We start from the raw sequence: 45,664 nt of genomic DNA, 5'->3' as shown, positions 1-45,664 counted from the left end.
AATAAATTATACTCTTTTAATGGTTAGTGTTGAGCTATAGGTGATTATAAAAAATCAATATAGGTTCTCGTTCAACTTGGGCAAATATGTGAACAAAATATTGAAAAAAAAAATCGATTGTCATTGAATTTGACCTTTTTTTTTCTCATGTTCGCTTACTCAATAGGGGAGCTTTTAAATATATACTTTTTACTTGAAATAAATGCGAACAAACGAAATTTCTTTTCGAATTAGATACTCAGAAACTGACCAGATGGGGGTTGTCTATCATGGTAACTATGCTCAATACTTAGAATTGGCAAGAGTTGAATGGTTAAGGGCGTTAGGTATTTCTTACAAAAGCATGGAGGAAGGCGGAATTATGCTTCCGGTAATAAGTTTGTCCATAAAATATTTGAAGTCGGCTTTGTATGATGATTTAATAACTGTTAAAGTTATTTTGAATAAAAAACCTGCTGTAAGAATTGAATTTGATTATGAAATTACGAATGAGGCAGGAGAATTATTAGCTACGGCAAATACCGTGTTGGTTTTTATGGATATGGAGCGTAAAAGACCTACTAGATGTCCGCAAATACTTTTAGATAAATTGGGGTATTGAAAATTATTCAATTTCCTTTATTTCTAATTTGTGATGAGCTTTTAAAAGCTTCATTGTTTTTTTAAAATCACTTTTATTGATGGAGAGTATCATTTTGCATTTCAAATGTAAATCTTGAGAAACGATATTCAGTTGGTATTTTTTTACCAAACGCATTACAATATCCATTTCTGAATATTCAAAAGTTACCGATAGTTGTTGCTGTAAAACCTTGGTAACTATTTTAGCATTTTCCAACGCTAGCTTAGCGGCTTCTTTGTAGGCACTTATTAATCCGCCTACACCTAATTTTGTACCACCAAAAACACGTACAACGGCAACTAGGGTATTTGTTACATCAAAAGATTGTAATTGACCATAAATGGGCATACCGGCAGAATTGTTTGGCTCTCCATCGTCATTAGCGCGATATGATTTTGATTCAATACCCATTTGCCAAGCATAGCATACGTGGTTTGCCGTGGGATATTCTTTTTTAAGAGCTTCAATATGTTCTTTAATCGTTTCTTCATCAGAAACAGGAAAACAATAGCCATAAAACTTACTCTTTCGTTCTTTGAACAAAATAGGACCAGATGGTTTGGCGATCGTTTTATAAGCGTCCATTGTAGTAATCGGTATATTTTAAATGAAAGTCATTAGTTGCTGACCAAAAGCGACTAGAATGATACTAAAGATAGCCAATCCTATTCCAAACCAATTTTTGATCGTTAGGCGCTCTCTGAAAAGTAAAATACCAAGCAAAGTTGAGAACATAACAATAGCAACATTGTTTATGGTAAAAACCGAAGCACTGTTCCACGTAGGATGTTGTAGCGCTTTTAATAAAAAGTAGATGGAAAAATAATTAGGTATACCTAAGCAAATACCACCAAGTATATTTTTGAAATTAATTTTAAGTCGTTGCTTCGTAGATTTAAATGCTATGAAGAATAAACCGAATATACCTGCAGCGGCAAAAACAGTAGCTGAGAACAAGGCATATTCCTCTTCGGGCATATGCGCATCTTGAAAATACTTTATGCTGGTATCGATAGTTCCGGAACCTAGAAAGACCAAAACAGGTAGTGCAAAAGCCCATTTCTCCGCTTTGATCTTCTTTTCTTTTAATGAAGTAAAGTAAACGGCTAATAAGGCTAATATGATTCCTATAATTTCTAATACTCCAAGTGATTCTTTATAGAAGAACACTCCGAATAGCACCGGTATGGTTAACGACATTTTTGTAGCAACCGAAGCAACAGAGACTCCCAGTTTCTGAGAGGTGGCTGCCATTAAATTGAATATCAGTATGAAAAGAAGACCTAGAGCGACACTTCCCCAGAACCAACTTTTCTGCGGTATTTCGGCTAGGTGTATGGGCTCATTATAATAAATGACACCTACAGTGCAAGCAACAAAGTAATTGGTAATTATGGCATATATCGTTTGAACCTGATATTTGGCATACAATTTAAAAATAACGAAGATTAGACTTGAGAAAAGAATGCTAAGCGCTAAATACATCATTTAGAGATGGCTTAAAGTTTCTAGAACATCTTCTTTACCTACTTGAAGATTCCAGCAATGTATACCTAGCTTAGAAGCGGCATCTGTATTTTCTTTAGTGTCATCTAAAAAGAACGTCTCATTTGCATTTAATTCATTTTCTTTCAAGACAAATTCATAAATATCTGTATTAGGTTTGCGCATTTTCATTTCTTGAGATAGGTAGAAAACCTCAAAACAGTTTTTAAACCTGTTGAAGCGTTCCAATCCCATGGATTCTTTCACTTTGTCTATGTGTAAATCATTGGTGTTACTTAATAAAAACAATCGGTATTTATTATCGTTTTTTAATTTTTCAATGAATTCTAAGCGTTCTTCAGGAAAATCTAAAATAATAGAATTCCATGCGTCTTTAATTTGATCTTTAGAAGCATTGGTAAAAATACCCTGTAGTCGATTAACAAATTTATCAGACTCCATTAATCCCATTTCGTATTCTTTAAAAATGGTATCCAATTCCGGGGTCAATTCGGTAAACCCAAATTTTGCCATTTCTAATAAAGGGGCTTGCTTATCTAGATTAATGAAGATATCTCCAAAATCAAATATGATATTTTTAATCATTACGTATTACGGTTAGTTGGTCGGTTAAAATTTGAATTTGTTTTAGTTTGCGTCCTGATATTTTTGGTGCGGCAATGCCTTTAGAGAATCTGTTTGTTCCTTTGAAAATTCGTGCTTCATCCCAAAGGTTAGCATAAATAAAACTTTGTAGTGTTCGTAATCCGCCTTCGATTATGACACTTTGTATTTGTTCTTCGTGCATCATATCGCACATTTGTTGTGGTATGTTAGAATTAAAATCTAAGACTTTATAAGTTACTTCGGCAATATCATCTTTGCGTTCATTTATTTCGGTACAAACAATGGTCTTTTGTTTTCCGTCAAATACATGGTAATCCGTTGTTATTTTTAGGCTTCTATCTAATACTATGCGTGTTGGTGCTTTGCCGTCCCAATCTCTTAGGTTTAATTGCGGATTGTCATCTAAGACCGTATTCGTGCCTACCAAAATACCAGCCTCTTCACTTCGCCATTTATGCACTAATTGTCGAGATTTGGTATTGGTGATCCAATAAGGTTTCTTCTCTTCTCCACGTTTTAATGGTTCAGGAGCAATAAATCCATCAGCGGTTTCTGCCCATTTTAAAATTAAATATGGTCGTCTTTTGGTGAAAAAAGTAAGAAAGCGTTTGTGATGTTCCTCGCATTCTTTTTGTAGAATACCAACTAGTACAATACAACCTGCTTCTTCTAATTTTTTAATTCCTTTACCGGCTACTTTCTCATGCGGGTCCTTTAAACCTATAACAACTTTAGGGATTCCCATTTTTACGATTAAATCTGCACAAGGCGGAGTTTTCCCGTAATGAGAACAAGGTTCTAAGGTTACATAAATGGTAGATGATTTTAAAAGCGAAACATCAGAAACCGAGTTAATTGCATTGACCTCAGCGTGAGAGCCACCGTATGCGCTAGTAAACCCTTCGCCAATAATTTTATCATCATGTACAATTACAGCGCCTACCATAGGGTTGGGTGCTGTTAAGCCTAGTCCGTTCTTTGCTATCTGTATACAACGAAGCATGTAGGTTTCATCGGTAGTAAGCGCATCTCTATTTAGCGACATCGAATTGTTGGTATCTAGATTATTAATGGACATCAAACTTTAACATTATACGCATATCACGTATCTTCACACTTCAAAAATAGTACTTTAAAACCTATTGCCTTATTCTTATGGAAAATGTCATTATCCGTGAAATTAGAAAGGAAGATAACCCACAAGTAGCCAAAGTTATACGAGAAGTATTAGCTGATATGGGTGTTCCAAAAGTGGGAACAGCATATGAAGACCCTTCATTAGATAGCATGTTTGAACATTATGAGAAACCTAAGGCAACTTATTTTGTTGTAGAAGAGAATGGTTCTATTTTGGGATGTGCAGGTATAGCTCAATTAGATAATTATGAGGGTAATGTAAGTGAGCTTCAGAAAATGTATTTTTTGAAAGAGGCTAGAGGTAAGGGTTTAGGGCATAAAATGATAAGCGTTTGTCTAAATCGTGCCAAAGAATATGGTTTTGATTCTTGTTATCTAGAGACATTACCTAGTATGGAAGCTGCCCAGAAATTATACAAGAAAATGGGCTTTGAATATATAGAAGGCAGAATGGGAGATACTGGTCATTATTCTTGTCCCGTATTCATGCTTAAAAAATTGTAACTGTGTTATTAAAGGAGATTAAAAATATATTTCATTTAGAATTAGATGCTATTTATGGTAAGGACGAGGTAAATAGTTTCTTCTATTTACTAATTGAGCATTATTTTGATTTAGAACGTTTCGTTCTGGCATTGAAACCAGAGTTGATTATAGATAAAGAACAGGAGACTGTTATATTTCAAGCCTTATCTGAATTAAAACTAGAAAAGCCTATTCAGCATATTATTGGAACATCATATTTTATGGACCTAGATTTTAAGGTCAATGAGCATGTATTGATACCAAGACCTGAAACTGAAGAATTGGTTCGTTGGATATTGGATGATGTAAAAGATGTAAAACAATCATTGACTATTTTGGATATGGGTACAGGTAGTGGGTGTATTCCAATTTCTGTGGATAAGAATTTGACGAATGCAAAAGTATTCGGGTTAGATGTTTCTACGGATGCTTTAAAAGTAGCAGATGAAAATAACCGATTACTTGGTGCTAGCGTAAAGTTTTTCAAAGCGGATATACTTTCGCTTGATAAAGAAACGACAACAAAAGAATTAGACCAGAAGTTTGATATCATTATTTCTAATCCGCCATATGTGCGAGAATTAGAAAAAGAAGAAATGCAGAATAATGTCATAGCACATGAGCCTGGTTTGGCACTTTTTGTTCCTGATGAAGACCCTTTAAAGTTTTATAGCGCAGTAGTTAATTTTGCAGCTGACCATCTAAATGAAGACGGATGTTTGTATTTAGAGATTAATCAGTATTTGGGTAAAAAAACGATGAGTTTATTAGAAGAATCTAATTTTAAGACTATAGAGTTACGGAAAGATATGTTTGACAATGACCGCATGATAAAAGGAATAAGAAAATGAAAAGTATTGTAGTTTTTTGCGGTAGTAGTGAAGGTGTTGATTCTGCATATGGTTTACAGGCATCAGAATTAGGAGAGACTTTTGGGAAGAATAATATTCAATTAGTTTATGGTGGCGCTAAAATAGGCATCATGGGTAAAGTAGCTGAAGGAGTATTAAACAATGGAGGAAAGGTGATAGGAGTAATTCCTGTATTTCTAAAAAAGAAAGAAGTGGTTCATGAGGGCTTGACAGAATTAATAGTTACCCAAAACATGCATGAACGTAAATTGAAGATGCATGATCTATCTGACGGAATAATAATGCTACCTGGCGGATTTGGAACGTTGGAGGAATTTTTTGAAATGTTGACCTGGTCTCAGCTAGGGCTACATCAATATCCGATAGGAATATTAAATACAAACGGATTTTATGATTCCCTTTTAAAGATGATGCATGACATGGTCAAAGAAGGTTTTGTAAAACAAGAACATATAAATACTATTTTGGTGGACGATGATATAGATTCATTGTTAGAGAAAATGGAAAATTACATTCCGTTGCCAACGCCAAAATGGATTAATAAAGAGCAGCTTTAAGTAATATGAAGGCAAAAATAGAAGCACTTAGAAAAGAGTTACGAGAGCATAATCATAATTACTATGTGTTGGATAGTCCGACCATTTCTGATTATGATTTTGATATGAAATTGAAAGAATTACAGGATTTGGAGGCAAAACATCCAGAATTCTATGATGCCAGTTCACCTTCACTTCGGGTTGGTGGAATGATCACTAAGAATTTTGCGACCGTAGTTCATGAGCACAGAATGTATTCTTTAGATAATTCGTACTCCAAAGAAGATTTAGAAGATTGGGAGAAACGTATTCAGCGTAACCTAGGCGATGTGCCTGTTGCTTTTACGTGCGAGTTAAAGTACGATGGTGCTTCTATCAGTATAACCTATGAAAAAGGAAAACTGATAAAGGCAGTTACCCGTGGTGACGGAATTCAGGGAGACGATGTCACCAATAATATTAAAACGATAAAATCTGTTCCGCTGCAATTAAAGGGAGATTACCCTGAGAAGTTTGATATACGTGGAGAAATCGTTTTGCCTTTTGACGGATTCATGAAAATGAACGAAGAGCGCGTAGCAAATGGAGAAGATCCATACATGAACCCTAGAAATACAGCATCAGGTAGTTTAAAACTTCAGGATAGTAGTGCTGTTGCGGAAAGACCGTTGGAGTGTTTGTTGTATAGTATAGTAGGTAGAAACTTGAATATAGATTCTCAGTTTCACATGTTAGAGAAAGCCCGTGAATGGGGTTTCAAAGTACCGACCGTTGCGAAGCTTTGCCAAACTACAGATGAAGTTATGACTTTTGTAGAGGAATGGGATGTGAAAAGACATGAATTGCCATATGAAACAGACGGAGTAGTAATCAAAGTAAATAGTCTTCAGAATCAAGAAGAATTGGGCTTCACTTCCAAAGCTCCAAGATGGGCAATGGCATATAAGTTTAAGGCAGAACAAGTTTCTACTACCCTCAATGAAATTACATATCAAGTAGGGCGTACAGGGGCAATTACACCTGTAGCAAATTTAGAACCTGTTTTATTGGCAGGTACAACGGTCAAAAGAGCTTCATTGCATAATGCAGATCAAATAGAAAAATTAGATATTCGTGTTGGTGATACCGTATTTGTAGAAAAGGGAGGGGAAATTATTCCTAAAATTATAGCGGTAGACTTAACTAAGAGACCAGCAGATTCAGTTCCAACGGAGTATATACATCAATGTCCGGAATGTGGAACAGAGCTGACTAGAACAGAAGGCGATGCTAAACATTACTGTCCTAATGAATATGGTTGTCCTCCACAGATAACAGGTCGTATTCAGCATTTTATTTCAAGAAAGGCAATGGATATTGAAGGCTTAGGTGGTGAGACAGTAGAGTTGTTATTTAAAGAAGGTTTAATAGACGATTATGCAGATTTGTATAAACTCACCAAAGAAGATATTTTACCATTAGAGCGAATGGCTGAGAAGTCCGCCGAAAATTTAGTCAAAGGAGTATCAGAATCGGTAAAAGTGCCTTTTGAGCGTGTTTTATTCGCTTTAGGTATTCGTTTTGTAGGGGAGACCGTGGCAAAGAAATTGGCAAAAGCATATAAGAATATAGATGCGCTAAAAGAAGCAACTCTAGAGCACTTGACTTCGGTAGATGAAATAGGTGATCGTATAGCACAAAGTGTGATAGACTTTTTTGCAAATGAAAAGAATATAGATGCTATAGAAAGATTACGTAACTACGGAGTGCAATTAGAAATATCTGCAGAGAAATTACAAAACCAGACCGATACTCTAGCAGGGAAAACCTTTGTAGTATCAGGTGTTTTTGAGATATTAAGTAGAGATGAACTTAAGAAGAAAATAGAAGATAATGGCGGTAAGGTAGGTTCTTCCATATCATCAAAGACTAGTTTTTTGGTTGCAGGAGATAAGATGGGGCCAAGTAAGCGTACCAAAGCAGAGAAGCTGGAAATACCGATTATCAGTGAGCAAGATTTTATAAACATGTTAGCATAAACAACTATGGACGTTTTTACAATAATTTCAGTACTAGTATTTCTATCGGCAATTTTTGGCTATATAAATGCTCGTTTTCTAAAACTACCTAACAGTATTGGCTTAATGCTGATTACAATTCTGTTTACATTGGCAGTTTTTTTAATAGGTTATATTGATGACACATTAATTAATGCAGAGCGATATATTATAACACAGATTGATTTTAAAGCTGTATTGCTAGATGTTATGTTGAGTTTCCTGTTATTCGCAGGAGCACTTCATACAAATTTTGAACAATTAAAAGTACAGCGTTGGCCTATATTGGTGTTCTCTACCTTAGGTGTGTTGGTGTCTACTTTTTTAGTAGGTACAAGCATGTATTATTTATTACAATTGATAGGAATGGATATCTCTTTTATTTATTGTCTATTGTTCGGTTCCTTAATCTCACCTACAGATCCAATTGCAGTATTGGGTATATTGAAGAAGGCAGGAGCGCCAAAACAATTGGAAACTAAAATTGTAGGTGAATCTTTATTTAATGACGGGGTAGGAGTAGTTGTTTTCTTAACCATTTTTCAGCTTGCATCTGCAACTGAAGTCGCTGTTAGTCCGTTAGACATTTTAGAACTTTTTGGAGTTGAGGTCGTAGGTGGTTTAGCATTAGGTCTAGCGTTAGGTTGGGGAACATGGAAGCTTATGAAATCTATTGATGATTATGATATAGAAGTAATCATCACCTTGGCAACGGTAATGGTAGGTACATTGATAGCGCAGAAATTCCATTTGTCGGCTCCATTGGCAATGGTTGCTGCAGGTTTGGTGGTTGGTAATGACACGGTACGTAATTCAGCCATGTCAGAAACTACAGAAACTTACGTAGATAAATTTTGGGAGCTGTTAGATATTTTACTGAACACTTTACTGTTTGTTTTAATAGGGATGGAAATGCTTGTACTATCTTTTAAAACAGAATATGTAATTGCTGGGTTGTTAGCAATTCCGTTAGTATTGGTTTGTAGATACTTGTCACTATTAATTCCTATTAAATTCTTTGAGAAGAAACTAGATTTTATACCGAAAACTAATTTGGTGATGACCTGGGGCGGTTTGCGTGGAGGTATTTCCATAGCATTGGCATTAGGTTTATCTGATGAAATGCATAGAGATGCATTTCTAGTAATCACATATATAGTTGTTGTGTTCTCTATTATAGGACAAGGCTTAACAGTAGAAAAGCTTATTAAAAGAGTTGTAAAATGATACCGAAGACCTATGTTGAATTTGAAAGAAGTTTAGAACTGTCCACTGTTCCAAAAGAATGGTCAGACGGATTAAAAGCAGCTTGGTATGATGCTAAGGGAGATTGGGAAGCTTCTCATAACATAGCACAGGATATGCATAATACTTTAGGTAGTTGGTTACATGCCTATTTGCATAGAAAAGAAGGCGACCGTTTTAATGCAGGATATTGGTACAGGTTGGCAAAAAAAGAATATCCAACAATTACCTTAGACGAAGAGCTTAAGGTAATTGTGGAATATATTATTCAAAATTAAATTGAGTTTCTAATTTGTTTCTTCCAATGCTACTACGTGAGTAAACTCCGCGCTTCCTTTAGAGTCTTTAGCTTTCACTTTAAAAGCAGCATCTCCATTAAAATCTGAATTAAATTTAATGGTAGCAATAGATTTTAAAGTAGAATCAGTTGCAATTTCTTCAATATTAATAATTTCTATACTTCCAGATTCAATAGTCCATGTGATAGTTGCTACACGAGCATTAAACTCCGTAGCGAATGTAATTGTTTCATTAGGTAATGCAAAGTCTGTACCATTGAAACAAACTTTAGTGCTTGTAGTAGAAAAATCCCCTAAATCACAAGAGGTAAAACTTTTTGGGTTTAAGCTTGCCTCGTTATCATCATCACTAGAACATGAAAATTGAAAAGTAGCAATAACAATTAAGAGTAACAGGTTAATTGATTTTTTCATTGGTGGGAGTTTAAATAGGTTTGTAATAAGAAATAACAACTCTAAAATAGGAAAAATAGTACATAAAACTTTCTGTTTAACGTTAAATTTCCTGTGTATCGTTGTTTATTAAGTTTAAATTTTATTAGAAAAGTCAATGTTACATATGCTAAGCAGTGCTAATATATTCAACAATGTTTAATTTGGATAATCTTTCAAAAGTCTTCTCGAAATCACTCTTGCTGCTGAATCCGCATGCAGAAATTAGAGTATATAAATCATTCGATTCTAGAAACCCCGAATCAATTAGCTGCTTTGCTTTTTCTACTCTTATATTATTCCTGTATGTTGTAAAACTGATGCCTTTGGTCTGATAGAAAAAATAGGCCGTATGATAGGGTGGCACATGTAAAAGTTCTGCACACGCTTTTAGGTTAAAACCTGGTTTTAAAAATGCTCCTTGTTGTTCTAAAATAGTTAGTGAATTGTTCAATTCCTGATTGTCCAATCCGTATATCCGTTTTCTTGAATTAGTGTCATTTGAAATGGAGGATGATACCAGTAATTGATTTTTAGGAAATCCGTAGAGAATAGAAGGGAAGTATAAGGGGGCAATGCTTATCAGCAATAAGACAAGAAACAATATAATCTGTAAACTGTATAAGCTTGTGGTTGAAATATTTAAAGAATTGAGACCTAACATTCTTTCAATTCCAAAAAACAAAGTAATAAATGCCATTAAGGTTAATGCGGTATAAAACAAAAGCAACCATCTATTAAGGATGACCTTTAATTTATCATTTGGGTTTATTTTAAAAAACCTTCTTAACAGGGGTATAAGGGATAGTAAATATACTGATTGCCATAAATGACGTAAACTATAATGTTCATTTAAACTTAGTAGTCCATATTGTGCACTAAAACGTTTTCTAGGGAAATTAATAGCATTTTCCACAATCTGATTATAGTAGGATGCCGGTTTGGAGAAAACAATGACGATATCAATAAGGCTTATTATAAATGGAACAAAAAGTAATAGGTATTGCCATTTCCATGTAAACTTATCATCCATTACTGTTTTAAAATAAAAGTATATAGGTACAGTAATGATACTGTAAGGAAGCAAAGGCCAAAAATAAAACCATTTAAATTGGGTTAACAAACCATCGGTAATAATGTAGGTTTGAAGGTTGTAAAGGGAGAAAATAAAATAAAAGAAAGCTAAAAATTGCTGAGGTAATTTATTTACATTCTTTCTTAAAAGTAATACGGCAGTTAAAATAAATCCGAAGATTGCTATTAGGAGGAAAACAATATTCATTCAGTAACTTTTATGTAAAATACAAAAAAAGCGTACGAATTTACAATAGAAAAGGTAAGAAAAAATTTATTAGACTCTTTATTTTTAAATAATAAGCTGTGATCTTCATTCAAATTTACTGTAAACTAGATTTCTTTAGAATATTAAATAGTATTAAAACAATATAATTTCCATTTAGGTCTACTTTTTTAGATAAAAGGAAAAGTACGTTCATTAGTTGTTCTTGACCTTTGTAAAATGAAAAAAATATCAAACTTCGGAATATTTACACTACTGTTAGTAAGCAGTTTAACAATAATGGTAGGTACTGTGATTGCACCATCATTATCAGGAATTATACAACATAAAGATTTAGGTTTTTCGCCCAGTTGGTTAATTACGTTACCGTCATTAGGTGTTGTGGTTTTTGCTCCTTTAATAGGTTGGTTGTTGAATAAGATGAGTCCGCTAAAATTGCTGGCCCTTGGACTAGTTCCATATGCCGTTTTGGGGTTAATAGGTGCTTTTATAGACAATCAATACCTTTTAATTTTAGATCGTTTTCTACTAGGTGCGGCAACGGTTGCAATTCAAGTTTCGGTAACCGCATACATAGCAGCACAATATGAAGGTGAAGCGCGTATGAAAATGATTGCTTGGCAAGGAATGGCTATAGAGTTAGGTGGCGTAGTTTTTTTGGCAATAGGCGGGATTTTAGGTGAGATGTTCTGGCAATATCCCTTTTATATCTATCTCATAGCGTTAGTATGTCTTTTATTGGTTTTTAAAACCTTACCAAAAATTGAAGAATCCGTTAGGGAAGATGAAACTTTTGCTGAGGTTACCACAAGAGAAAAACTTAAAACACGAATAATTGTATCCTCGTCCTTACTAGCTATGATGCTATTTTTCATTGGTTTTGTAACCCTACCGTTATATCTGCCAACAAATTTTGGTTTTAGCGAATCTGAAACGGGATATCTTATGGCGTTCATTTCTGTTATTGCTATTGTTACGGCTAGTCAAATGCCTAGAATGGTTAAATTATTAGGAGATGGAAAGACGGTTACTTTGGGTTTTATTTTTTTTATGTTAGGCTATATCGTTCTCGCTTTGGCTACAGGTGTGCCTTTCCTAATATTGACAGCTATATGTATTGGAATAGGATTTGGGTTTACCATTCCACTTCTAAACCATATGACCATAGAAGTCAGTAATAGTCAAAACCAGGGAAAAAATTTAGGGTTGTTTTCAATGGCGGTCTTTGGCGGTCAATTCTTGTCAACCTTTATAGAATATATTTCTAAAAATTATATGGCGATCTATGGGGTGGCAGCTGCTTTAGCATTAGTAATTGCGATAGTAATGTATTATCAATTTGAAAAAGCAAGCAGCGACTAATATTGCTTGAATTCTTTATACTTTTATAGTCTACTATGAAAGCAAAAGAATTTGAATAGCTGGAAGACCAAAATAAAGATCACTGTAAATTTTGAATCGAATACAGAATTGCTATCTGGTAATTCCATGGGTATATATTTTGAATATGATTCAGATGAAACCTTGGTTGTTCATTTTAAACCATTGAACGAAGTGTTTTCAGAGAGTACTCTTTTTAGCACCCAGGGTGTATTAATCAATTTTGAACGTGATTTAATTGACGAAGATGATATAGAATATGCTTTAGATGTAATGTCTTTATTCAACAAGTTTCCGCAGTATCATATTCAAGATGCAAAAGAAGTAAATCAAATAAGTAAGATCATTGAATTACTGAAAGATGAATATTGTAGTGCTACAGTGTCATACATAATGCTGAAAACTTTGTTAAAGGTGCTATTATTACATTTAATTCGATTTCAGAACGATGAGTTATTACCTCAAGATATTCACCAGAAAAGAGTATTTCAGTTTTTGGAATTAATGGAAGTTAACTTTTTAAAAGAAACAAATTCAGATTATTATGCCAATGAATTGGGAATTAGTACAAAACGCTTAAACCAAATTTTACAAGATAAATTGAACTTGACCGCTAAACAGATTATTCAGCAGCGACAAGTTACCGAGGCAAAACGAAAGCTTATAAAAAGTGAAATTACTACAAAGGAATTGGCGTTTGAATTAGGATTTGAATCCATCAGTAGCTTTTCCCGATTTTTCAAAAAGAATGTTGGTGTTAGCCCTACCCAATTTAAGTCGGCGAACTAAAGAATTAATTGGTATTTTTTTTTGGTTTCAACTTTAAAAGTTCTTCATAAGGGTTTCCTTCTATACCTAATAACTTAGCAAAGGCAGGCTCGGTTTTTAAACCGCTAGCTTTTAGTTTTATAATTTCTTGTTTAAAGTTTTTACCCTTTTCTGTCAAAATAGCATGCTCGGTAATCATATGTAAATATGCATTTTGCTGCTTGGTAGGAGTGTTTTGAGCAAATATTTCAAATAGGAAATGGTCGGTTTTAAATTCCGCTATTGTAACTTTTTTGTTGTTTTGCTTACTTGTATAAATTTGAAAACCTTGCATCTTAGAAAAGTGATGAGTTACAACAGAAGCGAATTTATCATGGTCGCTACATTCACAAATAATATCAACATCACTTTCAGGTATATCTATTTCAATGGGAATGGTGCCGGTTACAATAGGCGAGTACAATTTAAGATGTTCTAGAATTTTGTGCTGTATAATGTCATTGTATGCGCTTACTTGGCGCTCATTTCCGATTTTTAAATAATCTATATTTTCAAAATCAATGGTCAATTATAGTCAACTATGTTAATGGTACAAAATCACGATTTACAAATACAGATGAACTATAAATATAAATCGTGATTCATAAATATTTTTTTAAATCATTTTGAAATCCAATAATAACTCTCCTTCTATGGAAGCTTGTAAGTGATCTCCTTTAAAAGTTTCACCTGCACCTATAGCTGGAGTTCCTGTGAATATCATATCACCAGGATTCAATGTCATAAATGTAGAAACAAAGCTGATGATTTCAGCAAAGTTATAAATGATATATCCAGTATTACCAACCTGTTTCTTTTCACCATTAATTACTAAGTCAAAATTAATGTTGTCTAATTCTGGAAAATCGGCAACAGGCTTAAAACCAGCAATAGGTGAGGCGCCATCAAAACCTTTTGCCAAAGCCCAAGGTCCTTTTTTCTCTCTACTAGCAGTAAGCACATCTTTTGCGGTATAATCAATACCAATACCTATTTCAGAAATGTATGAATTTGCTTTTTCTACGGTTACATTTTTAGCCGTTTTTCCTATTTTAATCACTAATTCTACTTCGTAAATCAGTTGATTGGTAATTGCAGGAAATTCCACATCCTTACTATCAGTGACTAAAGAAGAATCTGGCTTTGTAAATATGAGTTGCGTATCATTCTTTAATCCGTCTATTTCAGATTTGTCAACTACGTAATTCTTGCCTATTCCTATAATTTTCATGCTTGTGATGTTGGTGTATATTTATTTTTGGAGTGAAATTAATGATTAAATCATGTGTAGTAACCTCTTTTTATTGAAATCACAAGAATCTATATTTTTGTTTTAAGACTATTTGATATAATCAGATCATTTAATGACCCGTAACTCTTTTAATGCCGCAAGGGTAACCTCTTTTCTAGTATGTATAAAATCGTTAAGTTCTATTTTGTTATTAATAGGTTCTAAATTAGTAGCAAAGAAATAAACATGGTTCTTAACTTCTATAAAGCCAACGAACCAGCCATTATATTGGTTGTTGCTATTAGATAATCCTGTTTTACCGCTGAGCTTGTAATCAGTTGTATTCTCAATTAACATGACATCTTGCATAATATGCTTGGTTCTCTTTGATATTGGTAACTGGTCATTGCAATATCGTTTTAGAAAATCTATTTGCTGCATTTGGCTAATTCTAGAATCACCCTCTAACCAGAAATCGGTGATGTTATCAGCATTTATTTTTAGGTTTCCGTATTGTAGATTTTCAACATACTCGTTCATACGTTGAGCCCCAATTTTTGCAGCAACTTCTTGATAGCATGGTACACATGAAAATTGAAAGGCATCTCGCAGTACTAAGTCTTGCTCCCAAAAGTTTGACCATTTCTCTTCACCATCCCATTTAAAGATGGTGCTGTCACTTTCAATAACTCCCGTTTCCAACCCAATAATACTATTCGTGATTTTAAAAGTGGATGCGGGTAAGTTACCATGTGTAGCCCACTTAAAGTCATTGGAATAATAGGTGTTATTATTTAAATCGTAAATTAAAATAGATCCTTTAACATTATAAGAATCAATTATAGTTTGAAATTCAGACTTATTTATTTTAGTGGTATTAGATTTTGATTCACCCAAAATTTCAGTCTTCTTTAGGTCTTTACAAGAAACGATACAAACGATTAAAAATAGCAGTTTACATATTTTCATTTAATAATTGGATTGTATTTAAAGACGGAGTCATAAATATAAGCTTGAAGTATCTATTAATACAATTAACTAGGTAATTTAGGATAGTGTGATTAAAGCTAATTTTAGATAGTTTAATTCATTTCTTCAATAGGGGTACTCGCTTTTGAGTCTGATATTAAAATGGCATAATCTATAAAATCCGTCGTAGATTTTCCTTTGACCGCTTCGCCGTTAGATGCATCATCTTGCATTACAACTTCAATTAAATCTGGTATACCATCGGTATAAGGAGAATTGGCGGAATTCAATTTGAATAATGTCATATTAGAAATTTTAGATTTTTTCAGGTGTTCAATACCTAAGAAATACTCTTTCTCATAATCACCAATACCATAGCCGCCTTCGGTGGTAAAAGATTTATAGTTACCTTTTTCATCATACACATGGTCCCACAGTACACGACTATCTGTTAAATAGCCAATAACGGAAACAATGTTTTCTTTCTTGTACACATTGTTTTCTATAAGGCGTGTAAAGAATGATGGATTAGTACCTTCTCGCTGTTTTTCTAAATGAAAGAATCCGAACCTTGCAAAATGTACATTTTCCTTGAAATTATATAAAGAGTCTATATGCATATAATTATTAAAAATCACTTCTTCTCGGTTTATTTTAGGATTGAAGGAATACTTTAAGTCTTGTATAATATGCTTAAAAGCGAAGCTATCATCTATCAATTCTGTAAACGCTAACTTATTTGCCTCATAATATGCTACGAAATCTTTCATGACCTTTTTAGAATAACTATCATAGTAAGGTGAATAATCTGTAGTGTCTAAAGCGACCATCTGATTTAATTCTTGAATCACTGGGTGTTTAAGGCTGTTAGTCTTTAGCAACTTTAAAATGTGTTTAGAAGTGTATTTATAGGTCACCAATTGGTCAATGCCTACAACGGTCAGTTTGTCTTTTTCTGGTAATTGATCATTTAAGATTTTAAGGTCTTTCCATTTTTGGAACGTTTCAATACTGCGATCCTGCGGTACTCGCATACCATAGTTGCTTACCAAATCTTTTAATAATATAGTGTCACCGGTCTGTAGGTACGCGTTAAAGAAGTGACCTAAGCTAAAATCGGTTTCAGGTAAGTAATATTTAATAGTGCCTTCTTTCGTTAACGAAGTAAGTAAGGCATGTTCAGCGACCTCGGTTTTTATACTGCCATGGTAGGCTCCAAAACCAATGATGTTAAAATTTTGTTGAGGAAATTTGAACTCACCCTTTATTATGTCAATGCGATTAGTTTTTAGATAATCTGTTTTTGTTTGAGCGTAGTTGTATACAGATAAAAGTGTAAAGATTGCTGTAGAAATTCTTTTCATGGTTTGGTTTTCATAAGAGATAACCAATTTTAAAAATTGTTACAGCAACCCATTCAGAAAATTACTTTTTGATGTTAGCTAAAGTATTGTCAATAATTGAAATTAATAAAGGGTACCTATAACCTGAGTTTTCTTTTCAAAAAACATTTCCTTGCCGTTTTTCAATTCATTGTGCTTTTCTAAAGCATTCAACTTAATGTTATTTTTGATAGAATACTTTTCTTGTGGAATGTCAACTTGCATAATATTGAGTTTAGAATGAGTATCTAAAATAAAAATTAATCATCTTAAAATCAGATAATTAAGTTTTAAAATTGCAGTATTAGTTAAGAAATGCGAATATGATTTTTTTGGATAGGTAAAATTATGAAACTTACTTTTTAGATGTGTTTTTTTGAGGATTCTTACCATAGAGAATGATTAATGTTGATTTAATACTTCAATTCAACATCTTTTCCGATTTCAATTACAGCTTTAGCTTGTTTGTTTTTTTTACCGTTTGACAGTGCAAATACATCGATATAAATACCGTTTCCGTACCAAGAAAAACCAGATTTAGCGGAGGTATTTTTTGCATCAATAATTTCATATGGCGAACCAATATTTTTTTCAAATTCTCCAATAGTCAGGGAAGTTTGACTTAAGGCTGTTTGATAAGAGTTGTCTCCTGTGAAAGATTTTGAAATTACTATAGTTTTTAGTCTCTCAGTAGTGTCATCGAAATAGAGAATAATACTGTTGTATTTTATGTCAAATACATTATATAAATCAATTTCTGAAGGAAAATATTCAAAGCTTAAATACCCATCTGGTGCATGGTTTGTCAGCTTTAAATTATTGAATTTTTTCTTTTTAGTTCCAATTTTTATGGATTTAAATCCATTAAGCTTTAATAAATTCGTTTGTTGTCCAAAAGAATATACAGAAAGAAAAAAAGCTAAGATTAATATTGTATTTCTAGTCATGAGAAGATTTATAATTTGACATCAAAAAAACGAACATCTAGAAAGATACAATTTTCAATAAAATCTATACATAGGTGAGGGTAGAAACCCATTAACTGAAAATCTACAACACCTTTCTAAAACAAACACTATTTGCCATGTACTCGTACGGAGGGTAATTATCGATAATTGTGTAATTATTTTTTTTATAAAGTGCAATGGCTTCCGGCTGGCGTAATCCGGTTTCTAATACAGCGTATGAATAGTTTAATTCTTTTGCCCATTTTTCCAAAACAACGAGTGTTTTTGATGCAATACCTTTACCCCGAAAACTTGGTTGTACATACATACGTTTAATTTCAACGGAGTCCTTATTGAATTCCTTGAATGCACCGCATGCAACAAGGGTTTCATCAGAATAAAAAACTACACAATTTTTCAACGCATCAATACCGTTAAACTGTGCATAAAAAACATTCTCGTCTCCATCTCGTAATGCCAGATCAGCATCAAGTAAGGCAACTAATTCTTTAAAGTTTTTGTTATCGCTAGAGCAACGTTTATAGTAAAGCATAAGAGGTCTCTTTTTTAGACTTTAATTGTATAACCGTTTGCATTAACAGTGCTATTATCAAAATAGAAATCAATTCTACCCAAATTTACCCCAAAACATCCTACTTGATTTACCAATACATCTCGTTCTGCTGCGTTCGTAACAATAGTTGGTTTATCTAGAAAAGTATGTGTATGTCCACCAATAATTAAATCGGTGTATTTGGTTCTTTTGGCAAGTTTTAAATCATCTGGCTTTTGGGAATTATATTCGTATCCTAAATGAGAAAGGCAAATAACCAAATCGCATTTTTCTACTTCTTTAAGCTTGGTTTCCATATCGGTAGCCAATTCATAAGGGTCAAGAAATTCAGTCTCTTTAAAGAGTTGTTTTGTAACCAAACCGTCTAGTTTAATCCCTAATCCGTAGACACCAACTTTAATTCCGTCTTTTTCATAAATCTTGTAGGGCTCTGTTAATCCGTCTAAAACGGTATTGGAAAAGTCGTAATTGGCACTAATAAAATTAAACTTAGCGTAGGGCATTTGGGCTAAAAGTCCGTCAATACCATTATCAAAATCATGATTTCCAATTGTAGTGGCATCATAATTAAGCATGCTCATTAATTTAAATTCTAGTTCACCACCATAAAAATTGAAGTAGGGAGTACCTTGAAAAATATCGCCCGCATCAAAAAGAAAAGTATTTGGATTCTCTTTTCTTATACTGTCTACTAAACCTGCTCTGCGAGCCAAGCCTCCCAACCCAGGGAAATCTGCATGGTCGTTGGGGAAAGCATCTACATGACTGTGTACATCATTGGTATGTAAAATGGTAATATGTTTCTTTTTAGATACGTTACAAGAATTTAGTCCCAAACCACCAAGGGTTAATAGGCTAGTGGATGCGGCAGTGTTTCGTATAAATTTTCTTCTTTCCATTTTACTGTAATTGATAATATCTTAAATCTACTTTTGGGGCTAGGGTATCCACTTTAGAAAAGAAATCTATCATGGCATTACGTATTTTATAATCGGTTTCCGTTTTAGAAAGTGCTTCTTTAAAAAAGCTCATATTATCACCGCCGGTAACTAAGTAGTCTGATGTGGCTACATTATAAGTTTTGTCTTTATCTAAAGGTTTTCCGTCTATTGTAAAAGATTTGACCGAATTGTCTTTATTGAGAATAAGCTGCATACCTGCAACTGGGTGCGCTCTTTTGGACTTAATAAGGTAATCTATCATTTTTAATAAAGATGTACCTTTTAGTTCAACGACAACCACTGAGTTTTCAAACGGCATTACCTCATAAGCAGTTCTAGAGGTTACATTCCCTTTAGAGATAATCGATCTTATGCCGCCATGGTTTAAAAGCACCAAATCAATACTATTTCCGGTGCGTTTTTTAAAAATAGGATTGGTCTCACTCAGTACAATATCTGCCATTAAATTACCGGCTGTGGTATTGAATTTACCATCGGTTTTTGAAATAACATAAGGTGCATATGCCAATGTACTATCTAAAATATTTTCGACGCGATCATGATAAGGCTGAATAAATTTTTGAATACTGTCAACTGAAGTATAAGAGGTATCAATTGCTATCTGCTTGCCAGTCAGTTCAGTGAGGTGTTCAGGATTGTTTTTACAAGATACTAAATTCAACAATGTTATAAATATAACATAATGTTTTATATTTAAAATACCAAAGTGTTTTAACTTCGCCATATAGTTGCAGGGATATTATTTACATTTGTCTAAATGTAAAAATACATGTTTTTAAAAGGAATTAAGGACAAGTTTAAACGGAAATCGGGCCGTAAAATATTAAAACAACTGTTGGCAACACCAGTTGCTGTAACGCGTGAGGGTAAGGGAATACGTTCTGTAGGTTGTATTGTGGATTTAGATAAATTTGAGAAATCTGAAGTGTTTTTTCAATTTCAAGAAGAGTTGTCATTGCATCCCAATGCCGTTAAAATAATTGGATATAAGCGTTTTTATGATAAAAACTCGCCATATGCCACTCCTGTTTTTTCAGATAAAGACTTAGGATGGAACGGTGAAATTGAAAACAGTTATGCCCTTGAGTTTTTAGGACGGGAATATGACCTATTAGTGAATTATTATAATGAGGATAGCCTGTTGTTGAATTTAATGTCGGTGAAGGCAAAGGCTCGTTTAAAAGTAGGGTTTAAAGAAGTAGGACCTACTTACAATGATTTAATGTTAGATACGCCGTTAAAGGACTTTCAGATATTTAAAAAAGAATTGAAAAAGTACTTGGGCATTTTTAAAGAGATTTAATTATGAAAGATTTAAGGGGAGCAGGAGTAGCGTTAATAACGCCTTTTAAAGAAGATGGATCAGTAGATGTAGAGGCTCTTAGAAAAGTTGTAGCTTTTAATATCGAAGGCAACATAGATTACTTGGTGGTTTTAGGTACTACGGCAGAATCGGTAACCTTATCAAAAGAAGAAAAGCAATTGGTCATGCATACCGTAGAAGAAGCAAATCAAGGGGTCTTGCCTTTAGTTATAGGTATAGGTGGTAATAATACCATGGCATTGGTAGAAGAGCTAAAATCTGCAGATTTATCTGCGTATGATGCCATTTTATCTGTCTCACCCTATTACAACAGACCTACGCAAGAAGGTATTTATCAACATTTCGCAGCACTTTCGCAAGCATCGCCCTTACCTATTATTTTATATAATGTACCAGGTCGTACCGGTAGTAATATGTTACCAGAGACAGTAGTACGCTTGGCAAAGAAATTTGACAATATCGTTGCGGTTAAAGAAGCTTGCGGAGATATGACTCAAGTTCAGGAACTCATATCAAAAAGACCAGAAGGTTTCTTAGTACTTTCTGGAGATGATATTTCGGCATTGCCAACAATAGTTGCCGGTGGTGACGGGGTAATTTCAGTTATTGGTCAAGGTTTACCAGAAGAATTTTCAAAAATGGTTCATGAAGGATTAGATGGTAATACAGAAGTAGCCTATAGCTACCACTACAAAATGCAAGATGGTATGAAGTTGATTTTCGAAGAAGGAAACCCAGCAGGTATCAAAGTTATTTTTGAATATTTAGGCTTGGCAAAACCCTTTGTAAGGTTACCATTAATTAAGGCAAGTGATGCTTTAAAGCATAGAATTGTTTCATTTATGGAATCTATGATACGCATACCAGCATAAATATTCGTTAAATCTTCACTTAGTAGGACATTCTTGTGGTGTAAAGCCTGTACTTTTATTGGTTTAAAATGTTTTTTAAATCCATTGATAATCACTAATTTTGCAAAATGTTTTTTAAAATGAGGAGAGTTTTTCCATTACTATTGATTGCCATTGCTTTACAATCTTGTAGCGAGTACCAAAAAATACTTAAGAACGATGATGTAAAAGCGAAATACGATATGGCCGAAACTTTCTACGAAGAAGGTGACTATAGAAGGGCTAACAGATTACTTGAGCAAATTGCGCCCAAGTATGTAGGTAAGCCTCAAGGTGAGCGTGTTATGTTCTTTTTATCTAAAAGTTATTTTATGCGTGGAGATTACAACATGGCAGGCTACCAGTTTGAGCGTTTTGTAAAATCATATCCTAAAAGTGACAAAATGGTAGAAGCTAGTTTTTTAGGGGCTAAAAGTTTCTATGAGTTATCTCCAGATTATTCTTTAGATCAGACCGATACGGATAAGGCTTTATTGAAATTACAGAATTTCATTAATACATATTCTGAATCTGAGTATTATGCAGAAGCAAATGCTATGGCGCAAGAGCTTACAACAAAGAAAGAGGAAAAAGCTTTTGAGATATTAAAGCAGTATAACAAATTGGGCGAGTTCAATTATGATATGCTTAAATCTGCAGTAGCGGCTAGTGACAACTTTGTGTCAGATAATCCTGGTTCTCCGTTTAGGGAAGAGGCAATGTTTGTAAAGGTTGAAGCGTTAACACATATGGCTGTAAATAGCTTTGAGCAGTTAAAGGAAGAGCGTTTAAAAAATGCAAAGGCGGCACATGCTGCAATGAAAAAGCAGTTTCCAGAATCTAAATTCGATAAGGAAGCTACGGATTTAATTGAAAAAATTGATAAAGAATTACAACGTATGCAAGCGCAGACCGTTGAATCAAAATAAATAATTTAATTATGAATATGAACGATTTAAAAAACTCAAAGGCATCGGTATCTACGGTAACTATTAACCGTAATGAGTTTGATGAGCCAACTGAAAATATCTACGAGGCTATTTCAATTGCTGCAAAACGTGCTGTTCAGATCAATTCTGAAATTAAAAAAGAGCTTTTAGAGAAATTGGAAGAGTTTGCTACTTATAGTGATAGCTTAGAAGAAGTTTTTGAAAACAAAGAGCAAATCGAAGTTTCTAAGTTTTACGAAAAATTACCTAAGCCACACGCAATGGCAGTAGAAGAGTGGTTGATGGATAAAATCTACCATAGAAACACAGAAAAAGACGCTTAAGAAATATGTTGAACGGCAAAAATGTTCTTTTAGGAATTACCGGAGGAATTGCTGCTTATAAAACAACATTCTTAGTTCGTTTATTTATAAAAGCTGGCGCTAACGTTAAGGTCATACTTACCGATAGCGCCAGCTCTTTTGTTACCCCGCTCACCCTAGCTACTTTGGCTAAAAATCCCGTAGTCCTTGATTTTGTTAAGACAGAAGACAATACTGTCGACTGGAATCATCACGTAGAAATGGGGCTTTGGGCAGACTTGATGTTGATTGCGCCAGCTACGGCAAATACCATGTCTAAAATGGCAACAGGTAATTGCGACAATATTTTAATGGCTACCTATTTATCGGCTAAATGTCCGGTTTTTGTTGCTCCGGCTATGGATTTGGATATGTATAAGCATCCAAGCACAAAAAGTTCTTTAGATGCTCTTGCTTCATTTGGTAACATGGTCATACCTGCAGCAAGTGGAGAACTTGCCAGTGGTTTACATGGAGAAGGTAGAATGGCCGAGCCTGAAGAAATCATAAGCTTTATAAAGAAGCGACTATCGGAAGGATTGCCATTGTCAGGTAAAAAAGTGTTGATTACTGCAGGTCCAACCTACGAAGCTATTGATCCTGTACGTTTTATAGGAAATCATTCTTCTGGATTAATGGGGTTTGAGCTCGCTAAAACAGCTGCAAACCTTGGTGCCGAAGTGTATTTGGTTACCGGACCAACAAACTTATCTGTTACTCATGATCTTATTCACGTAGTCAATGTGGTATCCGCTGAGGATATGTATCATAGTGCTCAAATGCATTATGAGACATCTGATATTGTTATTTGTGCAGCAGCGGTTGCAGATTATAGACCTAAAACCATTGCAGAACAGAAAATTAAAAAATCCGAAGAAAACTTTACTATTGAATTGATAAAGAATAAAGATATTTTAAAAACCTTCGGTGATCATAAAAAGCATCAGTTCTTGGTCGGTTTCGCTCTAGAAACTGAAAACGAAATTGAAAATGCAAAAGGTAAACTAAAGCGTAAAAACCTAGATGCCATCGTGTTGAATTCTATGCGAGATAAAGGCGCTGGTTTTGGCGGCGTTACCAATAAAATTTCATTTATAGATACCAATTCTAACATTACTGCGTTTGAACTAAAGACCAAGGCAGAAGTTGCCGTGGATATCTTCAATGAAATTATTAAAAGACGATATGCGTAAGGCAGTATTTCTATTACTTTTCACTTTTATAGGATTAATTGTAAATGCTCAAGAATTAACTTGTGCGGTTACGGTCAATTCTGATCAGCTTACTCAAGGAGACCAGCAGGTTTTTAAAACTTTAGAGCGTTCGCTGAATGATTTTGTCAATAAGACCAAATGGACAAATAGAGTGTATAAAGAGAATGAAAGGGTAAATGCGCAAATGTTCATTACTATCACCTCTTACGAATCAAATAGCTTTAGTGGTAATATTCAAATTCAGTCTTCAAGACCTGTTTATAATACTTCGTATTCTACACCAGTTTTTAATTACAAGGACAATGCTTTCAATTTTCAATATATAGAATTTCAGCCGATGATTTTCAATGAGAATCAGTTCGAGTCTAATTTGGTTAGTGTCATGGCGTATTATGTATATGTAATATTAGGGTTGGATGCAGATACGTTTTCTTTAGAAGGCGGAACTGAGTTTTATAGAAAGGCACAGAATATTGTTACACAGGCACAAGGTAGTAACTCTGCGGGATGGAGCCAGTCAGCCGATTCTAACAGAAGTAGATTTGAATTAATTGATAATCTTTTGTCGAATACCTATAGAGAGTACCGTATTGCTATGTATAACTACCACAGAAAAGGGTTAGATATATTGCCTGATAACAACAGCACGGGTAAGCAAGTAATCGCAGGTACAATGAATCTTTTTCAGACTATGATCAATAGAAGGCCCAATGCCTTTTTGATTTCAACTTTTTTTGATGCAAAATCAGAAGAGATAAAGAATATTTTCTCTGACGGACCAAAAGTTGATATCGTAAAGCTGAAAGAAACCTTAAATAAAATAGCTCCTTTATACGCTACAACTTGGAACGATATTAAATATTGAACCATTTTACAAAACGGAATTATAGATTACCTTTGTGAATCTAAAATTCTAACGTGTGCTTTCAACCCTTTCCATTTCTAATTACGCATTAATTGATCGTCTAGAAGTAGACTTCAATAGAGGTTTCACGGTTATTACTGGTGAAACTGGCGCTGGTAAATCTATTTTACTTGGCGGACTTTCTTTGGTGTTAGGTAAACGTGCAGATTTAAGTTCTTTACGGGTTAAAGATCAGAAATGTATTATTGAGGGTACTTTTAAGATAGACACGTACGGACTCCAGAGCTTCTTTGAAGAAAATGATTTGGACTATGATGATAGTACGGTCATTAGGCGTGAGATTTTACCAAGTGGTAAGTCTAGGGCATTTGTAAACGATACACCGGTTACGTTAGGGGTCTTATCTACATTGGGTGAAAACCTAATAGATATTCATTCTCAGCATCAGACTATGCAACTAACTGAAAATGACTTTCAGTTAAAATTAGTAGATGCGCTGGCAAACAATCAAAAAAGATTAACGGCATATAGAAAAGATTTAAAAACTTATCGTAAAGCGCAGAAGGAATTAGAGAAACTTATTGAACTTCAAAGCACAGCGAACAAAGAACAAGATTACAACACGTTTTTGCTGGAAGAGTTAGAAAAAACACCGTTAAAAGTAGGGGTTATTGAAGAGCTGGAAGAAGAATATGAACAGCTGAACAATGTGGAGTTGATTATGGAGCAGTTATCTAAAGGAGACCAATTGTTCAATGATGAGCAAATAGGGGTTTTACCTTTAGTAACAGAAATGCGCCAATCACTTTCAAAACTGATAGATTTTGGATCTAGCTACAAAGATTTGTTTGAGCGTGTAAAATCCGTAATGATAGAACTAGATGATGTGAGTTCAGAATTGCAGCGTCTTCAAGAAGGGGTGGAGGCGAACCCTGATCAGCTAGAACAGGTGAATAATAAATTACAGCTGCTGTATAATTTACAGAAAAAGCATAATGTCAGCGATATAGCTGAGTTGATTAGCATTAAGAACGACCTTGCTGATAAAGTTTTTGAAACTGCCAATTTAGATGATAAAATTGCAGCTAGAACAAAGGAAATAGAAGAGATGGAAGCTGTCTTGGAATCAAAGGCTGTTCTGTTACGAGAAAAAAGAAACTCGGTAATTCCACAACTTAAGAAAAAATTGGAGTCCGATTTGGGGCTGTTAGGTATGCCAAGTGCATCGTTCGAAATAAAATTAAGCGCTGCGGAGGCGTTTGCAGTTACCGGTAAAGATGAGCTTTCATTTTTATTTACCGCCAATAGAGGTGGTAGTTATGGCGAATTAAAGAAAGTAGCATCTGGTGGGGAATTGTCTAGAATAATGTTGGTGATCAAATCCATACTTGCCAAGTATGAAAAGTTACCGACTATTATGTTCGATGAAATAGATACTGGTGTGTCAGGGGAAATATCTGACCGCATGGCAGATATTATGAAAGATATGAGTGCGGATCTACAAGTATTTTCTATTACGCATTTACCACAAGTAGCATCAAAAGGAAACAACCATTTCAAAGTCTTTAAAACCGAAGGTAAAGAGCGTACGATGACCAATTTAAAGCAATTGACCAATGATGAAAGAGTGGTAGAGTTGGCTCATATGCTAAGCGGTAAAGATCTTTCTGATTCTGCATTGGCACATGCAAAAGAACTTTTAAGTGCATCTTCAAGTATATAAAACATTACATTTTTGAAAAATGTGATTGGTCTTGTACCGATTGAGATTTTACGCGACTACATTAAGACTGTTGTTTTAGGGTTTTTAAGTAGTACTTCAATTCTCTATTAACATATTTTGGATATCTTTGAATTTTAAATCTAACTATAGAATCAACCATCATGGGATATAACTTATTAAAAGGTAAAAGGGGAATTATTTTTGGAGCATTAGACGAAAATTCTATTGCGTGGAAAACAGCACAAACGGTACACGCAGAAGGCGGTACTTTTGTTTTGACAAACGCCCCAATTGCTATGAGAATGGGTCAGATAGACCAATTGGCAAAAGAAACAGGATCGGAAATTATACCTGCAGATGCTACAAGTGTTGAAGACTTGGATAATTTAGTTGCAAAGGCAGTTGAAATTTTAGGAGGAAAAATCGATTTCGTATTACATTCAATAGGTATGTCTGTTAATGTACGTAAAGGTCGTGCTTATACAGATGAAAAATATGATTTTACGGCTAAAGGATGGGATGTTTCTGCGCTTTCTTTTCATAAGGTATTACAATCACTTTATAAAGCGGATGCTATGAACGAGTGGGGTAGTGTAGTTGCTTTGACTTACATGGCCGCGCAAAGAACATTTCCGGATTATAACGATATGGCAGATAACAAAGCGTATTTAGAATCTGTTGCCCGTAGCTTTGGCTATTTCTTTGGTAAAGAGAAAAACGTACGTGTAAACACTATTTCTCAATCACCTACTGCAACAACTGCAGGACAAGGAGTAAAAGGTTTTGACGGCTTTATCAGCTATGCGGAAAAAATGTCTCCGTTAGGTAATGCTTCAGCTCAAGACTGTGCTGATTATACTATTACCTTATTCTCTGATCTTACCAGAAAGGTAACCATGCAGAACTTGTTTCATGACGGCGGTTTCTCTAATACAGGAGTTAGTCAAGAAGTTATAGAGAAGTTTTAATCAAGATTTTAATATTCCAATTTCATTGGAGCCTATTCATTTAAGGAGCGTAAAAATGGACTTGTCGTTTTCTTTTATCATTCCCGTATACAATAGACCCAACGAAATTAAGGAATTGTTGGATAGTCTACGTTTACAAACCTATGACAAAACTTTTGAGGTGGTTATCGTCGAAGACGGTTCTACTATTTCATCAGAAGAAGTCATAGGTGAGTATGTAGATGATCTAGCTATTTCATATTATAAGAAGCCAAATTCTGGTCCTGGAGATTCTAGAAATTACGGTATGGCTAGGGCAAAAGGTAATTACTTTATAGTATTGGATTCTGATTGTATTTTACCACCGCAGTACCTTGTGGCTGCAGAGAAAAGTTTGCAAGAAGATTATGTGCATTGCTATGGCGGTCCGGATGCGGCACATGAATCTTTTTCTACCGTTCAAAAAGCAATTAACTATGCTATGACTTCTTTTTTGACAACAGGAGGAATTCGTGGAGGTAAGAAAGCAGTAGATAAATTTCAGCCCAGAAGTTTTAATATGGGTATTTCTAAAGAAGCTTATAGTACAGTAGGCGGTTATGGAAATATTCACCCCGGTGAAGATCCAGATCTAACCATACGCATTTGGAATAAAGGGTATAGAACTAAATTGATTTCAGAAGCATTTGTGTATCATAAAAGGCGAATAGACTGGAACAAATTTTATATTCAGGTGAATAAATTTGGTATGGTACGGCCTATATTGAATAAGTGGCATCCAGAGACCAAGAAGATTACCTATTGGTTTCCAACTGTGTTTAGTTTAGGATTTGTGGTTTCGGTATTATTGGCATTAGTAGGTTTCAAAATTCCGTGGTTTATATATTTAACATACTTTTTAGTTTTGTTTATAGATGCGCTTTTAAAAACTCGTAATTTAAAAGTGGCATTTTTATCACTGGTGGCAACAGCGATACAATTTTTTGGATATGGATACGGATTTTTAAAATCAACCTTGTATATTAATTCTTCAAATAAAAAGCCAGAGGAAATTTTTCCGAAATTATTTTTTAGAGTGAATTGATGGAACGTTTAGTAGAGTGGATAAGAACAGGACTAAAGAAAAGAAAGGTAAAAGTTTTTCTTGTGTTCTTGTTGTGTGCTTCACTCGCTTGGTTAATTAATAAGTTATCGCTTACCTATACAAATAACACTACTTTTCAAGTGGAATATGTAAATATTCCGGACGAATTCTTATTGGCTAATACTCCAAAAGATGAAATTGAAGTACGTCTTCAAGCAGCTGGATTTCAATTTTTAGGATATGAATTAAAACCCAAGCAAGTAAAGTTAGATGTTAGTAAGGTGATGCATAAAGATGGAACCTACTATTTAACATCAGATCAAATTAGGATTCAGTTAGAATCTCAGCTTAATAATTATAGCATACTAACAGATTTTGATAGTGATGCTATATATTTTGATTTTACATCTTTAGAAACCAAGAAGGTACCAGTAAAAGTAATGGTAGATATGACCTTTGCATCAAACCACATTCTGGAAGGGGAGATTGAAGTAGTGCCGGATTCAATTCAAATTTCAGGTCCTAAGAGTCAAATTGATACTATAAAACAAATTAGAACGACATTGTTTAAGTCTGATTATATAAATACTTCATTCTCAAATGAAATAGCGTTACAATTACCTGAACAATTAAAAGGAACAACTTTTTCCAATAAAAAAGTTAGACTCTCTGGTAAGGTGGTCAAATTTTCTGAACAAGTAATAGAAGTTCCTGTTCAGGTAATCAACTTACCAGAAAATGTAAAGGTTCGTACTTTTCCAGAAATAGTTGAAGTCCGGTGTCAGGGTACTTTAAAGCATTTGAAGGAATTGGAAGTAGGAGATTTTTCTGTAGAGGCAGATTATGCTACGCTCTCAAAAGAGAACGAGAATACCTTGTCCGTAAAATTGGTAAAATATCCAAGAAGTTTAAACAATGCTGTAATCAGCACAAATGAAGTTGAATTTATACTTCGAAGAGAATGATGATAATAGGTTTAACAGGAGGAATAGGTAGCGGAAAATCTACGGTTGCTACTATGTTTAAAGAATTAGGTATTCCAGTTTATGATTCGGATCAACGTGCAAAATTCTTAATGAATACTTCCAAAGTTATACATGACCAATTAGTTGCTTTATTAGGGGAAGAGGCTTTTAAGGATGGTGCGTTAAACAGATCATATATAGCTGGTAAAGTTTTTAATGATGCAGGGTTATTGGCAAAACTCAATAATATAGTGCATCCTGTGGTGAGGCAAGATTTTATAGATTGGTCAAATGATCAAGATGCAGACTATGTAGTTCAAGAAACAGCTTTGTTGTTTGAAAATAAGGCACAAGAACTCTATGATGATGTCATATTGGTAACCGCTCCCAAAGAAGTCCGTATTAATCGTGTGTTAGATAGGGATAACACTACTAGAGAGCAGGTTGAAGCACGTATAAACAATCAACTTGATGATGAAACAAAATTAGAATTAGCCAATTATGTAATTGAAAATACTGACTTAGAAAGAACTAGGTCAAAAGTGCTACAAGTTCACGCATCTATCCTCTCTGACTGTTAGTAATTTAGCAATTTTAACATTTTTGTTAAGGTTAGGTTAAACGTACTACCCTCTAACTGTTAAATCTTTAATTTTAACACCCAATGAACAAAAAGTTATTTGTGCTCTTAGTGGTTTTAATGAGCCTTTCACTTATTGGTCTGATTTTCGTTCAAAGTTTCTGGATTAGCAAATCCATAGATAGTGGAGAAGAACAATTCTCTAGTAGTGTTTCAGAAGCATTGAACAGCGTCACCAATAAAATTACCGAAAGAGAATCTAAAAACTACTTTGATAGGTATTTACATGCAAAGGATAGTATTGGAGGAGAGCTAAAAGGTGCTCAGCTGACTAATTTTTTCTTTATTGATAGGGATATCAATTCTAATGAGATATTACTGTATGAACACGGTATATTAGAAGAAGATTATGGTATTTCGTCTACGTTCTTTGATAGTAGTGATGGTGCGGATACCACTATCATTAAAAATTTTACCAGTAAACGAACTACCTCTATTTTTAGGGCAGATTTTGATATAGAAAGTAATACGCCACGTTTTAATCCTATTCAAAGGATTGAAAAAATTGGGGGTCTTAACAAAATGGAAAAGGCCGCCATGGAAGAAATGTTTATGGTTCATGCAAAGCGTGTACCTATTCACAAGCGTGTTTCCAAGCAAGAAATTGAATTGTTGCTGCAACGAGAATTGGAGAACAGAGGTGTTGATATTGCTTTTGAGTATGGAGTGTATAGCAATGGTCTACCGACCAAAGTGAAATCTTCCAAATTTAAATATGCAGAATCAAACATCTATAAATCTCCCATGTTTGTGGATTTTGAAGGAGTCTCAAATTTCGATTTGTTAGTTTCCTTTCCAAAGAAAAAACGATTCTTGGTACAGTCTATTTTAGGTCTGGCGCTTCTTTCACTGTTATTTACCATTATCATAGTGGTAGCTTATGCAGGGGCAATTTATCAGTTGATACGTCAAAAGCAGATATCTGAAATAAAGACAGATTTCATTAATAATATGACGCATGAGTTTAAAACTCCCATTGCGACTATTAATCTTGCTGTAGAAGCGATTAGAAATCCTAAGATAATTACCGATCAAGAAAAGGTTTTGCGCTATTTACAGATGATTAGAGATGAGAATAAAAGAATGCATGCTCAAGTAGAAAATGTATTAAGAATCTCTAAACTTGAAAAAAATCAGCTTGATATTAGTAAGGATAGGGTTAACGTTCACGACATTATAGAAGATGCTATTACTCACGTTCAATTAATAGTTGATGATAGAGGCGGATATATACATACACATTTAGATGCTGAACGATGTGAAGTGTTAGCTAATGAAATGCATTTTACCAATGTTATTGTAAATATGTTGGATAATGCAATCAAGTATTCTGAAGAAGCACCAAAAATTGATGTATTTACAGAAAGAGCTAAAAATTATATTATAATAAAAGTGCAAGATCAAGGTGCTGGTATGAGTAAGGCTGTGGTCAAGAAAGTATTTGAAAAATTCTATCGAGAGCACACAGGAGATTTACACAACGTTAAAGGACATGGATTAGGATTGTCTTACGTTAAAAAAATAGTAGAAGACCACCAAGGCGAAGTATATGCCGAAAGTGAAAAAGGAAAAGGAAGTACATTTTACATAAAACTGCCGTTAATATAAAAATATATGGAAACAATAAACAAGAAAATACTTTTAGTAGAGGATGACCCAAATTTTGGGATTGTATTGAAGGATTATTTGTCAATGAATGACTTTGATGTCACTTTGGCCAAGAATGGAATGGAAGGATTTGAGAAGTTCAAAAAAGATAATTATGATATCTGTATTTTAGATGTGATGATGCCTTATAAGGACGGTTTCACGTTAGCGAAAGAAATTCGTGAAAAGAATGAGAATGTTCCAATTGTTTTTTTGACGGCAAAAACAATGAAGGAAGATGTTCTTAAAGGATATAAAGCTGGTGCAGATGATTATTTGAACAAGCCTTTTGATTCTGAAGTTCTACTTATGAAATTGAAAGCGATTCTTCAAAGAAAAGCTTCTAATGGATTGGCGGATAGCAAGAAATTTGAATTTACAATTGGTGGTTTCCACTTGAATTCTAAATTAAGATTCTTGAAATATAAAGATGAGGAATCAATCAAGCTTTCTCCAAAAGAGAATGAGTTATTGCGTTTGTTGGCTTTACATGAAAATGATTTAATGCCAAGAGAGCTTGCGCTGACTAAGATATGGAGAGATGATAATTACTTTACATCTCGTAGTATGGATGTTTACATAGCTAAACTACGTAAGTATCTTAAGGTTGATGATACCGTTGAAATTTTGAATATACATGGTGAAGGTTTCCGCTTGGTTGTAAAGACTGAAGGTGAGTAATCTTACTAAGAACTATTATAAAAAAGCATCCTACTGGGATGCTTTTTTATTTTTATAACATTTCAATAATATCCTTTACAATTTCATTGGGAGTTTGGTCTATAGAAACTGTAAGTGCATCTGTTGGAGTTTCAAGATCATCAAATTGAGATTGCAATAAGCCTTTTGGCATATAATGGTTTTCTCGTTTGTTTAGTCGGGCTTCTATGAGTTCAAAACTACCATCTAAAAAAACAAATTGATGTTTGTTCTCTAAATTTTTGCCAAGTATAGTTCTGTATTTTTCCTTAAGGGAGGAGCAAACTATAACCGCGCCAGTCTCTAAATTTTCAATACCTACCTCATTAAGTTTCTCTAGCCAACCCTGACGATCATCATCGTTTAATGGATGACCTTCTCTCATTTTTTTCACGTTCGCTTCTGGATGAAAACTATCACCATCAAAAAAAGGAAATTGTAATTTCTCTGCTAATAGTTGACCAATGGTAGATTTGCCACTACCGGAAACACCCATTAAGAATAAGATTTGCTTTTTAACCATGCTTTAAATTTACAATTTCATTATCAATTTCTTGTAAAAGACTTTTAGGTGTATAATTATACTCAACCCATTTGGTGTCCTTGTTTCTTAAAAACCAAGTGAGTTGTCTTTTAGCAAATCGTCGTGTATTTTTCTTTATTTCAGATATAGCGAACTCTAAGGTCCATTCATCATCGAAATAATTAAAAAGTTCTTTGTAGCCCACAGTTTGCAAAGCATTATAGTCCTTGTAATTAACTAAGCTTTTGGCTTCTTCTAAAAGTCCGGCTTCAACCATAAGGTCTACACGTTGATTTATACGTTCATAAATTAAAGGTCGCTCAGCTTTAAGACCAACAGAAAGAACTTTAAATGCTCTTTTTGCTTTTGGTTTGTTCAAGAACGATGAATAGGGAGTACCGCTACCAATGGTAACTTCCAACGCCCTGATCACTCTTTGGGGATTATTAATATCTACCTTTTCAAAATATGTAGGGTCTAATTGTTTTAACTTTTTTTGTAAAGCTTCAATACCTTTTTCTGCCAATTCAGTATTCAAATCTTCACGAATCGATGGGTCTACAGTAGGGAAGTTGTTTAGTCCATCCGTAACAGCATTTACATACAAACCACTACCACCAACCATAATTACCACATCATGAACTTTAAAAAGGTCGGATAGTTTTTGAATGGCTTCTCTTTCAAAATCACCCACAGTGTATTGTTCGGTAATACTCTTATGTTGAATAAAATGGTGTTTTGCTTGAGATAGCTCTTCTAAACTTGGTACAGCAGTACCAATATTCATTTCTTTGAAAAACTGTCTAGAATCGGCTGATATAATTTCTGTATTGTAGTGTTGAGCTAAAATTATAGCCAATTTGGTTTTCCCGATGGCTGTTGGTCCAACTACCGATATAAGAATTTTATTCATTTAAAATAGATCCACAGTTATAACAATGAGTAGCATCATCTCTATGACCTTCTTTGCTACATGTTGGGCAACATTGTGTATTCACATGAACGTAACTCCCAGATTCTTTTAGATTAGAAGTGTCATCTCTATTTTGTTTAGAGAATTCAGCAGTAACCATACCTGTTGGTACGGCAATGATACCATAACCTAATAGCATAATTATCGTTGCAATTGCTTGCCCTTGTGGTGTTATAGGAGCAATATCACCATAACCAACAGTAGTTAGTGTAACAATGGTCCAGTATATGCTTGTAGGTATGCTTGTAAACCCTGCTTCATCACCCTCTACTAAATACATTAGGGTACCCATCATAACAGATGCGATAAGTACGGCAAATAGAAATACGGTAATTTTTGCTCTACTCGCTTTTAATGCTCTTTTTAATTGAGAAGCTTCACCTAGAAAACGAGCAAGTTTTAAAATACGAAAAACACGTAATAACCTAAATGCGCGAACAGCTAAGAGTACTTGGGATCCAGCAAAAATATAGGAAATATATAACGGTATAGTAGATAAGAAATCTATAATACCGTAAAAACTAAATATATAGGCACTAGGTTTTCTTATAGAAATAATTCGTGCTATGTATTCAATGGTAAAGAAAATGGTAACGATCCATTCAAGTACAAATAGAATTTCATGGTATTCAGCGTCAATAGCTTTTACACTTTCTAGCATGATAAGAATAACACTGAAAATGATAATTATGAAGAGAATAATATCGAACAATTTACCCATAGGGGTATCTGCTTCATAAATTATTTCATGAATTTTATGTTTCCAAGGTGATAGTTTTTCGTCTTCCTTCAAACTAATCGTTTATTTCAATTATTTTAAGTACCCGCTTCTTTCTCAAATAAGATTCAATAAGATAATTAGCATCACGAGTACCGTTCATTGGTGTAATTATACTTTCTAAGATATGAATATTATTTATTTGATAGTTCAGATCATAGAATCCGAATCCTACTAAAGAACCATTTTTAAGCAAAATAGCACTTTGTTCCCCAATTTCTCTACCCTTGTCAACCACAACAACTTTATTTGCTTTAATGCTGTTTTGTGTAGTTGCAGCTATAACTCGTTTATTATATTCTTCAACGTCTTCTTTATCTATACAAGCGCCTTTACAATTACCATCATCATAGGCGGAACAATTGTTTCGAGCTTCACTGATACCGTTTACTTTTTCGCACAGACCAAATTCCTTGGTAATTTTATATAAATAATTCTTAGCACTGAATACACCATTAAAAAGCCCTAACGGTTCTTTACATTCTCTATAAGGTTTAATGTCTAAAGAAAAATAACCATTTTCGTTTACGCTTTTGCAAATAGCGTGGCTATACATTCTTTTTTTAGGAATGCTACTGTATTTAGGTCTCAGTTTTAAAAGTTCTTCATGTTCCTTTAAAATAGCAACAAGTTCATTACCCGTAAGTTCAAAAGTAACCTTTTTGGTGTCCTTGGTTAGCTTTCTAGATTTATCATTGGTCTTGGTGAATATCTGATTGACCCTCTTTTTTATATCGCTTGTTTTACTAAGGTGAATAATGTCTCCATCTTTATTATGCATATAAAACACTCCGGTTTTGTTCGGCAGGTCTCGCACAATATCCAATTGTTTTTCAGAAAGTTCACCTTGGGTTTCTTTTCTTATAGTGTCTTTAATGATTATTTTTTCAGAATCTTTGGCAAGTAACAGTTTAAACAATTTTATGGTTGCCAAAGCATCGCCATTAGCGCGGTGTCTATCACTTACCGGTATGCCAAGGGATCGTACCAATTTACCTAAACTGTATGATTCCGCATCTGGTAATAAAAGCTTAGATAGGTCTACGGTACAAAGGGTTTTGCGTTCAAAATTATAGCCTAAACGTCTAAATTCGGTTCTTAGAATTCTATAATCGAACTGGGCATTATGGGCTACAATTACGGTATCTTCCGTAATCTCAATAATACGTTTGGCGACCTCATAAAATTTAGGAGCCGTTCTAAGCATTTTACTATTGATGCCTGTTAGTTTAACCACAAATGGTTGTATATCCCTTTCCGGATTTACCAAACTTATGAATTTGTCAACTACTTTTTGTCCATCAAATTTGTGAATAGCAATTTCGGTGATTCCCTCTTCATTAAATTTTCCTCCGGTAGTTTCAATATCTAAAATTGCGTACATGTATTATAATATAATTTGTGGGGTAGTAATGTTTTAGATATTAATTTCTAGACCCAAAGATACTACTTCCTATACGTACCATGTTACTGCCTTCTTCAATTGCGATTTTATAATCACCACTCATACCCATAGAGAGGGTAGTAAAATCGGTATAGTTATTACTAAGTTTTGTATAAAGTGATTTTAAACCGCTGAACTCCTTGCGAACCTGATTGGCATTATCGGTAAAGGTTGCCATGCCCATTAGACCTACAATCTTTACATTTTTGTAAGCTTTAAATTCTTCGTTGGCTACCAATTCAAGTAATTCTTCTTCATTAAACCCAAATTTTGTGTCTTCTTCGGCAATATGTACCTGAAGCAAACATGAGATGGTACGGTTATGTTTTTCTGCTTGTTTATTAATTTCTGCCAATAATCTTGGGCTGTCAACCCCATGAACCAAAGAAACGTACTCAGCCATGTATTTGACTTTATTGCGCTGCAAATGACCAATCATATGCCATTCAATATCTTTTGGTAGGTTCTCCCACTTTTCTGTCATTTCTTGAACCCTGTTCTCTCCAAAAACACGTTGTCCCTCATCATAAGCTTCCTGAATAAATGACATAGGTTTTGTTTTGGATACGGCAACTAAGGTTACGTTATCAGGAATGGTTTCTTTAATGGCTAATAGGTTTTCTTTTATAGACATATAAACTTCAATTCTAGAATGCTTTATTTAGTGAACTGATTTGATACAACTTCAGCTTTTCTGTTTGCGGAATAATCGTAAAATCCTTCACCGGATTTTATTCCCTTTTTTCCTGCCATTACCATATTTACAAGTAATGGGGATGGTGCATATTTAGGGTTTTTGAATCCGTCATGCATCACGTTTAAAATAGAAAGACAAACATCTAATCCTATAAAATCCGCTAATTGTAACGGACCCATAGGGTGCGCCATACCTAATTTCATTACCGTATCTATTTCTTCAACACCTGCAACGCCATGATGCAATGTTTCAATAGCTTCATTGATCATAGGCATTAAAATTCTGTTCGCAACAAAACCAGGGTAGTCGTTCACTTCTGTCGGTATCTTTCCTAATTCTTTAGAAAGCTCCATAATTGAAGTTGTGGTCTCGTTAGAAGTGCTATAGCCTCTAATAATCTCCACTAATTTCATTATGGGAACCGGATTCATAAAATGCATTCCAATAACTTTTTCAGGTCTATTGGTAGCTGCAGCAATCTGAGTTATGGAAATAGAAGAAGTGTTTGATGCTAAAATGGTATTTGCATCACAGGCATCATCAAGCTCTTTAAAAATATTCAACTTGATGGTTACATTTTCTGTGGCAGCTTCAATAGCAAGATCAACCTTTGATACCCCTGCTTTCAATTCTGTAAAAGATTTGATATTTGCTAGTGTGTTTTCTTTGTCGGATATCGTTATTTTTTCTTTAGCTACCATTCTGTCCAAATTCTTGGCTATGGTGGCAAGACCTTTATCTAAAGCTTCTCTAGAAACATCAATTAGGTGAACTTGAAATTTTTTTTGGGCAAATACATGGGCAATTCCGTTGCCCATTGTTCCTGCACCTATAACTGCAATTGTTTTCATATTTTATTTGGATTAAATGCTGCAATAATTTGTAGAGCAACTTTTAGCGCTTGTGTACCTTGTTTTAAACTTACAACAGGAGTTGTGTTATTGTTTATAGCGTCTGCGAAAGATTCTAGCTCATCTAAAATAGCGTTATTGGTCTCAATAGATGGGTTTTCAAAATAAATTTGTTTTTTGATACCTTCGGCGTTTTGTAGAATCATATCAAAATCTCCCGGTTCTTTAGGGGCATCTTTCATTTTCACGACTTCCACTTTCTTCTCAAGAAAATCTACGGAGATATAAGCGTCTTTTTGAAAGAAACGAGATTTTCTCATGTTCTTTAAAGAGATTCTACTAGCCGTTAAATTCGCTACACATCCGTTAGCAAACTCTAATCTGGCATTTGCAATATCTGGAGATTGACTGATTACCGAAACTCCGCTAGCATTTACCTGTACTACTTCAGAATTTACAACACTTAGAATAGCGTCAATATCGTGAATCATTAAATCTAGAACAACCGGCACATCAGTGCCTCGTGGATTAAATTCAGCCAATCTATGGGCTTCAATAAACATGGGGTCTTTTATAGCGTGCTTTACAGAAGTAAATGCAGGGTTAAAACGCTCCACATGTCCCACTTGTCCCTTTACTCCATATTCCTCTTCTAGTTCAAGTAGTGAATTAGCTTCTTCTAGGGTATGTGTAATAGGTTTTTCAATAAAAATATGCTTACTTTTTTCAATGGCTTTTTTTGCACAATCGTAATGCGAAAGGGTAGGAGTTACAATATCAACGACATCAACGGCATCAATTAAATCATCAAGACTTTTGAAATAAGTATATCCAAATTCCGAACTAACCTTTTCTCCATTAGAACTATCGGCATCGTAAAAACCAACGAGTTCATATTTTTTAGATTCATTAAGAAGTCTAAGGTGGATTTTACCTAGATGCCCAGCTCCTAAAACACCAACTTTTAACATTTGTTTCGTTTTCCTCAAAAATACGCATAGTTAGGTACTTTTATCCTATGCAAGATTTCAATTTTAGAAAAAATAAATATAAGTTTTCGTTGGTTCTTCCGTCGTTTAAAGAACTTTATTAACTTTGAAGGACAAACCGACTACCATTGAAAGATACCTTAAAACACAGGGGAATGCGCAACCATTTAGCGCAAGTATTGATAGACAAAGGAATAGCTGATAAAAGTGTTCTGGATGCTGTTAGAGAAATACCTAGACACTTATTTATAGATAGTAGTTTTGAGGGGCATGCCTATCAAAACAAAGCTTTTCCTATTGCTGCGAACCAAACAATATCTCACCCGTATACCGTTGCTTTTCAAACTGAATTATTAGAACTTGAACAAGGACAAAAAGTTTTGGAAATTGGTACTGGTAGTGGTTATCAGACAGCAGTACTTTTAAAATTAAAGGTAAAAGTCTACACTATTGAAAGACAGCTGGAATTATTTAAAAAGACTAATATTTTCTTCAAAAAAATGGGTTACCGTCCTAAGCAGGTGATCTTTGGAGATGGGTATAAAGGATTGCCTAAAGAAGCTCCGTTTGATCGTATTGTTGTAACCGCAGGCGCACCTTCAGTACCTAAGGCTTTATTGTCACAATTAAAAGTAGGAGGTAGGTTGGTAATACCAATAGGTTTTGAAGAACAGATAATGACATTGTTTGTTAGAACTACAGAAAAGGAATTCTCTAAGACAGAATACGGTTCATTTAGATTTGTACCATTGTTAGAGAATAAAAACTAGCCGTTAAAATTCTTCTTTATACGATCAAGATCTCTCTTATTGTCGCGGTCTTTTATAGACTCTCTTTTGTCGTAAAGTTTTTTTCCTTTCGCTAATGCAATTTGCATTTTAGCAAAGCCTCTTTCGTTTACAAAAACACGAAGGGGTACAATGGTTAAACCAGAGGTATTTACTTCTTTACTGAGTTTTTTAAGTTCTCTTCTCTGTAATAGTAATTTACGCGCGGCTTTTGGTTTGTGGTTAAAATGAGATGCATGAGAGTATTCGTCTATCTGCATGTTAATAACAAATAGCTCATCTCTATCATTGAATTCACAAAAACTCTCTGAAATAGACGCGCGACCTTCTCTGATAGCTTTAATTTCGGTACCGGCTAAAACGATACCTGCCGTATATTTATCTAAAAGCTCGTATTCAAAACGAGCTCTTTTGTTCTTAATGTTTATTGTATTCTGCATCACAGGCAAAAGTAAGAACATTTGAATGAATGTCTTAGCCTTTTAAAAGTTATTGCTAACGATATTATTTTAATCTGGACAGTTACAGTTGAAAATTAATTTTTCTACTGAAGATATGCCGTTAATGATCTTAACGATAAACAAAGTTCCGTTTTCGCTATCATCAATGTCATAATACTTTTGTTCGTCAATTAATTTATTTACAAATTCAGGGGTAGTGTTACTGTGACCAACGATTAAAACGTTACTATTTAAATTGTCGGCTTTAAATTGAGCAATGTCAATAGTGCTAGGATTGTAATACTGCACATCAATATTTTGCTTAACAGAAGTAGGTGCTGCTGTCATTGCGGTTCTGTTATAGTCTGTAGAATAAATGGCATTCAATTCCGTGTCGGCAAGAATTTCTGCCCAATGCATAGCCCTGCCCAAACCTTTTTGGTTGAGTTCAGGGTCAGAATCATCAGGATTGTTTCTATTCTTTTCGGCATGTCTTATAAGATAAAATGTCGAAATTGAAGTTTCTTCTTGCGATGTATCAATAACTGGCTCATCTTTGCAGGAAAGATTGATTGCCAGAAAAATTAAAAGAACAATTTTTAATGCTTTCATGAAATTTTGTTTGGTGTATTAATTTAATAACTAAAATTAGTTCAAAATAGTACTATAAATAGTCTATTTTTTGTTTTTTTGCATATGAAAAAAATTTGTGGGGCACTTCTTATTGGTTTTGTAGTTCTAGGTATAAAGGCTCAAGAAGTCGTACTTCCTACTGATTTTAGGCAGCAAAATCTTACTGAATATAACAGTAGTTTAATAAATCCTGCTTATAGTTTAGACCGTAATAATCCCTCTTCAGTAGCATTATGGGCTAGATGGCAATGGCAATCTTATGATGCAGACCCAACTTCATTATTCTTAAATTATACAGCAAGACTAAATGATGTATCTGCTGCTGGTGTTGGTTTTTTTCAGCATAATACAGGAATCTTCTTAAATACCGGTGCGGCTCTTAACTACGCTCATACAATAGAGTTAAGTGAAGGTGTTATTTTAGGAGTTGGTTTAAACGTTTTTGCTTTTCAACAGAAATTGGCAGATGATCGTTTTTTTATTCCTAACCCGTTACAGACTACTGCAGAGAATGATTTTATTCTGCAAATGGCACCAGGAGTTAATTTAAGTATTGATAGATTTAACATTGGCTTAGTATCTGAGAATTTATTTGACTATAATTTCTCTTCCAATGAACGAAATACAAGTCCTGAAGATAGAATGTTTCAAGCTTTGGTAAGTTATGATGTTCCTGTTAGTGTATTGAGTACGGATGATAGTTCTGTTTTAAGACCTATGCTGTACTATAAGACTATTCCCGGACTGGACAATCAAGTGGGAATGACCGCATTATTGACAACAAACAAATATTGGGCGCAAGCAGGTTATAATAGTTTCTACGGATTTTCCGGTGGTGTAGGAGGGCGTTTCTTTAAACGCTTCTCTTTTGGTGCCTTAATAGAAGTAGGCACAAGTTCAGATTTAAAAGGTCAAGATCCATCGTTTGAATTGGTGACATCTTATAAATTAGGAACACTACAAACTCCGGAAGAAAAACTTGAAGAACAATTAATTGCAGAGGAGAAAAAGCAAAAAGAGCAAGCGCTTATTAAGCAAGAAGAAAACGTTATAGTGTCTAATGAACTAACTAAGGCAGAAAAGTTAGCTCTTAAAAGAGAATCAAAAAAGCAGGAGCGTTTAGCTCTTATAGAAAGTAATAGAATTAAAGATTCCATTCAAAATGCCACGAATACTTCTAAATTGGTTGTTAAGGAATCTAGGAGAGATATTAGAAGAAAAAGAGATTCTATAGAAAGTGCAAGAAAAGAACAAGCAATAGCAGCTGCTAATGCTTTAAAACAGCAGAAGCAGCAAGATTCAATAGCAGCAGTAATGAAGAAGGAGGCTGCCGCTGTTGCACTAGCCCAAAAGCAGAGACAAGATTCAATTGCACAAAGTGAAGCCCTGGCAATGAGAAATGAAGTTGTAAAGGTAAGAGCAGGCGAGAAATATGAAGAAGTGACTAAAGAGGGTTCTTTAGAGCCTGGATATTACCTGATAGCAAATGTATTTGGTACTAAAAAGTACTTGGATGCTTTCTTAGCGGATATGCATAAGAAGGGGATTGATGCTAAATCGTTCTTTAGACAAAAGAATAAATATAATTACGTATACCTGGCTAAATACAACTTCATAAAAGATGCAAGAGAAGCAAGAGATTCCAAACTTGGAGGAAAATATACTGATAAAATATGGATATTCAGGGTAACGGGTGAGTAGAAATCTTATCCGTTATCATATTATTAGTAGAAACCCAAGAATAGTATTGAAATTTACTTAAGTTCTCTTTTAATGAGCACATCTAAATACGTAACCGTGTTCAATAAGTATTTACGATCCTTTGTAATAGTAGCCATTGAAATTGCTCCTTGAATAATCGTAAATAATTGTTTTGAGAACTGTAGTGGAGAAACTGGTAGTTTAAACTCTCCGTTATTAATACCATTTTCGAAGACCAAGGCTATTTTGCCCTCAATTTCCTTAATAGTTTCTTTTGCTGCGGCGGCAAGTAGTTTGTTATTGTGTTGAGCGTCTATACCAACATTTAAAATAGGGCAACCACCCATTTTCATTGTAAAAATGTCATACTTTTTATAAAAGTCAAGAAGATTTTCAATTTTAGCCATGGCATTATCTTCAATTGATAAGTGCTCATCAATAGCATTAAGCAATAAACTTCTGTTGTATTCAAAAGCAGCTAAGGCAAGAGCCTCTTTATTTTCGAAGTTACCGTAAAGTGCACCCTTAGTTAAATTGGTGGCGTCGGTTAAATCGCTCATACTGGTGCCTACATACCCATGTTTGTTAAATACGGGTGCGACAGTCTCAATAATAAATGCGGTAGTTCTTTCGGCTTTGGTTGACATAATAGACTGTTTTATGTAAAGATAAATAATCTATACTGTATGGTATAAATTGTTCATAAAAAAAGCGCTCATATATTTCATATGAACGCTTTTCTAACAAATTTTTAAAATTTAGACTGTAATTTCCTCTTGATTCCTAAAAACTAGACCATTGTCAAAGGCGTCAAGTAATACAACGCTATCGGCTTTAATTTCTCCGCTTAGCAAAGCCTTGGACATATTGTTCAGAACCTCTTTTTGGATAGTCCTTTTTACAGGTCTTGCGCCAAATTGCGGGTCGTAACCTTTCTCTGCCAAATAATCTATAGCTTCTTCTGTAGCATCTAAAGTAATTTGTTGATGGTCTAACATTTTCTTTAAACTATCTAGTTGAAGTCTTACAATCTCTTTGATGTTGTCTTTTGTTAAAGGAGTAAACATGACAATGTCATCAATTCTATTTATAAACTCAGGTCTTACAGTTTTCTTTAATAGACCTAGTACTTCAACTCTAGCAGCTTCAGTTGCGCTATAAACGTCTACTGCATTTTCAAAGGTATCTTGAATGATATCACTACCCATATTACTGGTCATGATGATAATCGTATTTTTAAAATCTGCAACACGACCTTTATTATCTGTCAATCTACCTTCATCCAATACTTGTAATAAGATATTGAACGTATCTGGATGTGCTTTTTCTATTTCATCTAACAACACCACAGAATATGGTCTTCTACGAACCGCTTCAGTTAATTGTCCGCCTTCATCATAACCTACATATCCTGGAGGTGCACCAACAAGTCTGCTTACCGAATGTCTTTCTTGATATTCGCTCATGTCTATCCTTGTCATGGCATTCTCATCATCAAATAAATAAGATGCCAATGTTTTTGCCAACTCTGTTTTACCAACACCTGTTGTTCCTAGGAAAAGAAACGAACCAATAGGTTTTTTAGAGTCTTGCAAACCGGCTCTACTTCTTCGTATAGCATCAGAAACCGCTTCAATAGCTTCTTCTTGACCAACTACACGTTTATGGAGCACTTCTTCAAGCTTTAATAGTTTTTCGCGTTCGCTTTGCAACATTTTAGTAACTGGTATGCCTGTCCATTTTGCGACTACTTCAGCAATATCATCACTAGTAACCTCTTCTTTAATCAGGGTTCCTGCATGTTGCTGCTCGGCAAGATCATCTTGCAATTTAGTCAGGTTTTCCTGCGCTTCTTTAATTTTACCGTACCTGATTTCCGCTACTTTACCATAATCACCATTTCTTTCGGCACGTTCGGCTTCGGCTTTGAAATTCTCAATATCCAATTTTGTCTGCTGAATATTGTCAACAACCGATTTCTCACTCTCCCATTGGGCGAAAATTTCGTTTCGCTCCTCCTTAATATTGGCTAAATCTAGATTTAAGACCTTTAACTTCTGCTTGTCGTTTTCGCGTTTAATCGCTTCAATTTCAATTTCAATCTGCATAATCTTACGATCAAGAACATCTAGCTCTTCAGGTTTAGAATTAATTTCCATTCTAAGTTTAGAAGCCGCCTCGTCCATAAGATCAATAGCCTTATCCGGCAAAAATCTATTGGTAATATAACGTTGCGATAGTTCTACTGCAGAAATAACCGCCTCATCTTTGATGCGAACCTTATGGTGCGCTTCATATTTCTCTTTAATACCTCTAAGAATGGAGATGGCACTTTCAGTATCTGGCTGGTCTACGACAACTTTTTGAAACCTTCTTTCTAAGGCTTTATCTTTCTCAAAATACTTTTGGTATTCATCTAATGTCGTTGCACCTATTGATCTTAATTCACCTCTTGCAAGGGCTGGTTTAAGAATATTTGCAGCATCCATGGCTCCTTGACCGCCACCTGCGCCAACTAGGGTATGTATCTCGTCAATAAATAAGATAATATTACCATCTGCACTTACAACCTCTTTAATTACGGCTTTTAAACGTTCTTCAAATTCTCCTTTGTATTTGGCACCTGCAATTAAGGCGCCCATATCTAGGGAATAAATTACTTTATCCTTTAGATTTTCAGGAATATCGCCTTGAATTATTCTATGTGCTAAACCTTCTACTATAGCGGTTTTACCAACACCTGGCTCACCAACAAGAATAGGATTGTTTTTTGTACGTCTCGATAGAATCTGAAGGATTCTACGAATTTCCTCATCACGACCAATAACTGGGTCTAATTTTCCACTATCCGCAAGTTCATTTAAATTCTTTGCGTACTTTTTAAGCGAGTTGTAACTATCTTCGGCACTTTGAGAAGTAACTTTATCTCCGTTACGCAATTCGCTAATAGCAGCCATAAGATGCTTCTCTGTTGCTCCTTGATCTTTCAAAATTTGGGCTATTTTACTTTTAGATTTTAAAATAGCTAGAAAGAGGTGTTCTATAGAAACATATTCATCTTCCATATTTTTGGCGATGATACTTGCTTCGTTTAAAGTTTTACCTGCTTCTCTTGAAAATTGAATATCGCCACCTTCCACTTTAGGAAAGCTTGCTAACTCTTTTTCAATAATTTGTTGAACCAAAGAAA

At 34.4% G+C, this 45,664-nt stretch carries 50 protein-coding genes (1 of these 50 running past the window's edge); 24 read left to right on the top strand and 26 right to left on the bottom strand.

Annotation, left to right across the window (positions count from 1 at the left end; all coding sequences use genetic code 11):
* The first annotated feature begins 202 nt into the window (after window positions 1–202).
* Window positions 203–601: an acyl-CoA thioesterase gene (locus UH1x_RS20510; RefSeq protein ID WP_036154938.1), complete on the top strand. Its 399-nt coding sequence runs from the start codon at window positions 203–205 to the stop codon at window positions 599–601.
* Window positions 602–604: 3 nt separating this feature from the next.
* Here the strand turns inward: UH1x_RS20510 and UH1x_RS20505 are convergent, their stop codons facing one another.
* The 4 genes from UH1x_RS20505 to ribD are packed head-to-tail and all read right to left on the bottom strand — an operon-like array spanning window position 605 to window position 3,812.
* The gene (locus UH1x_RS20505; RefSeq protein WP_482624104.1) at window positions 605–1,207 is read right to left on the bottom strand and encodes an IMPACT family protein; all 603 of its coding nucleotides are present in this window, start codon (window positions 1,205–1,207) and stop codon (window positions 605–607) included.
* A gap of 18 nt (window positions 1,208–1,225) precedes the next feature.
* The gene (locus UH1x_RS20500) at window positions 1,226–2,110 is read right to left on the bottom strand and encodes an EamA family transporter (RefSeq protein ID WP_482624102.1); all 885 of its coding nucleotides are present in this window, start codon (window positions 2,108–2,110) and stop codon (window positions 1,226–1,228) included.
* Window positions 2,111–2,713 carry an HAD-IA family hydrolase gene (locus UH1x_RS20495; RefSeq protein WP_482624100.1) on the bottom strand — a complete coding sequence of 201 codons (603 nt, stop codon included), beginning with the start codon at window positions 2,711–2,713 and terminating at the stop codon, window positions 2,111–2,113.
* A complete protein-coding gene (ribD, locus tag UH1x_RS20490; RefSeq protein WP_482624098.1) occupies window positions 2,706–3,812 on the bottom strand; it encodes a bifunctional diaminohydroxyphosphoribosylaminopyrimidine deaminase/5-amino-6-(5-phosphoribosylamino)uracil reductase RibD in 1,107 nt (368 codons plus the stop codon). Before ribD ends, UH1x_RS20495 begins: the two co-directional genes overlap by 8 nt.
* Before the next feature lie 77 nt (window positions 3,813–3,889).
* On the opposite strand from ribD, the gene UH1x_RS20485 reads away from it, so the two are divergent.
* The 6 genes from UH1x_RS20485 to UH1x_RS20460 are packed head-to-tail and all read left to right on the top strand — an operon-like array spanning window position 3,890 to window position 9,363.
* Entirely contained in the window at window positions 3,890–4,375 is a 486-nt protein-coding gene (locus UH1x_RS20485) for a GNAT family N-acetyltransferase (protein WP_482624096.1), read from the top strand.
* A gap of 2 nt (window positions 4,376–4,377) precedes the next feature.
* Window positions 4,378–5,247 (top strand): peptide chain release factor N(5)-glutamine methyltransferase, encoded by an 870-nt coding sequence (prmC, locus tag UH1x_RS20480; RefSeq protein WP_482624094.1) that lies wholly within the window; start codon window positions 4,378–4,380, stop codon window positions 5,245–5,247.
* Window positions 5,244–5,825: an LOG family protein gene (locus UH1x_RS20475; protein ID WP_482624092.1), complete on the top strand. Its 582-nt coding sequence runs from the start codon at window positions 5,244–5,246 to the stop codon at window positions 5,823–5,825. Before prmC ends, UH1x_RS20475 begins: the two co-directional genes overlap by 4 nt.
* Window positions 5,826–5,830: 5 nt before the next feature.
* A complete protein-coding gene (gene ligA / locus UH1x_RS20470) occupies window positions 5,831–7,822 on the top strand; it encodes an NAD-dependent DNA ligase LigA (RefSeq protein WP_482624090.1) in 1,992 nt (663 codons plus the stop codon).
* A 6-nt stretch (window positions 7,823–7,828) separates the two neighbouring features.
* Window positions 7,829–9,067 (top strand): cation:proton antiporter, encoded by a 1,239-nt coding sequence (locus UH1x_RS20465; protein WP_482624088.1) that lies wholly within the window; start codon window positions 7,829–7,831, stop codon window positions 9,065–9,067.
* On the top strand, window positions 9,064–9,363 hold the full coding sequence (locus UH1x_RS20460) for a hypothetical protein (RefSeq protein ID WP_405414337.1): 300 nt from the start codon (window positions 9,064–9,066) through the stop codon (window positions 9,361–9,363). The genes UH1x_RS20465 and UH1x_RS20460 overlap by 4 nt, the downstream gene beginning before the upstream one ends.
* Before the next feature lie 9 nt (window positions 9,364–9,372).
* On the opposite strand, the gene UH1x_RS20455 is transcribed toward UH1x_RS20460, so the two are convergent.
* Together UH1x_RS20455 and UH1x_RS20450 are read right to left on the bottom strand one after the other, a co-directional pair.
* Window positions 9,373–9,798: a hypothetical protein gene (locus UH1x_RS20455; protein WP_482624085.1), complete on the bottom strand. Its 426-nt coding sequence runs from the start codon at window positions 9,796–9,798 to the stop codon at window positions 9,373–9,375.
* A gap of 148 nt (window positions 9,799–9,946) precedes the next feature.
* Entirely contained in the window at window positions 9,947–11,098 is a 1,152-nt protein-coding gene (locus tag UH1x_RS20450; protein ID WP_482624084.1) for a helix-turn-helix domain-containing protein, read from the bottom strand.
* Window positions 11,099–11,335: 237 nt separating this feature from the next.
* Between UH1x_RS20450 and UH1x_RS20445 the strand changes: the two genes are divergently transcribed.
* Together UH1x_RS20445 and UH1x_RS20440 are read left to right on the top strand one after the other, a co-directional pair.
* Window positions 11,336–12,478 carry an MFS transporter gene (locus tag UH1x_RS20445; RefSeq protein WP_482624082.1) on the top strand — a complete coding sequence of 381 codons (1,143 nt, stop codon included), beginning with the start codon at window positions 11,336–11,338 and terminating at the stop codon, window positions 12,476–12,478.
* Window positions 12,479–12,529: 51 nt separating this feature from the next.
* On the top strand, window positions 12,530–13,285 hold the full coding sequence (locus UH1x_RS20440; RefSeq protein ID WP_482624080.1) for a helix-turn-helix domain-containing protein: 756 nt from the start codon (window positions 12,530–12,532) through the stop codon (window positions 13,283–13,285).
* 4 nt (window positions 13,286–13,289) lie between these two features.
* Here the strand turns inward: UH1x_RS20440 and UH1x_RS20435 are convergent, their stop codons facing one another.
* The 9 genes from UH1x_RS20435 to UH1x_RS20395 form a co-directional block, all read right to left on the bottom strand.
* Window positions 13,290–13,832, bottom strand: coding sequence for a DUF4269 domain-containing protein (locus UH1x_RS20435; RefSeq protein ID WP_482624078.1), 543 nt, complete (start codon window positions 13,830–13,832; stop codon window positions 13,290–13,292).
* Between the two features lie 87 nt (window positions 13,833–13,919).
* Complete coding sequence (locus UH1x_RS20430; RefSeq protein WP_482624076.1) at window positions 13,920–14,534, bottom strand: fumarylacetoacetate hydrolase family protein; 615 nt, start codon at window positions 14,532–14,534, stop codon at window positions 13,920–13,922.
* Between the two features lie 126 nt (window positions 14,535–14,660).
* On the bottom strand, window positions 14,661–15,503 hold the full coding sequence (gene blaOXA, locus UH1x_RS20425; RefSeq protein ID WP_482624074.1) for a class D beta-lactamase: 843 nt from the start codon (window positions 15,501–15,503) through the stop codon (window positions 14,661–14,663).
* 113 nt (window positions 15,504–15,616) lie between these two features.
* On the bottom strand, window positions 15,617–16,867 hold the full coding sequence (locus UH1x_RS20420) for a hypothetical protein (RefSeq protein ID WP_482624072.1): 1,251 nt from the start codon (window positions 16,865–16,867) through the stop codon (window positions 15,617–15,619).
* 102 nt (window positions 16,868–16,969) lie between these two features.
* Window positions 16,970–17,110 carry a hypothetical protein gene (locus UH1x_RS20415; protein WP_157486546.1) on the bottom strand — a complete coding sequence of 47 codons (141 nt, stop codon included), beginning with the start codon at window positions 17,108–17,110 and terminating at the stop codon, window positions 16,970–16,972.
* Window positions 17,111–17,298: 188 nt separating this feature from the next.
* Window positions 17,299–17,832 (bottom strand): hypothetical protein, encoded by a 534-nt coding sequence (locus tag UH1x_RS20410; RefSeq protein ID WP_482624070.1) that lies wholly within the window; start codon window positions 17,830–17,832, stop codon window positions 17,299–17,301.
* Between the two features lie 103 nt (window positions 17,833–17,935).
* Entirely contained in the window at window positions 17,936–18,385 is a 450-nt protein-coding gene (locus UH1x_RS20405; protein WP_482624052.1) for a GNAT family N-acetyltransferase, read from the bottom strand.
* A gap of 14 nt (window positions 18,386–18,399) precedes the next feature.
* Entirely contained in the window at window positions 18,400–19,305 is a 906-nt protein-coding gene (locus tag UH1x_RS20400) for a bifunctional metallophosphatase/5'-nucleotidase (RefSeq protein ID WP_482624050.1), read from the bottom strand.
* 1 nt (window position 19,306) lies between these two features.
* A complete protein-coding gene (locus UH1x_RS20395) occupies window positions 19,307–20,092 on the bottom strand; it encodes a 5'-nucleotidase C-terminal domain-containing protein (protein WP_482624048.1) in 786 nt (261 codons plus the stop codon).
* A gap of 45 nt (window positions 20,093–20,137) precedes the next feature.
* Between UH1x_RS20395 and UH1x_RS20390 the strand changes: the two genes are divergently transcribed.
* The 13 genes from UH1x_RS20390 to UH1x_RS20330 all read left to right on the top strand — a co-directional run bounded on the left by UH1x_RS20390 (window position 20,138) and on the right by UH1x_RS20330 (window position 32,639).
* Entirely contained in the window at window positions 20,138–20,671 is a 534-nt protein-coding gene (locus UH1x_RS20390) for a DUF6913 domain-containing protein (protein ID WP_036154895.1), read from the top strand.
* Window positions 20,672–20,673: 2 nt separating this feature from the next.
* Window positions 20,674–21,564 (top strand): 4-hydroxy-tetrahydrodipicolinate synthase, encoded by an 891-nt coding sequence (dapA, locus tag UH1x_RS20385; protein WP_482624046.1) that lies wholly within the window; start codon window positions 20,674–20,676, stop codon window positions 21,562–21,564.
* Between the two features lie 119 nt (window positions 21,565–21,683).
* Entirely contained in the window at window positions 21,684–22,511 is an 828-nt protein-coding gene (locus UH1x_RS20380; RefSeq protein ID WP_482624044.1) for an outer membrane protein assembly factor BamD, read from the top strand.
* Between the two features lie 17 nt (window positions 22,512–22,528).
* Window positions 22,529–22,855, top strand: coding sequence for a DNA-directed RNA polymerase subunit omega (locus UH1x_RS20375; protein WP_036158283.1), 327 nt, complete (start codon window positions 22,529–22,531; stop codon window positions 22,853–22,855).
* Between the two features lie 5 nt (window positions 22,856–22,860).
* Window positions 22,861–24,066, top strand: coding sequence for a bifunctional phosphopantothenoylcysteine decarboxylase/phosphopantothenate--cysteine ligase CoaBC (coaBC, locus tag UH1x_RS20370; RefSeq protein ID WP_482624042.1), 1,206 nt, complete (start codon window positions 22,861–22,863; stop codon window positions 24,064–24,066).
* Window positions 24,059–24,952 (top strand): type IX secretion system protein PorD, encoded by an 894-nt coding sequence (porD, locus tag UH1x_RS20365; protein WP_482624040.1) that lies wholly within the window; start codon window positions 24,059–24,061, stop codon window positions 24,950–24,952. Before coaBC ends, porD begins: the two co-directional genes overlap by 8 nt.
* A 55-nt stretch (window positions 24,953–25,007) precedes the next feature.
* Entirely contained in the window at window positions 25,008–26,675 is a 1,668-nt protein-coding gene (recN, locus tag UH1x_RS20360) for a DNA repair protein RecN (RefSeq protein ID WP_482624038.1), read from the top strand.
* A gap of 161 nt (window positions 26,676–26,836) precedes the next feature.
* Window positions 26,837–27,643: an enoyl-ACP reductase FabI gene (locus tag UH1x_RS20355; protein WP_133672896.1), complete on the top strand. Its 807-nt coding sequence runs from the start codon at window positions 26,837–26,839 to the stop codon at window positions 27,641–27,643.
* Between the two features lie 55 nt (window positions 27,644–27,698).
* Window positions 27,699–28,706, top strand: a complete 1,008-nt coding sequence (locus UH1x_RS20350; protein ID WP_482624036.1) for a glycosyltransferase family 2 protein — start codon at window positions 27,699–27,701, stop codon at window positions 28,704–28,706.
* Window positions 28,706–29,671 (top strand): YbbR-like domain-containing protein, encoded by a 966-nt coding sequence (locus tag UH1x_RS20345; protein ID WP_482624034.1) that lies wholly within the window; start codon window positions 28,706–28,708, stop codon window positions 29,669–29,671. Before UH1x_RS20350 ends, UH1x_RS20345 begins: the two co-directional genes overlap by 1 nt.
* Window positions 29,668–30,252: a dephospho-CoA kinase gene (gene coaE / locus UH1x_RS20340; protein ID WP_482624032.1), complete on the top strand. Its 585-nt coding sequence runs from the start codon at window positions 29,668–29,670 to the stop codon at window positions 30,250–30,252. The genes UH1x_RS20345 and coaE overlap by 4 nt, the downstream gene beginning before the upstream one ends.
* A gap of 83 nt (window positions 30,253–30,335) precedes the next feature.
* A complete protein-coding gene (locus tag UH1x_RS20335) occupies window positions 30,336–31,919 on the top strand; it encodes a sensor histidine kinase (RefSeq protein WP_036154879.1) in 1,584 nt (527 codons plus the stop codon).
* Between the two features lie 6 nt (window positions 31,920–31,925).
* Window positions 31,926–32,639 (top strand): response regulator transcription factor, encoded by a 714-nt coding sequence (locus UH1x_RS20330; RefSeq protein WP_027067244.1) that lies wholly within the window; start codon window positions 31,926–31,928, stop codon window positions 32,637–32,639.
* Between the two features lie 52 nt (window positions 32,640–32,691).
* Here UH1x_RS20330 and UH1x_RS20325 read toward each other — a convergent pair whose 3' ends face one another.
* From UH1x_RS20325 to UH1x_RS20295, 7 genes are read right to left on the bottom strand one after another with little or no spacing between them, the layout of a single operon-like run.
* On the bottom strand, window positions 32,692–33,180 hold the full coding sequence (locus UH1x_RS20325) for a gluconokinase (RefSeq protein WP_482624017.1): 489 nt from the start codon (window positions 33,178–33,180) through the stop codon (window positions 32,692–32,694).
* Window positions 33,173–34,093: a tRNA (adenosine(37)-N6)-dimethylallyltransferase MiaA gene (miaA, locus tag UH1x_RS20320; protein ID WP_482624011.1), complete on the bottom strand. Its 921-nt coding sequence runs from the start codon at window positions 34,091–34,093 to the stop codon at window positions 33,173–33,175. The genes UH1x_RS20325 and miaA overlap by 8 nt, the downstream gene beginning before the upstream one ends.
* Entirely contained in the window at window positions 34,086–34,946 is an 861-nt protein-coding gene (locus UH1x_RS20315; RefSeq protein ID WP_482624009.1) for an ion transporter, read from the bottom strand. The genes miaA and UH1x_RS20315 overlap by 8 nt, the downstream gene beginning before the upstream one ends.
* Window position 34,947: 1 nt before the next feature.
* Window positions 34,948–36,315, bottom strand: coding sequence for an exonuclease domain-containing protein (locus UH1x_RS20310; RefSeq protein ID WP_482624007.1), 1,368 nt, complete (start codon window positions 36,313–36,315; stop codon window positions 34,948–34,950).
* A 40-nt stretch (window positions 36,316–36,355) separates the two neighbouring features.
* Window positions 36,356–37,009, bottom strand: a complete 654-nt coding sequence (locus tag UH1x_RS20305) for a YggS family pyridoxal phosphate-dependent enzyme (protein ID WP_482624005.1) — start codon at window positions 37,007–37,009, stop codon at window positions 36,356–36,358.
* Between the two features lie 23 nt (window positions 37,010–37,032).
* On the bottom strand, window positions 37,033–37,923 hold the full coding sequence (locus tag UH1x_RS20300) for a 3-hydroxybutyryl-CoA dehydrogenase (RefSeq protein WP_482624003.1): 891 nt from the start codon (window positions 37,921–37,923) through the stop codon (window positions 37,033–37,035).
* On the bottom strand, window positions 37,920–38,894 hold the full coding sequence (locus UH1x_RS20295; protein WP_482626529.1) for a Gfo/Idh/MocA family protein: 975 nt from the start codon (window positions 38,892–38,894) through the stop codon (window positions 37,920–37,922). The genes UH1x_RS20300 and UH1x_RS20295 overlap by 4 nt, the downstream gene beginning before the upstream one ends.
* A gap of 146 nt (window positions 38,895–39,040) precedes the next feature.
* Here UH1x_RS20295 and UH1x_RS20290 point away from each other — a divergent pair, with 146 nt between their 5' ends.
* A complete protein-coding gene (locus UH1x_RS20290; RefSeq protein WP_405414368.1) occupies window positions 39,041–39,682 on the top strand; it encodes a protein-L-isoaspartate(D-aspartate) O-methyltransferase in 642 nt (213 codons plus the stop codon).
* Here UH1x_RS20290 and smpB read toward each other — a convergent pair.
* Together smpB and UH1x_RS20280 are read right to left on the bottom strand one after the other, a co-directional pair.
* Window positions 39,679–40,140, bottom strand: a complete 462-nt coding sequence (gene smpB, locus UH1x_RS20285; protein ID WP_348348682.1) for an SsrA-binding protein SmpB — start codon at window positions 40,138–40,140, stop codon at window positions 39,679–39,681. The two genes, UH1x_RS20290 and smpB, sit on opposite strands and share 4 nt — an antisense overlap.
* A 69-nt stretch (window positions 40,141–40,209) precedes the next feature.
* A complete protein-coding gene (locus UH1x_RS20280; RefSeq protein WP_482624000.1) occupies window positions 40,210–40,752 on the bottom strand; it encodes a SixA phosphatase family protein in 543 nt (180 codons plus the stop codon).
* An 84-nt stretch (window positions 40,753–40,836) separates the two neighbouring features.
* Here UH1x_RS20280 and UH1x_RS20275 point away from each other — a divergent pair, with 84 nt between their 5' ends.
* On the top strand, window positions 40,837–42,474 hold the full coding sequence (locus tag UH1x_RS20275) for a PorP/SprF family type IX secretion system membrane protein (protein WP_482623998.1): 1,638 nt from the start codon (window positions 40,837–40,839) through the stop codon (window positions 42,472–42,474).
* A 53-nt stretch (window positions 42,475–42,527) separates the two neighbouring features.
* On the opposite strand, the gene UH1x_RS20270 is transcribed toward UH1x_RS20275, so the two are convergent.
* Both UH1x_RS20270 and clpB read right to left on the bottom strand, forming a co-directional pair.
* Window positions 42,528–43,121, bottom strand: coding sequence for a TetR/AcrR family transcriptional regulator (locus tag UH1x_RS20270; protein ID WP_482623996.1), 594 nt, complete (start codon window positions 43,119–43,121; stop codon window positions 42,528–42,530).
* Between the two features lie 111 nt (window positions 43,122–43,232).
* Window positions 43,233–45,664, bottom strand: partial view of an ATP-dependent chaperone ClpB gene (gene clpB, locus UH1x_RS20265; protein WP_405414373.1) — the 3' portion only. The gene runs 169 nt beyond the window's last position; only the last 2,432 of its 2,601 coding nucleotides appear in the window; the start codon falls outside the window, past its right edge — the gene reads right to left on this strand; it ends in the stop codon at window positions 43,233–43,235.

This window comes from Maribacter sp. UH1 (assembly GCF_056839145.1).
The sequence above is the reverse complement of the archived record's forward strand: the minus strand, read 5'-3'. Positions and strand labels throughout refer to the sequence as shown.

Excerpts from the sequence above, each read along its gene's own strand:
- UH1x_RS20455 (WP_482624085.1), bottom strand. The coding sequence starts at position 9,798 with ATGAAAAAATCAATTAACCTGTTACTCTTAATTGTTATTGCTACTTTT.
- UH1x_RS20410 (WP_482624070.1), bottom strand. The coding sequence starts at position 17,832 with ATGACTAGAAATACAATATTAATCTTAGCTTTTTTTCTTTCTGTATAT.
- UH1x_RS20280 (WP_482624000.1), bottom strand. The coding sequence starts at position 40,752 with ATGAAAGCATTAAAAATTGTTCTTTTAATTTTTCTGGCAATCAATCTT.
- UH1x_RS20405 (WP_482624052.1), bottom strand. The coding sequence starts at position 18,385 with ATGCTTTACTATAAACGTTGCTCTAGCGATAACAAAAACTTTAAAGAA.
- porD (WP_482624040.1), top strand. The coding sequence starts at position 24,059 with ATGCGTAAGGCAGTATTTCTATTACTTTTCACTTTTATAGGATTAATT.
- UH1x_RS20330 (WP_027067244.1), top strand. The coding sequence starts at position 31,926 with ATGGAAACAATAAACAAGAAAATACTTTTAGTAGAGGATGACCCAAAT.
- UH1x_RS20465 (WP_482624088.1), top strand. The coding sequence starts at position 7,829 with ATGGACGTTTTTACAATAATTTCAGTACTAGTATTTCTATCGGCAATT.
- UH1x_RS20300 (WP_482624003.1), bottom strand. The coding sequence starts at position 37,923 with ATGAAAACAATTGCAGTTATAGGTGCAGGAACAATGGGCAACGGAATT.
- UH1x_RS20420 (WP_482624072.1), bottom strand. The coding sequence starts at position 16,867 with ATGAAAAGAATTTCTACAGCAATCTTTACACTTTTATCTGTATACAAC.
- ligA (WP_482624090.1), top strand. The coding sequence starts at position 5,831 with ATGAAGGCAAAAATAGAAGCACTTAGAAAAGAGTTACGAGAGCATAAT.
- miaA (WP_482624011.1), bottom strand. The coding sequence starts at position 34,093 with ATGAATAAAATTCTTATATCGGTAGTTGGACCAACAGCCATCGGGAAA.
- UH1x_RS20415 (WP_157486546.1), bottom strand. The coding sequence starts at position 17,110 with ATGCAAGTTGACATTCCACAAGAAAAGTATTCTATCAAAAATAACATT.
- UH1x_RS20400 (WP_482624050.1), bottom strand. The coding sequence starts at position 19,305 with ATGGAAAGAAGAAAATTTATACGAAACACTGCCGCATCCACTAGCCTA.
- coaE (WP_482624032.1), top strand. The coding sequence starts at position 29,668 with ATGATGATAATAGGTTTAACAGGAGGAATAGGTAGCGGAAAATCTACG.
- blaOXA (WP_482624074.1), bottom strand. The coding sequence starts at position 15,503 with ATGAAAATATGTAAACTGCTATTTTTAATCGTTTGTATCGTTTCTTGT.
- UH1x_RS20305 (WP_482624005.1), bottom strand. The coding sequence starts at position 37,009 with ATGTCTATAAAAGAAAACCTATTAGCCATTAAAGAAACCATTCCTGAT.
- UH1x_RS20485 (WP_482624096.1), top strand. The coding sequence starts at position 3,890 with ATGGAAAATGTCATTATCCGTGAAATTAGAAAGGAAGATAACCCACAA.
- UH1x_RS20395 (WP_482624048.1), bottom strand. The coding sequence starts at position 20,092 with ATGGCGAAGTTAAAACACTTTGGTATTTTAAATATAAAACATTATGTT.
- UH1x_RS20335 (WP_036154879.1), top strand. The coding sequence starts at position 30,336 with ATGAACAAAAAGTTATTTGTGCTCTTAGTGGTTTTAATGAGCCTTTCA.
- UH1x_RS20495 (WP_482624100.1), bottom strand. The coding sequence starts at position 2,713 with ATGATTAAAAATATCATATTTGATTTTGGAGATATCTTCATTAATCTA.
- UH1x_RS20295 (WP_482626529.1), bottom strand. The coding sequence starts at position 38,894 with ATGTTAAAAGTTGGTGTTTTAGGAGCTGGGCATCTAGGTAAAATCCAC.
- UH1x_RS20445 (WP_482624082.1), top strand. The coding sequence starts at position 11,336 with ATGAAAAAAATATCAAACTTCGGAATATTTACACTACTGTTAGTAAGC.
- UH1x_RS20460 (WP_405414337.1), top strand. The coding sequence starts at position 9,064 with ATGATACCGAAGACCTATGTTGAATTTGAAAGAAGTTTAGAACTGTCC.
- UH1x_RS20275 (WP_482623998.1), top strand. The coding sequence starts at position 40,837 with ATGAAAAAAATTTGTGGGGCACTTCTTATTGGTTTTGTAGTTCTAGGT.
- UH1x_RS20500 (WP_482624102.1), bottom strand. The coding sequence starts at position 2,110 with ATGATGTATTTAGCGCTTAGCATTCTTTTCTCAAGTCTAATCTTCGTT.
- UH1x_RS20355 (WP_133672896.1), top strand. The coding sequence starts at position 26,837 with ATGGGATATAACTTATTAAAAGGTAAAAGGGGAATTATTTTTGGAGCA.
- UH1x_RS20375 (WP_036158283.1), top strand. The coding sequence starts at position 22,529 with ATGAACGATTTAAAAAACTCAAAGGCATCGGTATCTACGGTAACTATT.
- dapA (WP_482624046.1), top strand. The coding sequence starts at position 20,674 with ATGAAAGATTTAAGGGGAGCAGGAGTAGCGTTAATAACGCCTTTTAAA.
- ribD (WP_482624098.1), bottom strand. The coding sequence starts at position 3,812 with ATGTCCATTAATAATCTAGATACCAACAATTCGATGTCGCTAAATAGA.
- UH1x_RS20430 (WP_482624076.1), bottom strand. The coding sequence starts at position 14,534 with ATGAAAATTATAGGAATAGGCAAGAATTACGTAGTTGACAAATCTGAA.
- UH1x_RS20380 (WP_482624044.1), top strand. The coding sequence starts at position 21,684 with ATGAGGAGAGTTTTTCCATTACTATTGATTGCCATTGCTTTACAATCT.
- UH1x_RS20350 (WP_482624036.1), top strand. The coding sequence starts at position 27,699 with ATGGACTTGTCGTTTTCTTTTATCATTCCCGTATACAATAGACCCAAC.
- UH1x_RS20270 (WP_482623996.1), bottom strand. The coding sequence starts at position 43,121 with ATGTCAACCAAAGCCGAAAGAACTACCGCATTTATTATTGAGACTGTC.
- UH1x_RS20475 (WP_482624092.1), top strand. The coding sequence starts at position 5,244 with ATGAAAAGTATTGTAGTTTTTTGCGGTAGTAGTGAAGGTGTTGATTCT.
- smpB (WP_348348682.1), bottom strand. The coding sequence starts at position 40,140 with ATGCAGAATACAATAAACATTAAGAACAAAAGAGCTCGTTTTGAATAC.
- UH1x_RS20505 (WP_482624104.1), bottom strand. The coding sequence starts at position 1,207 with ATGGACGCTTATAAAACGATCGCCAAACCATCTGGTCCTATTTTGTTC.
- UH1x_RS20510 (WP_036154938.1), top strand. The coding sequence starts at position 203 with ATGCGAACAAACGAAATTTCTTTTCGAATTAGATACTCAGAAACTGAC.
- UH1x_RS20325 (WP_482624017.1), bottom strand. The coding sequence starts at position 33,180 with ATGGTTAAAAAGCAAATCTTATTCTTAATGGGTGTTTCCGGTAGTGGC.
- coaBC (WP_482624042.1), top strand. The coding sequence starts at position 22,861 with ATGTTGAACGGCAAAAATGTTCTTTTAGGAATTACCGGAGGAATTGCT.
- UH1x_RS20310 (WP_482624007.1), bottom strand. The coding sequence starts at position 36,315 with ATGTACGCAATTTTAGATATTGAAACTACCGGAGGAAAATTTAATGAA.
- UH1x_RS20390 (WP_036154895.1), top strand. The coding sequence starts at position 20,138 with ATGTTTTTAAAAGGAATTAAGGACAAGTTTAAACGGAAATCGGGCCGT.
- UH1x_RS20345 (WP_482624034.1), top strand. The coding sequence starts at position 28,706 with ATGGAACGTTTAGTAGAGTGGATAAGAACAGGACTAAAGAAAAGAAAG.
- UH1x_RS20450 (WP_482624084.1), bottom strand. The coding sequence starts at position 11,098 with ATGAATATTGTTTTCCTCCTAATAGCAATCTTCGGATTTATTTTAACT.